We start from the raw sequence: 56,382 nt of genomic DNA on the forward strand, positions 1-56,382 counted from the left end.
CTTGGAAAACGCGAGACTCTCCCTTCGGCGTCGTTTGTGCAAGATGCCTGAGGGAGATCCCCTCCGCCACATCACGCAAGCCGCTCAAAACGCCCCGAATTCCCATCGACTTGCGTGCTCATGCTCAGCGGCGGCTTTTTCAAGATTCGGAGTCGTCTGATATGGGCGGCCGGAGCGAGTGGATATCGTTTGTCAGCACGGTTTCTGACAAAGGACTCTCCATGACTCCGCACCGCGATATCACCGACGAAGAATGGCAGCGCGTGATGCTGCTCCTGCCCGAACTGCGCCCCCGTTCCGAACTACGCGGCCGGCCGCTCACCAATACGCGGTCGGTGCTCAATGGCGTGCTGTGGGTCATGTATAGCGGCGCAAACTGGTCGGCCATGCCGCGCCGCTACCCCTCGTATCAAACCTGCCACCGGCGCTTCAAGACCTGGCACGACGAAGGCGTGCTCGAGCGCGTGATGGCCGAGCTGTTCGGCGAGAAAGGGGTGAGGTTGTGCGACACCATCGAAACGCGCATGCGCAGGCACGCGAGCCGCGCCGACAAGGCTGCGCGCAGGCAGGAAGCCACGCGCAACACGCCGCGCAATTCTCCGTTCGTACCGGCGGCACCTGCAGCACCTGCAGCCGCACCGTCGCACTCGTTCAACTATCGCTCTGCGTATCGCCACACGGCGTAACGCAAGTGGTGCACGGCGCAAACGCGCCCGGAGGGACGCGTGGTCTTCCCGCGTAGGCGTTCGCGTGCTTGTCTGCGTGGTCCTCTGCGTCCTTGTCCACTAGTTCATTCGCATACCTCCGAAGCCCCGGCCGAAGCGGCTCACATGCCCGCTCCGGCCGGTTCGTCTCCCTCGTGGCACAGCGCAGCCTGCGCACGGGGTGCGTAGGCTCTATCTCACTGCTGGCGTACCCAGGTTTGCGAACGGCCCAGTAGTGCAATGCCCAGATAGCCGCGCACGACGAGCTTCTGGCCGCCGTCTTCGGTGTGCATCTTGCAACGGTACACCTTGCCGTTTTCCGGATCGAGGATGTGGCCGCCATCCCAGCCGTCGTTGGTTTTCTTCATGCTGTCGATGATCGTCATGCCGAGGATCGGCTGATCCTTGCGCGAATCGGTGCAAGCCGTGCAGCGCCGGTCGGGTTGATCCTTGCCGCTGAGCCCCTTGATGACCTTGCCGCTCAGGTCACCGTTCGCGTCCGCGCTGATCTGCACGAGCGCCTTCGGCTGGCCAGTCTGGTCGTCGATGGTTTGCCATACGCCAACGGGCGTATCGGTCTGCGCATGCGCGGCGAGGGCCCCGCACAGCAGGACGCCCGCGAGCGCGACAGGGCGTGCGACGCGCCTCATGAATCGGTTCATGTCTTCCTCCACTGATGTTGTTTGTGACGCCGATGCTATCCGCGCGGCGCTGGGCCCCGCACGGTCAGGCGAGGATACTGGAAAGCCCCCTGCGCGTTTGAGAGAAGGCACTCTAGTTTCACCGCGCAGGGTGCGAACATCGACACCTGTACCGCGAATGCGGAATCCGGATGCAATAGGGAGCGAGACGGTTGAAAGTCAGCGTCCTGGCTCGCTTTGGCGGGTCGCACGCCCGCGCATGGGATCATGGCCGCCCACAAAGGCCATATCGCCGAGGGCGGCCGCACCCGTGCGCACTGGATCAAAACGGCTGGCGATGCAAGGGCACCGGGCAAATCCTGGGAATTTTTCACGACGTTTTGTGGGAAAACATACGTAATCGGCAAATTTTTTGTGAGTGGCCCGGAAAACGTGAAAGTGAGTAATAATTGTGCCGATTTGTAAAAATTAGAACTGTTCAGCAGGTACTACATGGACTACAAGTGGAGAGTTCGTCGCACCGCCCTGGCGGTGCTGGTTTTGATCGGGGGAATCGGTACGGGCTGCGCACAGACGCCGCCCGACAATTCGGCAGCAGCGGCGCCCGCGGCACAAACCACCGCCGTAACCGCTGTGCAGAACGACCAGGCGGTGACGCCCGCACAGGCGCTTGCGGCGAGCCAGTCGGCTGCGCTCACGCCTGAAGAGGCGACCCAGAACGCAGCGGGCAACGTGGCCGAGTTGCAGCAAATGCTGCGCGGCACCGAGCTCAGCGAACTGCGCACGACCTATAACGGGTCATACGGCGCGAGCCTGCTGTTCTACGGCAAGGAAATGACGTACTACGTCTCGCTGTTCCAGAACAAGACGTTCTGGCGCGTGATCAAGACGAGCGACGAGACGCGCGCCGAAGCGATTTATCGTGACTTCGCGCAAAAATCGGCGCAGCTCGCGGAAGTGGAAATCCGCCGTACGCGCCTCGAGGCCCAGAAAGCGTTCACGAACCGCATGATCGCGCTCACGCAAGAGCACGCAAACCGGCTACAGGCAGATCTGGCCATCGCACGCGAGCAGCAGGCGCTCGTCGCTGACCAGCAGAAGCAGGGCCGCGATCAGGCGAACGCGTTGCAGGCGCAGAAGACGGCGGCACAGGCGCAACTGCGCACGGTGCAGCGCCAGGTGCGCGAGCTGCAACAGCAGGTGGAAGGCGGCCTGCCGATCCGCTGATCGGACGTTGCCGGCGCGCGTGGCATGTCTGTGGCAAAAAAGGCGGAGCGTCCTGGACTCTCCGCTTTTTTCATGGCGTAAAGCTGCAAGGGCGGGAACGCGGACGGCGCGCGTTCAGTGCTTGACGGATCGATGTGCGCCCCGGTGCTTGTGGCTTTCGCCTGCGGGATGGGTCTTTCTGGATCGCGGGGCGGCAGGCGATGGATCGACGGCAATAGGATCGCTCGCCGGAAAAGTTTCCTTGAGCGCTTCGTCGAGTAGATCGTCCTGCGAGGATGGCGGCGTTTGCGGCCTGGATGCGCTCATGGGGGGCTCCTTGGCGATTGCGTCATTCAGCATAACGCAAACGGAAGACCACGCCCGCGACGCAGTCTTGGGCGCAGCGCAAGTCCCCTGTGCGCGTAAGAGAGCCTGCGGATCCGGCGCGCCTTGGCGCGCCCGGTCAGACTGGAGAGCAAGGAGGCCGGTTTGCCGCGTGGCCGGCAGGCAGCGCCCTGCGCGGCGGCTCAGTTGTTGCCGTTGCCTTCGCCGCTGTTGCCGCCGTTGCCGCCGTTGCCGCCGTTGTTCACGGCACCGTACAGACGGCGGCGGCGCGTGACGACTACCGGGCCGTCCTGCGACGGGCGCTCGGTGCCGGAAGGCGCGCCGGAGGAAGGCGCAGACCAGTTTTCGCGAGGCTCGCGGGACTCGCGCGGTTCTCTCGGCTCGCGCTGGCCATGACCGCCGTGGCTACCGTGCGGGCCGCGGCTCGTGTGTTCGCCATGCGAACTGCGGGCGCCGCCCGGGCGCGGTCCCGGGCGGGTGCCCGTGTCGAGCTGGATGGTCGAGATGGCACGCTTGTAGATGCCTTGCAAGCCAACGGGCGTGCGCAGCATCACCAGGTACTGATCGAACGACTCGATGCACCCGGTCAGGCGAATGCCGTTGACCAGGTAAATTTCGACGCGCTTTCTTTCCTTACGCGCGGCGTTCATGAAGTCGTTTTGCGGGTGCGATTCTGCGGAAGGCATGGACTAGGTTTGGCCAGGCGGCGCAATGCCGCAATCAGTTGGAACGTTTGCTCGCCGCGATTCTACCTTGTGTCGGCGAAGCGCGCGCGCGGGGAAGTAAGGTTACTGCAGAACTATACCGGCTCGCGGCCGCGGCCGCAGGTCGACGAAAATGCATCGCCGCGCCCCTCGTCGTCGGGCACCGAAAGCGGGCAGGTCCGGAAGACGGGTTTCGACGCGTGGCAACAGCGGCTTTCAGGGCGACGCGCGCGGGCAATCCATCCACTGACCCTCAAATGCGGCCTGGCGCCGCGCACCGCTCACCCAAACAGCGTAGACCATGACGGCGCGCCATGCTCGTCGGATTCGAGCCCGGCGGAAGCCAGGTCAAATGTCCTTGGGTCGCGATGGCGATGATCTCAGATGATTCTCGGGGCGCACGCGGGCTTCGTTCCGTGCGGCGGCGCACGCCGGCGCTCGGTATTGGCACCCTGTTCGGCACTTCCCCCGCGTCGGTTTTCTACCGCTCCCGCGCCGGGTCGTTGCCGCGATTCTCGCGAAACGAGCGAATTCGCCGCTCGGGCGGAATAAGCGCAACCGCCGTAACGTTTAATCCTGTATCGACAGTGCAGGGCGCGCTCATGCGGTGCGTGCAGCGTTTCGCAGGTTCTCGCTGGCGAAACCGTTCGAGCACCCAGGTGCGATCTCAGCGGAGGTGACCATGAAGCCGTTTCGCGTATTGCTTGCATATCTCGTCTGTGCGGCGTTGGCCGGTCTTGCGGGCGTCGCTCTTGGCGGGTGCAGCGACATGAATCAGGGCGGCGCGTCGTCGACCAGTTCGGGCGGCTCGTCGGGCGGCGGCGGCGGCTACTGAACGGCGTGCGGCGTGTTGCGCCATCCATCGTCGGAGTTCGAAGCGCAGGTCGTGGCGCAGCTCGGGCCCATGCGCCGCTATGCGCGTGCGCTGACGGGCGACGCTGCCTGGGCTGACGACCTCGTTCAGGACGCGGCCGAGCGCGCGCTCTCGCGCTGGACCTCGTTTCGTCCGCAAAGCAATCTGCGGGCGTGGCTCCTCACGATCCTGCGCCACCTTTACATCGATCAGCTACGCGGGCGGCGCGAGATCGCCGTCGACGACGAAGCCGCGCCATGGCGCACGCTCGAAGCGCCGCACGGCGAGGTGGACGGGCTCGTGCTGCGCGATCTTCAGCGCGCGCTGTATGCGTTGCCGGCGGCGCAGCGCGAGGTGCTGCTGCTCGTGTGCGTCGAGGAGCTGAGCTATAGCGAAGCGTCGGCGGTGCTCGGGGTGCCGTGCGGCACGGTGATGTCGCGCCTGTCGCGCGCGCGCGAGCACTTGCGCTCGCTGCTCGAAACGGGGCCGGCGCAGGACGGCGGAAGGCATACAGTGCCGCTCAGGGTGGTGGGGACGATGAGATGAAACACGACGATCTCGGCCAGGAACGGGAAGGCTCGCCGCCCGATGAGGATCTTTCGATGCTCGGCGCGTTCGTCGACGGCGAATTGCCGCCAGGCCGGCGCGACGCGCTGCAGGCGCGTCTCGCCGCCGACCCGCAGGCGGCGGCGCGCGTCGCGGCGTATCGTGCACAGAAGGCCGCGCTGCAGGCGTTGTGCGAAAGCGCGCAAGTGGCCGGCGAGCGTGCAGCGCCCGACAATGCCGCGGCGGCGCTCGACGCCGCACCCGCCGTGCTGGTCCTGCGTCCGCGTGAGCCGTGGTGGTGGCGCGCGGGCATGGCGGCGGCGTGGGTCGCCGTGGGTGCGGGGTTCGCCGTGGCGGTCTCGGCGCTCGTGCCGCGGCTTGCACCCGCCCATGCGCCGGAATTCGTCGCGGACGCCACGCCGCCGGCCACGCGCATCGAAACGCCGGAAGCGTTCGCGCGCCGCGCCGATGTCGCCTACGCGGTGTATTCGCCGGAGCAGCGACATCCCGTGGAAGTGGGCGCGGCCGACGAGGCACATCTCGTTGCGTGGCTCTCGAAGCGGCTTGGCAAGCCGCTCTCGGTGCCGTCGCTCGCCGAGTACGGCTATGCGCTGGTGGGCGGCCGCCTTCTGCCGGGCAACACAGGGCCGGCTGCGCAATTCATGTACGAGAACGACGCGGGCGAGCGGCTCACGCTCTACGTGGGTAGCTCGGGCGCGGACCGCGACGCAGTGCGCCTCTTGCGCGACGGCAACCGCCGCACGTTCTACTGGAGCAACGACCGGACGGGCTACGCGCTCTCGGGGCCTCAGACCGAGCCGAAGCTGCGTGAAATCGCCTTCGATGTGTGCGGCGCGCTGGGTGGCAAACCCGGGCAGTGGTGAGCGCGAAGCGCGGGCGGTCCGGAACCGGTCGTCGGGCGGGTAGCGGAGTGAATGGATGAGCGACGCAGTGCCTCCTGTCGTGCGCACCTTGCCGCCTGGCATCGATGAGGCGCGTTTTGCGCGTGCGCTCGCGGCATTCGAGGGCATCGTCGGCGCACCGAACGTGTGCCGTGGCGGCGCATCGCTCGAACCGTATTTCGATCCGTTCGTGCCGCTCGCCGATCCGCATGCCTTCGCACCTTCTGCGGCGATCCTCCCCGCCAACGTCGAAGAGATCCGCGCGATTCTGCGCGTCGCAAACGAGACGCGCGTGCCGATCTGGACCGTTTCCACGGGCCGCAACTTCGCCTACGGCGGTGCCGCGCCGCGTCTGGCGGGCTCGATCGTGCTCGATCTCCAGCGCATGAACCGTATCCTCGAAGTGGACGAGCGCCTCGCCTGGGCGCGCGTCGAGCCTGGCGTGAGCTACTTCGACCTGCACGCGCACCTGCGTGAGCAGCGTCTGCGCCTGTGGGTCGATCCGCCCGCGGCGGGCTGGGGCAGCATCGTCGGGAACACGCTGGAGCGCGGCTTCGGCACGACGGCGTACGGCGACCACGCGGCGGCGCAATGCGGCATGGAAGTCGTGCTCGCCAATGGCGACGTCGTGCGCACCGGCATGGGCGCGATCGAGAACGGCACGGCCTGGCAGCTCTACAAGCCCGGCTATGGTCCTTCGTTCGATGCGCTCTTCGCGCAATCGAACTACGGCATCGTGACGAAGATGGGGCTCTGGCTCATGCCGGCGCCGCAGGCGTTCGTGATCGGCGAGATTCACTTCGCGCGCGAGGACGATCTCGCCGTGATCGTCGATACGCTGCGCGCGCTGCAGCTCGACGGCACGATACGCCAGCACGCGGTGATCGAAGGCGCGATCCGGCGCGCCGCGAGTCTCGCGCCGCGCTCGCGCTGGTACGAAGGCGAGGGCGCGATGCCCGAGGCCGCCGTCGCCGCGATGCAGCGCGACCTCGGGGTGGGCCGTTGGAATCTGCACTACGCGCTCTATGGCGCGCCCGAGGTGATCGATGCGCAGCGGCGCATCGTCGAGCGGGCATTCGCCGGCGTGCCCGAGGCACGCTTCGCGGCCCGGCGTTACGCCGAAGGCGAAGAACCCCAGGGCGGCGCCGACCGCAATCTCGCGGGTATTCCCGCGATGACCGCGTTTCGCATGCTCGACTGGCGCGGCGGCAACGGCGCGCACGTGGACTTCTCGCCGCTTTGTCCCGCCGACGGCCGCGACGCGCTGCGCCAGTACGCACTCGTGAAGGCGCGGGCGGCCGAATACGGCTTCGACTACTACGGCGGGTTCACTGCGGCGGGGCGCCATCTGCATCACGTGTTCGCGGCGATCTTCGCGCGCGAGCGCCGCGCCGACGCCGAACGTGCGGGCGACCTCCTGCGAGCGCTGATGAGCGATGCGGGCGCGGCTGGCTATGGCGTGTACCGCTCGCATCTGATCTACATGGACTACGCCGCGGCGCAGTATGGCTACAACGACGGCGCGCTCCTGCGCCTCGCGCAGACAGTGAAGGATGCGCTCGATCCGCAAGGCGTGCTCGCGCCCGGCAAGCAGGGCATCTGGCCTTCGGCGTGGCGTGCCGAGCGCGGCTATACGTAGTGAAAGCGCGTAGTGAAAGCGCGCGCGGGCCGCATGACTTGTCGCATGGCGACAGGAGAGCACAAGGAGGACGCGATGGACCGGCGGACTTTTCTGCGCGATGCAGGTGCCGTTGCGCTCGGCTCGGCCTGTCAGGCGCAGTCGCTCGGGTTGGCGTTCGCCGGGCGTGTGCCTCATGCGAGCGCGCCATGGAGCGCGGTGACTGGCGCCGTGTTCGATCCGTCATTGGCGCACGGCCTCGAACTCGCCCGCGAGGCGGCGCGCGCAGGATGCGTTGTCTGGGCCACCGGCGATCTTGCAGCCGATCTGGCCATTGGCGACATCGGCGAGCTTTGGCACGCCCGGATGGTGCGACACATCGAGCGGGGCGCAACGCTGATCGGCGCGTTGCGACCTTCGGACCGCTTCGTGCTCGCGCGTCTCGCAATGACTCGCGGCGTGACGCTGCTCGACTTCGTCGCCTTGCCGTCCCGCGCCGGCTAAAAGCGATAGTCGGGATTGCGCGCGTCGAACGTCAAGGCGTCGAAGGTTTGGGGTTCGATGCGTTCGATCACGATGTCTTCGACGAGCCGCCCTTCGCCGTCGTACGACTGCACCGTGCGGAACCACGGGTGCCGCAAATCGAGGCCCAGCGTCTCGCGGCTTGCCGGCAAGCCTTGCGCGCCGGGCGGCGCCTGCCAGGTGAACGTGACGACGCGCACACCGTCGCGCGTCTCGACTGCAATGCGCGAAGGTCGTCCCGCGCCCGCAGCGGACAGCCGCGCATAATTGTCGAGGAAGTGCTGGGCGATGGGCTCGGTGCCGAGCTCGGTGAGCCGATGGTGCGACTGCGAGCGCGCGAATGCGCCGTCGAGCTGCGTCCACATCGACACGGCGCCGAGGAGGCCGCCCGCGTGGCCGTACATTTCGTCTGAGCGATGCGCGGCATCGTAAAGCACTTCCTGGCCCGCGTGCGCGCCGTCGGGCAGCCAGCGCGCGTAAAGCCGCAGCGGATCGTGCGCGACGCGCACGAGCAGATGATCGGCCGTCGCAGGCCAGCGACCGTCGATGCGCTCGCGATGGCGCATCACGAACTGGCACGATGCGTAGCCATTGGGCCCCGCCGCGATATAGCGCGCGAGCGTGCCCGGATTCAGGGCGGTGAAGAGTGCGACGAGCTGTGCATCGTCGAGCCGCGCCAGCGTGCCGTCACGGGCGGCGCGCTGGAGCCAGCGCACCTGCGCGTTGGGCGCGAGTGAGCCTGCGCGGGATGGCGGTGCCTCGACCCCTGCTTCGTTCGCGCCTGCTACGGTCAGGGTCAGGAGTCCGAACAGTGTGACGAGGCAGACGACCAGGCGCACAACGAAGCAGTCAACTGAGCGGTGGACACCGCGATCCACGATGCCCGCGCGCGTTTGCATACGCGGCGAGAAACGTAATCGAGTGAGAAAACGCATTAGGCAGAACGTCATCGACGGGCTCTCCACGATGCGCCGACATCGCATCAACGTTTTACGTCTGCGATTGCTTCCCGGCCTTGGCGATTTCTTCGTCGCGCAACTGGCGGCGCAGGATCTTGCCGATGGTCGATTGCGGCAGCGCCTCGCGAAACTCCACGACACGCGGCACCTTGTAGCCCGTGAGCTGCTGGCGGCAGAACTGGATCACCGCCGCTTCGGTGAGGCCGGGGTCGCGCTTCACGACGAACACTTTCACGCGCTCTCCCTGCACCGGATCGGGCACGCCGATCGCCGCGACCTCGCGCACGCCCGGGTGCATCGCCAAGACGTCTTCGATCTCGTTGGGATACACGTTGAATCCGGACACGAGGATCATGTCCTTCTTGCGATCGACGAGGCGGATATAGCCGCGTGCGTCCATCACGCCGATGTCGCCCGTCATGAGCCAGCCGTCTGCGAACACCTTTGCCGTTTCGTCCGGGCGATTCCAGTAGCCTTTCATCACCTGCGGCCCCTTCACGCAGAGTTCACCCGCTTCGCCGATATTGGCCCACGTGCCATCGTCCTTGCGAAAGCGCACCTGCGTGGACGGCGCGGGCAGCCCGATCGAGCCTTCGGGATGCGCCGCGCCTGCATCCCTGTGCTCGACGTCCACGGGATTCATCGAGACGATCGGCGAGCATTCCGTGAGTCCGTAGCCCTCCACGACCGGCTTGCCGGTCACTGCCCTGAAACGGTCGGCGACGGCTTTCTGCATGGCCATGCCGCCTGCCATTGCGAGCTTCAGTCCGGAGAAGTCGCGCTGGCGGAATTCCTCGTTGTCGAGCAGCGCGCTGTAGAGCGTGTTGACGGCGCTGATGCAGCTGAACGTCTCGTGACGAAGAATCGACATGACGCGCTTCATGTCGCGCGGATTGGCGATGAGGATGTTGCGCCCGCCGAGCGCCATGAAGATCAGTGCGTTGATGGTGAGCGAATAGATGTGATAGAGCGGCAGCGGCGTGAGCACGGTCTCGGCCTTCGCGTCGAGCTGATTGCCGATCCAGGCCTTGGCTTGCTGCACGTTCGCGAGCACGGTGCCGTGCGTGAGCATCGCGCCTTTCGCGACACCCGTGGTGCCGCCGGTGTACTGGAGAAACGCGAGATCATCGGCGCTGGTCGCGATGGGCGCGCGCGGCGCGCGTGCACCTTGCGCGAGCGCGTCGAGAAGACTCACCGCCTGAGGGAGGCGGTAAGGCGGCACCATCTTCTTCACGTGGCGCAACATGAAGTTGATGAAGCGGCCCTTGAGGTTGAGACCTTCGCCCAGCAGATCGCCGAGCGCCGTCACGACCACGCGTTGCACCTGCGTGCCGGGCAGTGCCGCCTCGAGCGTGGCCGCGAAATTCTCGAACACGACGATGGTTTGCGCGCCGCTGTCCTGCAACTGATGCGCGAGCTCGCGCACGGTATAGAGCGGATTGACGTTGACGACCACGGCACCGGCCTTGAGCGTGCCGAAGAGGGCGACCGGATACTGGAGGGTGTTCGGCAGCATGATCGCGACGCGCTCGCCCGGCCGCACGCCCGCGCCTTGCAGCCAGGACGCAAACGCCGTGGCCTTGCGCGAGAGCGCGGCGTAGGTCATGGGTGAGCCGGCGCTTACGTACGCGACGCGCTCGCCAAAGCGCGCCGTGCAGTCGTCGAAGAAGTGACTGAGCGAGGCGTACTGGCTCGCAGCGATCTCTTGCGGCACGCCGGGCGGGTACGAGGCGTACCAGATGCCATCGGTGTCGGGTGGCGACGCTAATGGGACGGTTGCTGCCGGCTGGGTTGCCTCGGGCGAGGCAACCCCATGGACGGCGGCGACTGCGGCGCTTGCCGGATCGTGCGGGGGCGTTTCGCTCATGCTGGATCTCCGGACGACGATGCGTGACCGCTTTCATGATGCAACGCGGGGCCCCGGGTGGCGAGGGGGTCTTACCCGGTGCGCGTACGCCTTGCCTGGCAAGAATAAACATAGCAAAAAGGCCGCGCGGGCGAACCCGGCACGGCCTTTCGTGGGTTGCTGCGGCGCGGCGCGGTGGCGTCGCCGCATGCCTCGCTCAGACGTTGGACACTTCTCTCGCGGTCTGCGTCATGTCGATGCCGCGCCGCTCGCGGCTGAACGGGATCAGCACCGCGATCACGACTGCCACCGTGCCGGCGACGATCGCCATGGCCATCGAGTAGTTCTGGTTGTGCGTCTCGGCGAGCGATGCCTGCAGCGTGGCGTTCACCGAAGCGAACAGGTTGCCGAGCTGGTAGACGAGGCCCGGGAAGGTGGCACGCACTGCGTCGGGCGAGATTTCGTTGAGATGCACGGGGATCACGCCCCATGCGCCTTGCACCGAAATCTGCATGAGGAAGGCACCGAGCGCGAGCAGCACCGGCCCTTGCGAAAATGCCCACAGCGGCAGCACGGGCAGCGCGATCAGCGCGGCAATGAAGATCGCCTTGCGGCGGCCGATCCTCTCCGAAAGCTGGCCGAAGGAGAGACCGCCCACGATCGCGCCGATATTGAGCACGATGGTGATGATCGAGACGGTGTGCGGATCGAAGTGATGCTGTTCGCGCAGGAAGGTCGGATAGAGATCCTGCGTGCCGTGAGAGAAGAAGTTGAACGCCGTCATCAGCACGATGGCGTACAGGGAAAGTTTCCAGTTGTGCTTGAGCGTGCTGAGCAGGCTCGGACGCGGGCGCTTTTCCATCTCCTTGAACGCGGGCGACTCGGGCACGTTTGCGCGCACGTAGAGCACGAGCAGCGCGGGCAGCACGCCGACGAAGAACATGCCGCGCCACCCGATGTACGGATACAGCACGCCGAACACGACCGAGGCGAGCAGGAAGCCGCTCGGGTAGCCCGCTTGCAGCAGGCCGGAAACGATACCGCGCGCCTTGGGCGGAATGGTTTCCATGGTGAGCGCGGAACCGACGCCCCATTCGCCGCCCATCGCGACGCCGAACAGCGCACGCAGGACGATGAAGGTCGTGAGGTTGGGCGAGAAGCCGGTGAGCAGCTCGAACAGCGAATAGCACGCGATGTTGATCATCAGCGTAGGGCGGCGGCCGTATTTGTCGGCCATCCGGCCGAAGATCAGCGCGCCGATCGGACGCATGGCCAGCGTGAGCGTGATGGCGAAAGCCACGGCCGGGATTTTTGTATTGAATTCGTTGGCGATGTCTTTCAGAACGAAAACCATCAGAAAGAAATCGAACGCATCGAGCGTCCATCCCAGGTACGCCGCGATCGTGACGTTCTTTTGTTCCCGCGTCCAGTTCATGTTGATTTTTCTCCTGTGAACCTGGGCAATGCCTGGTCTCCTGCGCCGCGTCCAGGCATCCTTTGTGTGCCTGAAATCGGCACTCCGCATTGGGTCGCTTTCCAGTGTACGCCCGGGATTAAACATTCGCATGCATCCGCACTGCAACCGGTAGTAATCCCTGGTGAACTCGCGATCGGCGAAAGCTTTTTGTTTTTATCGTAATTAAAATGTAAACAAATATCCGGTATTTAAAAGAAGGACTACCAGGTGATGAATAAAAACGACCGCGCCGTCAGATGGCTTCGCCGGTATCCGCGGCGCGCGGGGAGTCGGCGCCCCAACGAAAAACGGCGGCGCAGCGCTCGAGGCGCCGCGCCGCCGTCCAGCCGGTCGTCAGATCCGGCAATGCAACCCGCTATTAGAAGATGTTGCGCAGGCCGACAGCAACGCCGGTCTGGTTGTTGCGGCCCGGGAAGTCGGCCGTTGTCGAGCCGGTGCCGCGCATGAAGTCGACCGTGCCGTACACTTCGGTGCGCTTGGACAGCGAGTACTCGGCCAGCAGCACGGCCGAGTAGCGCACGCCGGTGCTGAGCGTGACGCCGTCTGCGTTCAGGCCGTTTTTGGCGTGGTCGTAATAGTACGCTGCCGTCAGTTGCAGCGGCGAAGTGACCTGCCACGTCGCGCCGGCATAGAGGCCGTTGTCGATGCGGTTGGTCTTCGTCACGGGCGTCACGAAATTGATCGCAGCGGGCGAGTTCGCGGCTGCCATGTACTGGTCCACCACGCCCGTGTTGTCCTGGCCCCACAGCCAGCCGCCGTACAGATGGACCGGACCGATAGCGTAGACCGCGCCGAGGTTGGCCACGCGGTACTTGTTGTTGTGCGCGTCGCTGTTCTGCTGGTAGCCGGCGAGCAGCGAGACCGGACCGGCCGCGTAGGTGGCCGTGAAGCCGTACATGTTGCTCGCGCCGAGGCTGCCCGGCACGCCGCCGAAGCTGTACATGCCTTCGATCTGGAGGCCCCCGAACTTGCCGTCGTACTTGACCGAGTTGTTCTGACGCAGACCATAGCCGAGTGCGCCCGGCAGCCAGCCGTCCTGGTCGAAGTTGCCGACGGTCAGCGGGTCGAACGTGTTACCCAGCTGGTCGAACAGCGGCGTGTTCTGACGGCCCATGGTGACCGTGCCGTACTTGTCGCTCGATACGCCGACGTACGCCATCCGATTGAACAGCGTGTTCGAGCTGGCCAGTTGGCCGTTCCAGAGATTGAACCCGTTCTCGAGACGGAACACGGCCTTCAGGCCGCCGCCCAGGTCCTCGCTGCCCTTCATGCCCCATCGGCTACCGGTGATCGGGCCGACGCCCATCTGGACCTGGCTATCGTTGTTGGCGTTGGCGTTCGTGAGGTAGCGGATGCTGGTATCGACGATGCCGTAGAGCGTGACCGAGCTTTGTGCGAAGCTGGACTGGCAAGCCAGTGCGAGCGCGATGCCGCCAACGGCCGTTGCGATCTGGGTATGTCTCACTTGTGTAATCCTTTTTGTAAGTTTGTCGGACCGCCGGGGTGCCGGGGCCGGTATTTTTCATCTGCCGCGCCAATGGGTGATGGCCGCGGGGGCCGATGATAGTCGCTCCCCGGATTGATGAAAACGCACGCTGTCGCGCGTTTGCAACGATTGAGCGCGCAGTGGACCGTGCGCGAGCGCGGCGCGCCGGGCGAGCCGCCCGCGCGATGAAGGTGCCAAACGCCCCAATGCTTTTTTGAACGATCGTGCTTTTCCCTGGTTGCACGACCCGTGAGTCTCGCTAACATCGTCCCAGGCTCATACGGTCGCGCAGCCCGGAACTGCGGCAGTTGTAGACATCAAGGAGACGAAGGCATGCGGGTCAGGGAAATGTTCGAACTGGGCGGGCAGGTGGCGCTCGTCACGGGCGGTTCGCGCGGGCTGGGTCTGCAGATGGCGCAGGCGCTCGGCGAGATGGGCTGTCACGTCGTCATCGCGGCGCGCAAGGCCGATGAGCTCGCGCAGGCGGCAAGCACGCTGGAGCAGTCTGGCATCAAGGCGACGACGCTCGTGAGCGACCTGCAGCGACCCGAGGCCGTGGCGCCGCTCGTGGACGAGGCGCTTGCGGCCTGCGGCCGGATCGACATCCTCGTCAACAACGCGGGCGCCACGTGGGGCGCGCCCGCAGAAGACTATCCCGACGAGGCGTGGCACAAGGTCATGAACCTCAATGTGAATGCCCCGTTCTTTCTCGCGCGTGAAGTGGGCAAGCGCAGCATGATCCCGCGCCAGCGCGGCAAGATCATCAACGTGGCGTCCATCGCCGGCCTGAAGGGCTCGCTCGGTGCCATGCAGGCGATCGCGTATAACACGTCGAAGGCCGCGGCCATCAATTTCACGCGCGCGCTGGCCGCCGAGTGGGGCAAGTACAACATCAATGTGAATGCGATCTGCCCTGGCTTCTTTCCCTCGAAGATGTCGGCCGGGCTGCTCGACAAGCTCGGGCAGAGCGTGATCGACCATACGCCGCTTCACCGGCTCGGCGACGAAGACGACCTCAAGGGTGCCGTCGTGTTTCTCGCGAGTCAGGCGGCGCGCCATGTGACGGGCCAGTATCTGGCTGTCGATGGCGGCTCGAGCATCGTCTGATTGCGTCGCCGCGGACGACTGTCCGCCCATGCGACAGGCGCGTAGCTCAGATCGCCCGCCTGAGCGCACGGTATACAAGCCAGCCAGCTGCAGCAACTGCAAAGGACTACAGACGGCTGGCTGCCGCGTTCAACATGAGAACCGCTCGACGGAGCTTGCCATGTCCACTTCTGCCCCGGCGCTTTGCGCAACTTCACCGGTCGCGTCATTGCCTTCACCGCATTGGCCTGCGCATCTTTCGCCGCATCTGAGCATTCCGCATACGAACCTCTTCTATAACGCGGAGGTTTCGGCGGCGCGCTATCCCGACAAGCCGTTCATCATCTTCTACGACACACCCGTCACGTTCGCGCAGTTCAAGGACGAGGCCGAGCGCGTGGCCGGCTATCTGCAGGAGGAATGCGGCGTGAAGGCCGGCGACCGAGTGCTGCTGTATATGCAGAACAGTCCGCAATGGATCATCGCCTATTACGGCATCCTTCGTGCCAATGCGGTGGTTGTTCCTGTCAATCCGATGAATCTCACCGAAGAGCTTGCGCACTACGTGGAAGACAGCGGCGCGACGACGGCTTTCGTCGCGCAGGATCTCTACCCGCGCATCGCGCCGCTCGTGCGGGAAGCCGGGAGCGAGGGCCTGAGGCACCTGCTCGTTGCAACATATAGCGACTATCTCGAGCGCGAGCCGTTTTCGCCGCCGCCCGAATTCGTGAGCGCGCCGCGTTGCGTGGTCGGCCCGGGCGTCGCTCATTGGGCCGACGTGCTCGAAGCGCGCCGTGTGCCCGGCGCGCTGAGCGCCGGTCCCGACGACCTCTGTGTGATGCCGTACACCTCGGGTACGACGGGCAAGCCGAAGGGCTGCATGCACACGCACCGCAGCGTGATGGCGACGGCCGTAGGCGGTTGCAACTGGTTCGCAAGTCATCAGGATGCCGTACAACTCTCGGTGCTGCCGCTCTTTCACGTGACCGGCATGCAGGGCGGCATGAACAGCCCGCTCTACAATGGCTCGACCGTGGTGTTGCTGCCGCGCTGGGACCGCGACGCAGCGGCCCGCGCGATCGAGCATTACCGCATCAATGGCTGGCAGGCCATCTCGACGATGGTCGTAGACTTCATCTCGAACCCGCGCATTCGCGAGTACGACCTGTCGAGCCTCGCCTGGATGCGTGGCGGCGGCGCGACGATGCCCGACGCCGTCGTGAAGAAACTCAAGGACCTGACCGGACTCGACTTCGCGGAAGGCTACGGCATGTCGGAAACCATGGCGGCCACCCATATCAATCCGCCGCAGCGCCCAAAGCCCCAGTGCCTCGGCATTCCGGTATTCGACGTCGATTCGCGCGTCGTGGATCCGATCACGCTGGAGGAGGTGGCGGCAGGGGAATCAGGTGAGTTGATCATGCATGCGCCGCAGGTCATGCAAGGCTACTGGAACCAGCCCGAGGCCACGAGCGAAGCGTTCATCGAGCGCGACGGCAAGCGCTTTTTGCGCACAGGCGACCTCGTGCGGCGCGACGAGGAAGGCTATTACTTCATGACCGACCGGCTCAAACGCATGATCAATGCGTCCGGCTACAAGGTTTGGCCCGCCGAGGTCGAGGCGCTGATGTACCGGCATCCGGCGATCAACGAAGTGTGCATCATCGGTGCACGGGATCCGCGGCGTGGCGAGACGGTGAAGGCCGTGGTCGTACTCGATCCGAAGCAGGCGGGCAGCGTGAGCGAAGAGGACATCATCGCCTGGGCGCACGAGAACATGGCCGCGTACAAGGCGCCGCGCATCGTGCAGTTCGTGGACGCGTTGCCGAAGTCGGGCAGCGGCAAGATTCTCTGGCGCAAACTGCAGGAAGAAGAGGCTGAGGCGCGCAGTAGCGCATGAGCGCATCGCGCTCCCCCCTATCGGGCCCGTCTGGATCGCACCCTGGCGGGTGACCTGGCCAGACGGGCCTTGTCTTTATGACGTTTTTCCGCGCTCGTGTACTTCAGGCACCCGCGAGCGCCGGCAACCCGCCTCCGTGCCAATCCTGCTCCATGGCGGCCGCCACGGCCGGCCATTCTTGCGCTTCGCGCGGCGCGGGTGTTGCCAGCGGCCATTCGCCCGGCGCCTGGGCGTTCTTGCGCGCGAGGATCGCCTCGCACAGGAACTCCATCGTGTAGGCCTTGAGCAAATGCGGATGGTGCGTTTCGATGTAGGCCGCGACACGTGCGGACTCTCCCGCGATCGTGGCGAGCGAGAAGAGGGTGCTCGCGTCCCAGCGAAACCGCAGGCCCAGTTCGGCAAAGGCTGTATTGAACGCGCACAGCTGCGCTTCGAGCTGACGATCGCGATGGCTGGTCGGGTGGTTCATGGCCGTCTCCTCATGTCGGGTTGCATGAACCAAGCGTAGAGGCCGCAATGAATAAGTGATAGTTAAAGTTTTTTTCGAAAACAATAATAAATGATGTATGCATCGCCGTGACCGCGCGAACGCCGGGAGGGTACGCGTAAACCCCCTTAGCCTCGCCCGAGTTGCTGATATATTGTATTGGAAATATGAAATTCCCTGCAGTGCCGGCTAAACAGAACGTTGGAGACAAACGACCGATGTCCGCCGAAAGAGAACACGACGCCGGGGCGTCCCCGGTCACCCTGACGCTGGAGCCGATCAACGCGACCGCTTCGCTGCGCGATCAGGCCTACGCGAAGCTCAAGCAGGCCATTGCCGAGACCGACATTTACCGGTCGCGAGACGAAATCCGGCTCGACGAGAAGGACTTGACCGAGAAGCTCGGCGTGAGCCGAACGCCCGTGCGTGAGGCTATGACGCTGCTGGAGCAGGAGGGCTTTCTGCGCACGGTGCCGCGGCGCGGCGTTTACATCCTGCGCAAGACGCGCAAGGAGATCGTTGAGATGATCTATATGTGGGCCGCGCTCGAAAGCATCGCCGCGCGCCTCGCCACGCAGCGCGCCTCGGACGACGACATTGCCGGATTAAGACGCATGTTTGCGACCTTCGGCGACTCGACACCCTCGGAACATATCGAGGAGTACTCCGAAGCGAACATCATGTTCCACCAGTCGCTGGTGGAACTGTCGAAATCGCCCCTCATCGTCGACACCATCAAGAACATCTTCATGCACGTGCGGGCGATCCGGCGCATGACGATCGCGCAGAGCGATCGCGCGTCGCGCTCGATCGTGGACCACATGCGCATCATCGAGGCGCTCGAGGCGCGCGACACCGAGCGCGTCGAGCAGCTCGTGCGGCAGCACTCGATAGAACTCGCGCTGTTCGTGGAAGCCAACTGCGACTTTCTCGACTGACGCGAAGGATGCGGCGTCGCGCTGCGGATTCATATCGCCCGGCGCATCAGCAAGCCGTATCGATGCCTTGTTGGCCTGAATGATCCGCGCGACGCTGAAATGAAAGTATGGAGTCCGTAACAATATTGTCGGGAAGTTTGGGCGAATCGCGAATCGAAAGCGCCCGCCCATGGAGCGCTGACAGAGCAACGGTGCACGACGCGATGCACTGCAGCATGCGAGCCACGGACAAAAAACGCTTGACTAATATTGTGTGTGGAATATTGTATATCACGTATCACACAACGCCCCGCCAAAGAGGAGACGTCATGGCAGAAGCAGGCATCAACGAGGCGCAGCAGATCCCTGTGCCCGAAGCGCAGCAAACGACCGATGGTTTTCACCTCGTCATCGACGCGCTGAAACTCAACGATATCGACACGATCTTCGGTCTCGTCGGTATTCCCATCACCGATCTCGCGCGCCTCGCCCAGGCCCAGGGCATGCGGTTCATCGGCTTCCGGCATGAGCAGAACGCAGGCAACGCCGCCGCCGTCGCGGGCTACATGACGAAGAAACCGGGCATTTGCCTGACCGTTTCGGCACCGGGCTTCCTGAACGGCCTCACGGCGCTGGCCAACGCGACCACGAACTGCTTCCCGATGATTCTCATCAGCGGTTCGAGCGAGCGCGAAATCGTCGACCTGCAGCAGGGCGACTATGAAGAAATGGACCAGCTCAACGCCGCGAAACCCTATGCGAAGGCGGCTTACCGCGTGCTGCACGCCGAGGACATCGGCATCGGCGTGGCGCGGGCGATTCGCGCGGCGGTCTCGGGCCGTCCCGGCGGCGTCTATCTCGACCTGCCGGCAAAACTGCTCGCGCAGACCATCGACGCGGTGAAGGGGCAGCAGTCGCTCGTCAAGGTAGTCGACGCGGCGCCGCGCCAGATTCCCGCACCGGAGGCGGTGCAACGCGCTCTCGATGTGATCAGGAATGCGAAGCGTCCGCTGATCCTGCTCGGCAAGGGTGCGGCTTACGCTCAAGCCGACGCGCAGATCCGCGAACTGATCGAGAAGAGCGGCATTCCGTATCTGCCGATGTCGATGGCCAAGGGTCTCTTGCCGGACACGCACGAACAGTCGGCGTCGGCTGCGCGCTCGTTCGTCCTGGCCGAGTCGGATGCCGTGATTCTGATCGGCGCGCGCCTGAACTGGCTGCTCTCGCATGGCAAGGGCAAGACGTGGGGCGCGGACGCCGGACCAAAGAAGTTCGTGCAGATCGACATTGCGCCGACGGAGATCGACAGCAACGTCGCCATCGAAGCGCCTGTGATCGGCGACATCGGCTCGTGCGTGGAAGCGCTCGTGGCGGGCCTCGGCAATGACTTCCCGAAGCCGCCGTCGGAATGGCTCGCCGCCGTGGCCGAACGCAAGAACAAGAACCTGGAAAAGATGGCCGCGACGCTCGCAAAGAACCCGTCGCCGATGAACTTCCATAGCGCGCTGCGCGCGATTCGCGATGTGCTGAAAACGCGTCCCGACATCAACGTGGTCAACGAAGGCGCGAACACGCTCGACTACGCGCGCAGCATCATCGACATGTATCAGCCGCGCAAGCGCTTCGACTCGGGCACCTGGGGAATCATGGGCATCGGCATGGGCTTCGCGATCGGTGCGGCCGTGACGAGTGGCACGCAGGTCGTGGCGATCGAGGGTGACAGCGCGTTCGGTTTCTCAGGCATGGAGCTGGAGACGATCTGCCGCTACGACCTGCCGGTCTGCACCATTGTCTTCAACAACAACGGCGTGTATCGCGGCACGGACGTCAACCCGAGCGGCGGCAGCGACGTCGCGCCCACCGTGTTCGTGAAGAACGCGCGCTACGACAAGATGATCGAGGCGTTCGGCGGCATCGGCCATCAGGCGACCACGCCCGAAGAACTGACGAGTGCGCTGCTCGAAGCGATCGCCTCGGGCAAGCCCACGTTGATCAACGCAGTCATCGACGAATCGGCCGGGACCGAAAGCGGCCGTCTCACGAATCTGAATCCGCAAAGCGCGGCCATGAAGAAATAAATCCAATCGATCAGGTAGATCAGGAGAAGCGAGAAATGAGCAAACCCCTCGAAGGTATCAAGATCATCGACTTCACGCACGTGCAGGCCGGGCCCGCCTGCACGCAGATGCTCGCGTGGTTCGGCGCGGACGTGATCAAGGTGGAGCGCCCAGGCGCCGGCGACGTGACGCGCTCGCAATTGCGCGACATCCCCGAAGCCGATGCGCTTTACTTCACCATGCTCAACAGCAACAAGCGCTCGCTCACGCTCGACACAAAAAAGCCCGAAGGCAAGGAAGTGCTGGAGAAGCTGATTCGCGAGTCGGACGTGATGGTGGAGAACTTCGGCCCGGGCGCGCTGGACCGCATGGGTTTCACGTGGGAGCGCATCAAGGAACTCAATCCGAAGATGATCGTCGCTTCGGTGAAGGGCTTCAGCGAAGGTCACCACTACGACGACCTGAAGGTCTATGAAAACGTCGCACAGTGCGCGGGCGGCGCGGCTTCGACCACGGGCTTCTGGGACGGTCCGCCCACGGTGAGCGCGGCGGCGCTCGGCGACAGCAATACGGGCATGCATCTCGCCATCGGCATTCTCACGGCGCTGATCGGACGCGAGAAAACGGGCAAGGGTCAGAAGGTCGCCGTGTCGATGCAGGACAGCGTGATCAACCTGTGTCGCGTGAAGCTGCGCGATCAGCAGCGTCTCGAGCGTGTGGGTTACCTCGAGGAATACCCGCAGTACCCGCACGGCACGTTCAGCGACGTCGTGCCGCGCGGTGGCAATGCCGGCGGCGGCGGCCAGCCGGGCTGGGTGCTCAAGTGCAAGGGCTGGGAGACGGATCCGAACGCGTACATCTACTTCACGGTTCAGGGGCACGCGTGGGAGCCGATCTGCCGCGCTCTGGGCAAACCCGAATGGATCGACGACCCGAACTACAACACGGCGCAAGCGCGTCAGCCGCACATCTTCGACATCTTCGCGACGATCGAGGCGTGGCTCGCCGATAAAACGAAGTTCGAAGCGGTCGATATCCTGCGCAAATTCGACATTCCGTGTGCGCCGGTGCTGAGCATGAAGGAAATCGCCAATGACCCGTCGCTGCGTGCGAGCGGTACTATCGTAGAGGTGCCGCACAAGGAGCGCGGCTCGTACCTCACGGTGGGCAGCCCGATCAAGTTCTCCGATCTGAAGCCCGAGATCACGGGTTCGCCGCTGCTCGGCGAGCACACCGACGAAGTGCTGGCGGACCTCGGCTACACGCCGCAGCAGATCGCGGCGCTGCACGAGGTGCGCGCGGTCTGAGGCCGTACGCCCAGGAAGCAGACGCAAAGCAGGCAGAGAGAGCGGGCGCGGCACATGCTGCGCCCGCCTGGCACCCGCAAAACTGCAAGACACGCAGGACGCCGCGCAACCCCGCGGCGACGATCAACGACTCACCCCATCCAATCATCGCCATGCAATCCGCCATCGATTTCGAGCAACTCGCAAATGCCATTGGGGACGCCATCGTCATCTCGGACGCAGCCGGCGACATTACATTCTGGAATCCCGCCGCCACGCGCATGTTCGGCTACACGCAGGAAGAAGCGCTCGGCAAGACACTCGACCTGATCATTCCCGAGCGGCTGCGCGGCCGCCACTGGGAGGGCTATCACAAGACGATGGCGACCGGTCAGACGCGCTATGGCAATGACGTTCTGCGCGTGCCTGCCGTGGACAAGGCGGGCAAGGCGCTTTCCATTGCCTTCACCGTGGCGCTGCTGCACTCGCCGCAAGGCGAACTCAACGGTATCGTCGCCGTGATCCGCGACGAAACGGCACGTTTCCAGGAAGAGCGCTCGCTCAAGAAGCGCATCACGGAACTCGAAGCACAAGCTCAGCAATCCTGAGCGTCGGGAGCACGTCGATGCACACGGAAAAACTTGGACGTTTCGAGGTCGAACTCTCGGCCCGTCAGCTGATCCACAACGGCGGCTGGGCCGCATTTGCCGCGATCCGCACGCTCGCGGCCGCCGCGGACGACCCAGCGGCGGTTCTTTCCCGTCAGCTGGTGGTCGACGAAACCGTATTCGCAAGCGAAGCCGCCGCCATTGCTGGCGCGCGGGAGGCCGCGCTCACGTTTCTCAGAAGCGGCAATTCGCCCAGCGTGGGCGCTTCATAGGGCAGAGCCCTTTTCGAGCCGCGGCACGCAAAGAATTCAAACATGGACCCGGAATGAGGCGCTCGATCGCCAACCCGGCCGACACAGGAGACGTTTCATGAAGTCGTGGCTACGCTTTGGGCGCGCCAGGTGTATTGGCGCGCCGCCGATTCCCTATGTTCCCGCCGTTTCGCCTCTTTCCATGAAGGACGGAGGCGGATCATGGCGCTGACCATTGCGGTTCCCCGCGAGGTGCACGAGGGCGAACGCCGCGTAGCTGCGACGCCGGAAAGCGTGGCACAACTGATCAAGCTCGGGTATGCGGTGCAGGTCGAGGCAGGGGCGGGCGCGAGCGCGAGCGCGTCCTACCCGGACGACGCTTATCGCACGGCAGGCGCGCGCATTGTCGACGACGCACGCGCGCTATGGAGCGGCGCGGACATCGTCATTAAGGTCCGGCCGCCGTTGAGCGAAGAGGTAGAGCGACTCAAGCGGGGCGCAACGCTGATCGGCTTCGTCTGGCCTGCGCAGAACGCGGCGTTGCTGGAGCAGCTCGCGGCGCGCGAGGCCACGGTGCTCGCGATGGACTGCGTGCCGCGCATCTCCCGCGCGCAGAAGCTCGACGCGTTGAGCTCGATGGCGAACATGGCCGGCTATCGTGCCGTCGTCGAGGCTGCCCAGCATTTCGGCCGCGTATTCACCGGGCAGATCACGGCGGCCGGCAAGATGCCGCCCGCCAAGGTGCTCGTGATCGGCGCCGGGGTCGCCGGGCTGGCTGCGATCGGCGCGGCTCGCGGGCTCGGCGCGATCGTCCGCGCGTTCGATACGCGGCCCGAGGTCGGCCAGCAGGTTCAGAGCATGGGCGCGGAGTTCCTGAGCGTCGACATCGAGGAGGAGGGCGGCGGCGCGGGCGGCTACGCGAGGCAAATGAGCGCGAAGTTCATCGAAGCGGAGATGGCGCTGTTCGAAGCCCAGGCACGCGAAGTCGACATCATCATCACCACGGCGCTCATTCCAGGCAAACCGGCACCGCGCCTCATCGACGCGAAGACGGTGGCGTGCATGCGCGCGGGCAGCGTGATCGTCGACATGGCGGCGGAGCAGGGCGGCAACTGCGAGGTGACGCGCCCGGGCGAGGTCGTGAACGTCGACGGCGTGACCGTGATCGGCTATACGGATCTTGCGAGCCGCATGGCCAACCAGTCGAGCCAGCTTTACGCGACCAACGTGCGTCATCTGCTGGCCGATCTCACGCCCGCGAAGGACGGCGAACTCGAGCTCGACATGGACGACGTCGTGCAGCGCGGCACCACGGTCATGCAGCGCGGCCAGGTGTGCTGGCCGCCGCCGCCGGTGCAGGTCTCGGCCGCGCCGCAAGCGGCTCTGCAGGCGAAGCCCGTGGCAGCGGAGCCGAACGCACACGCGAAAGTCGAAGGTGCACAGCCCGCGCGCCGTAACGGCGCCGCCTCGCTTGCCGCGCTCATCGTGGCGGCGTTGCTGCTGCTCGCGCTCGGTGCGGTTGCGCCGCCGGCGTTCGTCGCGCACTTCACCGTGTTCGTGCTGGCGGTGTTCGTCGGCTATCAGGTGGTCTGGAACGTCACACCCGCGCTGCACACGCCCCTCATGAGCGTGACGAATGCGATCAGCGGGATCATCGTGATCGGTGCGTTGCTGCATCCGGGCAACGCCAGCCCGATCGTGACCGTGCTGGCGGGCATTGCGCTCGTTGTCGCAACCGTCAACATCGCGGGTGGCTTTCTCGTCACCCAGCGCATGCTGAAGATGTTCCAACGGACCTGAGGAGACGTCATGCTCAACGGAATCGGCAACATGGCGTGGCTCGGCGCGGCGACGCTCTTCATCCTCAGCCTGCGAGGGCTGAGTCATCCCGCGAGTGCGCGGCGCGGCAATCTTTACGGCGTGACCGGCATGGTGATCGCGGTGCTCGCGACCTTGCTCGTCACCGGCGGCGCGGGTTTGCAGATCGCGTTGATCGCCGCGGTGGTGGGGGGTGGGCTCGGCGCGGTACTCGCGCGCCGCGTGGAGATGACGCAGATGCCGCAGCTCGTCGCGGTGCTGCACAGCTTCGTCGGTCTCGCGGCGACCTTGATCGCCTTCGCGAACTTTCTTTCGCCGGCGGCGGCGATGAGCGGCGTCGAGCGCGCGATCCACGACACCGAAATCTACGTCGGTGCCTTCATCGGCACGGTCACGTTCAGCGGCTCGATCGTCGCGTTCCTGAAGCTGCAGGGCACGGTGGGCGGCAAGCCGCTCGTACTGCCCGCGCGGCATTTGCTCAACGCGGTCGTGCTCGGCGCGTGCATCGTGCTCGGCTATCGCTTCGTCAGTGCGTCCGACGGCGGCGGCGCGCTCCATGCGCTCATCGTCATGTGCGTGCTGGCGGCGGCGCTCGGCGTGCATCTCGTCATGGCGATCGGCGGCGCGGACATGCCCGTGGTGGTCTCGATGCTCAACAGCTATTCCGGCTGGGCCGCCGCGGCAACGGGCTTCATGCTCGACAACGATCTGCTCGTCACCACGGGCGCGCTCGTCGGCTCGAGCGGTGCGATTCTCAGCTACATCATGTGCCGCGCGATGAATCGCAGCTTCGCCTCCGTGATCCTCGGCGGCTTCGGAACCGCGAGCGCCGCCGCAAGCGCGGCGCCGCAGGGCGACGTGGTGGCGACCACCGTCGACGAAGTCGGGTCGCTCCTGCGCGATGCGCAGGAAGTCGTGATCGTGCCGGGCTACGGCATGGCCGTCGCGCAGGCACAGGGCACCATCAGCGAGATCACGCGGCGGCTGCGCGCGCTCGGCATACGGGTGCGCTTCGGTATCCATCCTGTTGCGGGGCGCTTGCCCGGTCACATGAACGTGCTGCTCGCCGAAGCGAAGGTGCCGTACGACATCGTGCTCGAAATGGACGAGATCAACGAAGACTTCACCAGCACCGACGTCGTGCTCGTGATCGGCGCGAACGATATCGTCAATCCCGGCGCCCAGGAAGATGCGGGCAGTCCGATCGCCGGCATGCCCGTGCTCGAGGTGTGGAAGGCCCGCACCGTGGTCGTCTCCAAGCGCAGTATGGCGACGGGCTACGCTGGCGTGGACAACCCGCTCTTCTATAAGGACAACACACGAATGCTGTTCGGCGATGCCAAGGGCAGCGTGGATGCGTTGCTGCGGCAACTGGAAACGGCTTGACTTTTGAGGAAGGTGCGACGGGCGAAGGCCTGCCGCGCCGGCTGTGCCGCGTGGATGCGCTAGTCCCGCCAGGGATGCGATGCGCGGAAGATCCCGCGGGCTGCAATCACAACGGACGGAGAAAGACAACGTGGCACATACCAAACGTATCGAAGGCGGCTACACCGCCCGGTGGCACAACCGGTGGGTGCAACTCGCGGCGGGCATACTCTGCATGGGGCTCGTCGCCAACCTGCAATACGCATGGACGCTCTTCGTCGTGCCGATGGACTCGCGGCATCACTGGGGGCAGGCTGCGATCCAGCTCGCCTTTTCCATTTTTATCGTGACGGAAACCTGGCTCGTGCCCGTGGAGGGGTGGCTGGTCGACCGCTTTGGTCCGCGTCCCGTGGTGATGGGCGGCGCTTGCTGCGTGGCGCTGGGCTGGGTGCTCGACGCGTGGGCGCCCGCGCTGCCGGTGCTCTACGTCGCGGCTGTGATTTCGGGCATCGGCGCGGGCTGCGTGTACGGCACGTGCGTGGGCACGGCGCTCAAGTGGTTTCCCGACCGGCGCGGGCTCGCAGCGGGGATGACGGCAGCCGGCTTCGGCGCGGGTGCGGCGCTCACGGTCATCCCGATCTCGAACATGATCCAGCACGCCGGCTATGAGCGTGCGTTCGTATTCTTCGGACTCCTTCAAGGTGCCTGCATCATGGCGCTCGCGCTTCTCATGGTGCGACCGAAGCCTCCCGCGCATGCGGCCGGGACGAAGCGAATCGTGGCGACGAAGACGGACTACACGACGAAACAGATGGTCCGCGCGCCCGTCTTCTGGGTGATGTACGCGATGTTCGTATGCGTGGCGGCGGGCGGCATCATCGCGACGGCGCAAATCGGCCCGATCGCGAAGAGTTACGGTTTCGCCTCGATGCCGGTCACGCTCGCCGCGGCGACGTTGCCGCTGCTCACCATGACGCTCTCGATCAACAACCTCTGCAACGGCTTTACGCGGCCGCTGTGCGGGTTCATTTCGGACCGCATCGGCCGCGAGAACACGATGTTCATCACGTTCCTCGGCGAAGGGCTCGCGCTGCTGGGCCTGAGGGCGTTCGGCCACGACCCGTATCTCTTCATGCTGTTTTCCGGGCTCGTGTTCCTGTTTTACGGCGACATCTTCTCGAACTTTCCGGCGACCTGCGCCGATACGTTCGGGGCGAAATACGCAGCCGGCAATGCGGGCACGCTGTACACCGCAAAAGGAACGGCGGCGATGCTCGTGCCGGTCGCCACGCTGTTCGCGATCCACGGAGGCTGGAACATGGTGTTCGACCTGGTCGCCTGCGTGGCGATGTTGGCGGGCGTGAGCGCCAAAGTGCTCCTGCAGCCGATGCGCCGGCGCTGGATCTTTCAGTCGGGCGTGGAGGCGAGGATCGCCGACGCGGCGTTCGCGCCCTCGCCGCTGGGATCGCACGAATAGCAGATGCTTCGCAGGGGCGAAAAGAGGGGGATTACCCATCATAAGAGGGATTTATCGAACGTAAAATATTCTGTATTAGTCATTTATCGATCTCCTTACTAGTATTGTGCGCACCAGCCGGGCCGCATACGGGCAGCGCTGCGGGCGACGGCGTCAGGCGTCGCCCGAATACATGAAAAGCAGAACATGGAGACGGACATGACAGGTCAGAAAAACGGTCAGCCTTTGCGTGCCGCGATAGCCGCCTTTGTCGGCACGACGATCGAGTGGTATGACTTCTACATCTATGGCCTTGCTGCCGCGCTCGTGTTCGGCAAGGTGTTTTTTCCCAGCTCGCTCGACCCGGGTGTCGCCACGCTGCTGTCGTTCCTCACACTATGGGCCGGCTTCGTTGCGCGGCCGATTGGTGGCCTGATCTTCGGGCACCTGGGCGACCGTATCGGCCGCAAGACCACGCTTGTCATCACGCTCATGATGATGGGCGTGGCTACCACGGGTATCGGCCTGATGCCCGGCTACGCGCAGATCGGCGCGTGGGCGCCGGTCGGTCTCGTGATGCTGCGGGTGATCCAGGGCATCGCCGTGGGCGGGGAGTGGGGAGGCGCGGTGCTGATCGCGAGCGAAAGCGCACCGAAGCACAAGAGCATTCTCTATTCGGCGTTCGCGCAGCAGGGCTCGCCGACCGGCAACCTGCTCGCGACGCTGATCTTTTTTGCGCTGAGCGCATTGCCCACACCGGAATTCGTCGTGTGGGGTTGGCGCATTCCGTTCCTGCTCTCGGCCACGCTCGTGATCGTTGGCATGATGGTTCGGCTGAAGCTCGAAGAGCCGGAGGACATGAAGCGCGTTCTCAGGCAGAACAAGACGGTGAAACTGCCCGTCGCGGAAGTGCTGCGCAAGCACTGGGTAATCGTGATGCTGGCCGCAGGCGTGTTGCCTGTGATCCATGTCACCTACTTCAAGACCACCTTCGCGCTTTCCTGGGCCACCAGGGAGCTTGGCTATACTCAGGGGACGTTTCTCAGCATCATCGTGGTCGCACTGATCGTCCAGTTCCTCACCCAACCGCTCGGCGCGCTGCTCGTGCAGCGAATGGACATGCGCAAGGCTGTCTGCCTGATGGTGCTGCCGGAATTCGTCCTGATGCCGGCGATGTTCTTCGCGATCGAGACCAAGGCTTACTGGATCGCCATGATCGGCATGTGTCTCGCAACCGTTCCGCATTCGATGTTCTACGGCGCGGTGGGCGGCATCCTCGCACGGGTCTTTCCTGCCAGGGTGCGCTACACAGGGTTGTCGCTCTCGTATCAACTCTGTTCGCTCGTGGTGGGCGGGGGCACGCCGGTTCTGGCTCAATGGCTGCTCAATTCCACGAAAAGCATCACGGGCGTGGCCATCGCATCGGCGATATATGCGCTGGTCTCGCTTGTCTGCATGATCGGGCTCTTGAACCGCACGGGCTTTCTGGCCGGCGAACTGTCGACAGCCGAGCAGGAGGACGTCAACGATCTTGAGCGTGACACGCGCTTTTCGCCGCTGGACGAGCGCAAGACGGTGCCGGTTGCCTGAGTGAGGCCGACCCGGGATTCTGAGCCGGTCCGAAGTGGAAAAATTCCGCATGCTCCCTGATTTGACATCTCTCGCACTGTTCTGCCGCTCGATCGAAACACGCAGTTTGTCGAAGGCGGCAGAGCAGTCGCACATCGCGCTGGCGGCAGCGAGCCGTCGGATCGCGCTGCTGGAGCACCGCTATGGCGTGCAATTGCTGCATCGGTCGCCGCAGGGCGTCGAGCCGACGGCGGCAGGGAAGGCACTGGCGTTCCACGCGCGGCAACTGCTCGATCAGGCCGAGCGTCTGCAGGCCGACATGTCCGATTACGCCAAGGGGGCCAAGGGGCATATCCGCATCCAGGCCAATACCTCCGCCATGACCCAGTTTCTGGCGAAGGATCTCTCCGTCTTTGCTACCCGGTATCCCGAGGTCAAGCTCGACCTGAAGGAGCGGCGCAGCGGCGACATCGCGCAGGCGGTGCGGGAAGGCAAGACCGACATCGGCGTGGTGGTTGACGGGCCTTCGCGCGACGGACTGGTCTGCTACGAATACCAACGCGACCGGCTGATCGCCATCGTCCCGCGAGGCCATGCCTTGCGCGGGCGCCGGGTAGCGTTTTCCGCGCTGGCCGAATACGACTTCGTTGGCCTCGATAGTTCCACTGCCATGTGGCGGCTGGTAGCGGACGCTGCGGCCACGCAAGGGCTGTCTCTGCGCTTGCGCATGCAGGTCAACAGTTTCGAGGTCGTGTGCAAGCTCGTGCAGGCCGGCATGGGGGTGGCGGTGCTGCCGGAAATCGCCGCGTCCAACTTTGCCAGGGACATGGGGCTGCGTGTGATATCGCTAACGGATGCCTGGGCCGAGCGCCGCATGTTCGTTTGTGTGCGGGATGCTGCCGCGCTGTCGGCCATCGGGCGCCGGCTGGTCGAGCATCTGATCGGCCCACGCCCCCATGCTCAGGCGCCTCCCGTAACGCCAGGCGGGACGTGACCGCCGGCACGCGTCGACCCGGGTTGGTCCGGTCTTCGCATTTGGCGAAGGCAGCGTTGACCACTGCGCAATTCCCTCGGCTGTGCCGTCTCGCTACGCTGCGGTTCTGTGCCGGATGCGTTGTCCAGTGTCCGGCCGTCTCAACAGGACAGCGAGGCAGCGATGACCCCCGAAGCAAAGGCGCTAGAGGCGTGGATCGGCCGCACCGAGACCCGCAGCGACACGATCGTACCCGTGCCGGTCGCTGCCCTGTCAGCCACGCTGGACCGCAATGATCCCGACCCACGCGCCGGCGACGCACTCGCGCCGCTGTGGCACTGGCTGTACTTTTTGCCACTGCACAGGCAATCGGAAACCGGCCCCGATGGACACGCAAGCCGCGGAGGCTTTCTGCCGCCGGTCGCATTGCCGCGTCGCATGTGGGCGGGTGGACGCCTCCGCTTCCATCATCCCCTGCGTGTGGGCGAGGCGATCGAGCGCACCTCGCGTATCGTCGATATCAGCCACAAGAGCGGCGGCACCGGTACGCTCGTCTTCGTGCTGGTACGGCACCAGATCAGCAACGAGCACGGCGTGGCCGTGACCGAGGAACACGACATCGTCTATCGGGACTACCCCAAACCGGACGACCCTGTTTCAGCCCCCAGGGCGGCTGCGACCGATGCCGCGTGGGAGCGCGTCGTTCGTCCGGACGCTGTCCTGCTGTTCCGCTATTCGGCGCTCACCTTCAACGGCCATCGCATTCACTACGACCGCCGCTACGTCACCGAGGTCGAGGGCTATCCGGGCCTGGTCGTGCACGGACCGCTGATCGCCACCTTGCTGGTCGACCTGCTGCGGTCCCAGATGCCGAACGCGCAACTGACCCGCTTTGCGTTCCGCGCCGTTCGGCCGCTCTTCGATATCGCGCCGTTCACCGTATGCGGCAGGCCCGAGGCAGACGGCAAGACCGTCAAGCTGTGGGCCAGGGACGCCAGCGGCTGGCTCGCCATGGATGCGACCGCCACGCTGGCCTGACATCGCCCACCCGACTCGATTCTTCCAGATCAATCAAAGGACGCTCCCCGTGTTGATGGCAGCCGACAAATACCAGGACATCCGTGACGCCATACGTGACCTGTGTGCGCAATTTCCCAGTGAGTACTTTCGCCAGATCGACGAGGCACGGGGTTATCCCGAGGCGTTTGTCGATGCGCTCACGCAGGCGGGCTGGCTCGCGGCGCTGATCCCCCAGGAATACGGCGGCTCCGGCCTTGGTCTGACCGAGGCCTCGGTCATCATGGAAGAGATCAACCGGGCCGGCGGCAACTCGGGCGCCTGTCACGGCCAGATGTACAACATGGGCACGCTGTTGCGCCACGGCTCGGAGCAGCAGAAGCGCGCCTGGTTGCCGAAAATCGCCAGCGGCGAGCTGCGCCTGCAATCGATGGCGGTGACCGAACCGACCACGGGCACCGACACCACGCAGCTCAAGACCACCGCCGTGCGGCGCGCCGACCGTTATGTGGTCAACGGCCAGAAGGTGTGGATTTCACGTGTGCAGCATTCCGACCTGATGATCCTGCTGGCCCGAACGACGCCGCTGTCCGAAGTCACGAAGAAGTCCGAAGGCATGTCGATCTTCCTCGTCGATCTGCATCAGGCAATCGGCCAGGGGATGACGGTGAGGCCGATTGCGAACATGGTCAACCACGAGACCAACGAGCTCTTTTTCGACAACCTCGAGATTCCCGCCGAGAACCTGATCGGTGAAGAGGGTAAGGGCTTCCGGTATATCCTGGATGGTCTGAATGCCGAGCGAACCCTGATTGCCGCGGAATGCATCGGCGATGGCTATTGGTTCATCGACAAGGTCTCGAAGTACGTCAACGAACGCATGGTGTTCGGGCGACCGATCGGGCAGAACCAGGGCGTACAGTTCCCCATTACGCGCGCGTGGATCAATCTCTCAGCCGCCAACCTGATGCGCTTCGAGGCGTGCGAACTGTTCGATGCGAGCAAGCCGTGCGGTGCGCAGGCCAACATGGCCAAGTTGCTGGCGGCCGATGCCTCGTGGGAGGCGGCCAACGCGTGCCTGCAGTTCCACGGCGGTTTCGGCTTCGCCAACGAATACGACGTCGAGCGCAAGTTCCGGGAGACCCGCCTGTACCAGGTCGCCCCGATCTCGACCAACCTCATCCTGTCGTACGTGGCAGAGCACGTTCTCGGTCTGCCGCGTTCGTTTTGAAGTCCTGAAGGAGCAAGCGATGCGTCCTCTTGACGGCATCACGGTGGTCACGCTCGAGCATGCGATTGCCGCGCCGTTGTGCACACGCCATCTGGCCGATCTCGGCGCGCGCGTGATCAAGATCGAGCGGCCCGGCGTCGGCGATTTCGCGCGCGCCTATGACGAGCGCGTGCGCGGCCTCGCATCCCATTTCGTATGGACCAACCGTTCGAAGGAAAGCCTGACGCTCGACGTCAAGCACGCGCAAGCGCAGGGCGTGCTCATGCAGCTGCTTGCGCGGGCGGACGTGCTGGTGCAAAACCTTGCACCGGGGGCAGCCGACCGCCTTGGGTTGTCGTTCGATGCCTTGCGTGAACGATTTCCTCGCCTGATCGTCTGCGACATATCGGGCTACGGTGCGGACGGCCCCTATCGCGACAAGAAGGCCTACGACCTGCTGATCCAGGCCGAGTCCGGCTTCCTGTCCGTCACCGGCACGCAGCAGGAACCGGCCAAGGCGGGCTGCTCGATCGCCGACATCTCAGCCGGCATGTACGCGTACAGCAATATCCTGGCCGCGCTGATTGCGCGCGGAAGGACAGGCGTGGGCTGCCGCATTGATGTCTCGATGCTCGAGTGCATGGCCGAGTGGATGAGCTTTCCGCTGTATTACACGTTTGGCGGTGCTCAGCCGCCGCAGCGCGCCGGGGCGGCGCACGCCACGATTTACCCGTACGGCCCGTTCGCCGCGGGCGACGGCAAGACCGTCATCCTGGGGTTGCAGAACGAGCGCGAGTGGGAAGCGTTTTGCGCGAAGGTGCTGCTGCAGCCGGCGCTGGCGACGGACCCGCGCTTCGCGTCCAATTCCCGGCGGACGGCCGCGCGAGACGAACTGCGCGCGATCATCGATACCGTCTTTGCAGGACTCACCGCAGAGCAGGTCATCGAGCGGCTCGACCATGCACAGATCGCCAATGCGCAACTGAACACGATGCACGACGTCTGGCAGCACCCCCAACTCGAGGCGCGTCACCGCTGGGCCAATGTGAAGACTCCGGCTGGGGACATTCCCGTGTTGCGGCCGCCGGTTCCGGACGCGATCGCACCGCGCCTCGACCCGGTTCCTGCGCTTGGGGAGCACACCGAGGCCATCATGGCAGAGCTCGGGTACGGCCAGGAAGCGATCGACCGCCTGCGTGCGGAACGGGCCATCTGAATACGACGGGAAGCAAGGACAACCACCCCATGAGCGACCACCCGAGCCAGGTTCTCGCGACGTTTGCCGCGTCGCTGGCTTTCGATGACATCCCCGCGCCGGTCGTGGTGCGCGCCGAAGAACTGTTGCTGGACTGGCTGGGCTCCTGCCTCGCCGGTCACGGTGCACGGCCGGTCGAGACGCTGGAGCGCTTCGCTCGTGCGATGGGACCCGACGGCGGATCCTCGGAAGTGCTGATCTCTCGCCGGTTGACCTCGCCGTTCTTTGCCGCGCTCGTGAATGCCGCCGCTTCGCACTTTGCCGAGCAGGATGACGTTCACAACGGCTCCGTGTTCCATCCCGCGACGGTGGTGTTTCCTGCCGCGCTGGCCGTGGCGCAGGCGCTGGGGTCCTCCGGCCGTGATCTGCTGACGGCGGCCGTTGCCGGCTATGAGGTGGGCATCCGTGTCGGCGAGTTTCTTGGCCGCCCGCATTACAAGGTGTTTCATACGACGGGCACAGCAGGCACGCTCGCGGCCGCCGCGGCAGCCGGACGTCTGCTGGGGCTTTCGCCCGCGCAGATGCTCGATGCGTTTGGATCGGCCGGCACGCAGTCGGCGGGGTTGTGGGAATTCCTGCGTGATGCGGCTGATTCAAAACAATTGCACACGGCGCATGCTGCCGCGTGCGGCCTGTCGGCCGCCTGGCTGGCACGCGATGGCTTCACCGGTGCGCGACGCATTCTCGAAGGAGAGCAGGGGATGGCTGCCGGCATGTCTCGGAGCGCGAATCCGGCGCGGCTGACGGACCGTCTCGGCCAACGCTGGGCGCTTGCCGAAACCTCGTTCAAATACCACGCCTCGTGCCGCCACACGCATCCCGCCGCCGATGCGCTGCTGCAGGTGGTAAAGACGCATCGGCTAGCGCCCGCGCAGATTGCGCGCGTCACGGCGCATGTTCATCAAGGTGCAATCGACGTGCTGGGGCCGGTGGTGGACCCGCAGACCGTCCATCAGGCGAAGTTCTCGATGGGCACGGTGCTCGGGCTGATCGCGCGCTATGGTCGTGCCGGTGTCGAGGAGTTTGCGTCCAGCTTCGACGATGCAGAGGTCGCGGCGTTGCGCGACAAGGTCGCCATGGAGCTCGATGCCGAGGTCGATCAGGCTTACCCCGCGCGGTGGATCGGCAAGGTGACGGTGCTCACCACGGACGGACGCGAGTTGCACGGCCGCGTCGACGAGCCGAAGGGCGATCCCGGCAACACGTTGTCGCGCAGCGAACTGGAAGACAAGGCGCTGCGTCTCGCAGCGTTCAGCCGGGCCGCCGATGCGGCGCAAATGCAGACCGTGCTCGCATCGATCCGGAGTCTCGCCCGGGCCGAACGAATCGGTCGCCTGATGCCGTCCCATGCTTGAGCGCGCCGTGGCCCTGCAGACTGCGCGCTCCTACCTGTTCGTTCCCGGACATCGGCCCGATCGATTCGACAAGGCGGTTGGCGCCGGAGCGGACGCGGTCATCATCGATCTCGAAGACGCGGTGCCGCCCGAGGACAAGGCCGCCGCGCGCTACGCGCTCGCAGCCTGGCTGTCACCCGAGCGGCCGGTGCTGGTTCGCATCAACGGTGCCGGCAGCGAGGCGTTCGAAGAGGATCTGCGCCTGTGCAGCATGCCGGGCGTGGCCGGCATCGTGCTACCGAAAGCCGGGACGCAGGACGGACCCATCCTGAACCGATGCGTTTCTGCGGGCATGGCGATCTTCCCGCTCATCGAGACCGCGCAAGGCGTCTGGCATGCGCGCGCGCTGGCCGAGACACCCGGCGTGCAGCGGCTCATGTTCGGCTCGATTGACCTGCAGGTGGACCTCGACATGGATGCCGATGAAGACGATCTGCTGTATTTCCGTTCGCATCTCGTGCTGGTGTCCCGCCTGGCAGGGCTGCCGTCGCCCGTCGATGGCGTGAGCACTGTCATCGACGATGTCGAGCAACTGCGCGCCGATACGCTGCGGGCACGCCGCCTGGGTTTCGGGGCAAAGCTGTGCATCCATCCTCGGCAGGTCGGCTGCGTGCACGCGGCACTCAGCCCTTCCGGGCAGGACCTTGCCTGGGCCACGCGCATCGTTGCGGCGGCTGACGCCGCGCGCCAGGGGGCAGTGGCCGTGGACGGGAAGATGGTGGACCTGCCCGTGATACGCAAGGCGCAGCGGATTTTATCAAGCAGTCGGTCATAACGATTGCGCAACGTGGAGGAGACAATGAAGAAAACCGTGGCAACACTATTCGGCGCAATGGCGCTGCTGGTCAGCAGTGCGGTACCCGCCGGTGAGCCGATCGTCATCAAGTTCAGCCACGTGGTGGCGCATGACACGCCCAAGGGGCTGAGCGCCGAGTATTTCAGGAAGCTCGCGGAAGAACGCACCCAGGGCCGCGTCAAGGTCGAGGTCTATCCGAACAGCACCCTGTATAAGGACGGGGAGGAGATGCAGGCGCTGCAGCTCGGCTCCGTGCAGATGCTGGCACCGTCGCTGGCGAAGTTCGGCCCGCTTGGCGTGCGCGAATTCGAGGTGTTCGATCTGCCGTACCTGTTCTCCGATTACACCGGGCTGCACAAGGTGACGCAGGGCCCCGTGGGCAAACAACTGCTCGACAAGCTGCAAAGCAAGGGCATTACTGGGCTGGCCTACTGGGACAACGGCTTCAAGGTCGTGACTGCGAACAAGCCGATGCATGTGCCAGCCGACTTCAAGGGCCTGAAGTTCCGCATCCAGTCGTCGAAGGTGCTGGACGCGCAGTTCCGGGCGCTGGGCGCGATTCCGCAGGTGATGGCGTTCTCCGAGGTCTATCAGGGCCTGCAGACCGGTGTGGTCGACGGCACCGAGAACACCACGTCTAACGTGCTCACGCAGCGCATGAACGAGGTGCAGAAGTACCTGACGGTGTCCAACCACGGTTATATCGGCTACGCCGTGATCGTCAACAAGAAGTTCTGGGATGGCTTGCCGCCCGATATCCGCACCACGCTCGAAGGGGCGATGCGCGATGCCACCACCTATGCGGATGACATCGCCAGAAAGGAAAACGACGACGCGCTGGAAAAAATCAAATCTACGGGCAAGACGCAGATCATCGCGCTAACGCCGGCTGAGCGCGTCCAATGGAAGCAGGCGCTCATCAAGGTGCATCGCCAGCAGGAGAGCCGCGTCGGCAAAGACACCATCGAGGCCATCTACAAGGCCACGGGCTTCGATCCTGCCAGGCTGTAACCAGTCGGTAGCCGCGGCAGCCATGCCATGGCGGCCGCCTTACGGGAACGCGCCTGCGATGCGCAGCGGCGCGTTGTGACTGCGCATCCACCTAGATCTGGCAGGTCCCATGATTCTCAAATTCTTTGACCGCCTCGAGGAATGGCTGATCGTCTTCCTCATGGGAGCGGCAACGCTGCTGATTTTCGCTGCCGTGGCACACCGCTATGCCTCCGGCGTTCCGCTGCTGCAGGAATACCTGCTCCAGCTCGACATGAGCTGGGCTCAGGAGCTCTGCATCTACATGTTCGTCTGGATGGCGAAGTTTGGCGCCGCCTATGGCGTGCGCACGGGCATCCATGTGGGCGTCGACGTGCTGATCAACCGGTTTGACGATCGCCTGCGCGGTGGCTTCGTCGTGTTCGGGCTGCTGGCTGGCGCGCTGTTCACCGGCATCGTCGGCACCATGGGCGCGCGCTTCGTCTGGCAGATCGCGCATACCGACCAGGTGTCACCGGACCTCGAAGCGCCGATGTGGCTCGTCTATCTGGCCATTCCGTGCGGCTCGTACCTCATGTGCTTCCGCTTTCTGCAGGTGGCGTGGAATTTCATGCGTACCGGCAAGCTGCCGCATCACGACATCGCGCATGTCGATGGCGTGGACGAAGGTGCCGCGCATGACCTTCATCCCCTGAGTCACGAGGCACGGCAATGAACGCTTACATCATCTTTGGGCTGCTAATCCTGCTGATGATCACGGGCATGCCGATCTCGATCTCCCTCGGTCTCACGGTGCTGACGTATCTGTTCACCATGACCCACGTGCCGATCGAATCGGTGGCGCTCAAGCTGTTCACCGGGATCGAGAAGTTCGAGATCATGGCAATCCCGTTCTTCATCCTTGCGGGCAATTTTCTGACACACGGCGGGGTGGCGCGGCGCATGATTGCCTTTGCCACCTCCTTGATCGGTCACTGGCATGGCGGCCTCGGGCTCGCGGGCGTGGTCGCCTGCGCGCTGTTTGCCGCCATCTGCGGCTCGAGCCCGGCGACGGTTGTGGCCATCGGCTCGGTCGTGCTGCCGGCAATGGAGCAGCAGGGCTTTCCCCGCAAGTTCGGCGCCGGCGTGATCGCGACATCGGGGGCGCTCGGTATCCTGATGTTGCCCTCGATCGTCAAGGTTATCTATGCGGTTTCTACCAACACATCGATCGGAGCGTTATTCGTTGCGGGCGTGATACCGGGCCTGATCCTGACGGCCATGCTGGCCGTGACCACGTCGCACATTGCCAGGAAGAACGACTATCCGCGCATGCCCAGGGCAAACTGGGGCCAGCGCTTCGGGGCGTTCCGCGAGAGCATCTGGGGTTTGTTCCTCGTGGTCGTCGTGATCGGCGGCATCTATTCGGGCATCTTCACGGCGACCGAGGCGGCTGCCATGAGTGCGGTATATGCCTTCTTCGTCGCGGTGTTCGTCTACAAGGACATGAAACTCAAGGAGGTGCCGAAGGTTCTGCTCGCATCTGCGAACCTGAGTGCGATGATCCTGTACATCATCACCAACGCGGTATTGTTCTCGTTTTTGATGACCTCGGAGAACATTCCGCAGCAGATGGCGGAATGGCTCCTGCATATGGGGCTGGGACCGATCACCTTCCTGCTGATGGTCAACGTGCTGCTGCTGATTGCCGGCAACGTGATGGAACCGTCCTCGATCGTGCTGATCATGGCGCCGATCCTGTTTCCGGTGGCGATGCAGCTCGGCATCGACCCGATCCACTTTGGCATCGTGATCATCATCAATATGGAAGTGGGCCTGTGCCATCCGCCGGTGGGGCTCAATCTCTATGTCACTAGCGGCATCACGCGCATGGGAATTACCGAGCTGACGGTGGCCGTCTGGCCGTGGCTGCTGACGATGATCGCGTTCCTCGTGATGGCTACGTATATGCCGATCCTTTCGCTCTGGTTGCCCAGGGCGCTCGGCATGATGTGAGGATGGCCATGAAACTCCACGACCCTGGTTGCGACACCGTTCGCGAGGAACTGGATGTGCTGCGCGAGGTTCTGCAGCCCCCGGGCATGAAGATTCCGCTGCGAGACATCCTTGAACTCGGCTGCGGCACGGGCGACTTGACGTGCAAAATTGCAGATGCATGGCCGGGAGCACGGATTCGCGCTCTGGAGGTCGATCGTATCCAGCTTGGGCTTAACCAGACCCGCAACCGTCACGCCAATATACGCTACGAATTCGGGCCGGCGCAGGCCATTCCGTGTGAGCCGGAATCGTGCGACGTCGTGCTCATGTTCAAGTCGCTGCACCATGTTCCCCTCGATCTGCTCGACACGGCCCTCGACGAGATTCACCGGGTACTGCGCCCAGGCGGTGTCGCCTGGTTCGCGGAGCCTGTGTTCGCGGGCGATCTGAATGAGATCAGCAGGCTATTCCACGATGAGCAGGTGGTGCGACAAGCGGCATTCGATGCGCTCGTGCGCGCCGGCAACAGCGGTCAGTGGAAACAGACACGCGAGATCCACTATCTCGTGCCGGTGCGTTTCAGCGACTTTGCCGATTTCGAGCGCAAGGTGATGCGGGTCACACACAGCGATTTCGGATTGACCGATGCGGTGGTCGGTCGCGTACGGGAGGCATTCGAGCGCCATATGCGGGCGGACGGCGCGCATTTCGTGCGGCCGATGCGGGCTAATGTTTTCAGCAAGAGGGTGGACGGCGACCGATAGACTGCTGCTTCAGTCATGCTGAACCGGTATAGGTGGCATGGAGGATGCAGGGCACAGTGGATGGATGGCGGGTGAGCGCATGGGCAGGGCCGCGAACCGTGCATGCCCAGGCATGCATGGGGATGGCCATGCGAGGCCCCGGAAGCCGCTGACGTTGGGTCCGGTGAAGGGGCAGAGGTAGAAACGCGGGCTACGTTGCGTCGCTCAGTTGTTCGATCACCAGTGTCCTGATCCAGCGGTTCGCGTCATGCATGTCAAAATTCGCGTGCCAATGCACGGTGACGGTCACGCCGGGAATATCGACCGGCAGATCGTAGACCGCGAGTTTGCCGCCTGGGTTGAGCAACGGGACGGTGCTCCGCGGCAACGTCACGATCAGGTCCGTATGCGCGAGGATGTGGGGCACCACGGTGAAGTGCGGTACCTGAAGCGCAATCTGCCTGTGAATGTTTCGTTTCCGGAAACTGCCCTCGATCTGATGATGTCCGCTTTCGAGCGAGCCCACGAGCACGTGCGGTAACGTCAGGTATTGCTCGAGCGTGAGCGCACGCCGTGGCAGACCCCGACGGCGGCGCGTCATGCACACGTAGTCTTCGTGGAAAAGCGGCTGATGACGAGTCCGGCCAACCAGCGCCGGCAGATTGCCGAGCGCGAGATCGAGGCGTCCGACGCGCAACACGTCCTCAATCTGATCGAGCGGGATCGACTGAACATCTAGTCGCACATGAGGCGCGCATTCCGCCAGCGCCGCGTAGAGCGGCGGCAGGAACGCAAGCTCGCCGATATCCGACATGGCAATCCGGAACGCACGCGTGCTGGTCTTCGGGTTGAACGGGACCATCAATTGCAGCGCATGTTCGGCCGCGGTTACAGCGGCGCGCAGCGGCTCGCGCATTTCCAGCGCGGCCGAAGTGGGCTGCATCTCGTTGCCGTTACGCACGAACAGCGGGTCTTCGAGGATCGCGCGCAATCGGCCGAGCGCGTAGCTCACCGCGGGCTGGGACACCCCCAGCCGGATCGCCGCCAGCGTCAGGCTATGTTCTTCCAGAATGGCGTGAAAGACACGCAGCAGGTTCAAATCGATGCGGGTGGTGTCCACGCGTGAGTGCTCGTTAGCCGCCGATGCCAGCAGCCATCGTTCGGGGGCGATGGCTCCGGGCGCGCAGCGTGCGGGTCAATAAATAAACTTATTCAGCCACCGGATATTGATCGATTCGGCGAAATCGTACTTTATTCCTATACTCGCCTGACCTCAAACGATCACGCACGTGATGGTCGGGCGATCATTCGATCCCTTGACCGGCTGGCTGCAGTGCAGCGATGCCATGCATCGCGCGAAGTACCGGTTTGAATCGGACCCGCTGAATAAAGCTGAGGAGTCTTGCGCCATGTCCGCCGTTCCAGATCAATGCGTCTCGTTGCGCCTGCCGTCGCGTGTCACCGCTCGCGTGCTGCTCGTGTGCTGGCTCGCGATTCTGTTCGAGGGTTACGACGTTGGCGTGATGGGCGCGGTGCTGCCGGCGCTCGCCGAGTACAAAGCCTGGCATCTGAGCCCGGTCCAGTTGGGCGCGTTGGGCAGCTACGCATTGCTTGGGATGTTCTTCGGCGCTTTTCTGATCGGCACGCTGAGCGATCTGCTCGGCCGGCGTCGCATGCTGCTCATGTGCGCGACACTGTTCTCGCTGACGATGCTGGGCGCAGCCTGGGCACCGACGCCGGGCTGGTTCGGGGTGTTCCGCTTCATCGGTGGGCTCGGGCTCGGCGGTGTGATTCCGGTGGCTGCCGCGTTGACGATCGAATACTCGGCGCCGCATCGCCGCAACTTCAACTATGGGCTGATGTATTCGGGCTATTCGCTCGGTATTCTGTGCGCGGCCGCGGCGGCGATCCAGTTGCTGCCCGGGTTCGGCTGGCGCGGTGTGGTCGCGTGTGGGGCCGTGCCGCTCGTGCTGCTGTGGCCGATGGCGCGCGCGCTGCCTGAATCGCTCGAGTATCTGGTAAGCCAGGGGCGTCACGGGCAGGCGGCCGAACTAGCGGCACGCCTGGGCGTCGACGTGCCGGTCTTGCCGGCGCGTACGACCGGCGCGGACCACGGCAACTGGCGCGGAGTACTGGGCGAAGTGTTCGCGCGACGCCATCTGCGTGCGACGCTGTGCTTCTGGACTGCGTTGTTCTGCGGCCTTTTGCTGATCTACGGGCTCAATACGTGGCTGCCGACCATCATGCGCCGGAGCGGCTATGACCTTGGCTCAAGCCTGACGTTTCTGATCGTGTTCAGCTTCGCGTCGGCGCTCGGAGGGCTCCTGCTCGGCAAGGTCGCCGACCGCGCCGGTGTGCGCGCGACCGTTGGCGTGTTCTATCTGCTCGGCGCGCTCGCGGTGCTCGCGCTGATGTTCAGTCACGGTGTCGCGCTGAACTATCTGTTCGTCGCGCTGGCCGGAGTCGGCAGCATTTCGGCGTCGCTGATCCTGACGGGTCATCTGGCCGACTACTATCCTGGATCGGTGCGCGCCGCGGCCACCGGCTGGGCGCTGAGCTTTTCCCGGATCGGCGCGATGAGTGGACCGCTGCTCGGCGGCTACGTGGCGGCGAGCGGGCTCGGTGTCGGCTTCAATTTCGTCGTTTTTGCGCTGATCGGCCTGCTTGCAGCGGGCGCGGTCCTTCTTCTGCCAACGGCAAACGCGGAATAAGCAGGTATTTCGGCATCCATATCATCACGAGCGGCATCACGCGCATGGGCATTACCGACCTGACGGTGGCCGTCTGGCCGTGGCTGCTGACGATGATCGCGCTCCTTGTGATGGCTACGTATATGCCGATCCTTTCGCTCTGGTTGCCCAAGGCGCTCGGCATGATGTGAGGATGGTGAAACTCCACGACCCCGGTTGCGACACCGTTCGCGAGGAACTGGATGTGCTGCGCGAGGTTCCGTTTGTTTTCCGCAAGAGGGCGGACGGCGACCGATAGACTGCTTCTTGAGATTGGCGGTTCGCCAGATAACTAGTATTCCGAATCAAATTCTCATCTTTAAAATTCTATCGGAATATTTTTAGAGTGCTCTATTTGTCTCGAAATAAACGTATGGAAGGTTTCGGGATGGATCGGTTTCATGACGTCGACGAAATCTTGCGTACTGGCCCCACTCCGTTTTTTTGAGATGAAGGAGGGGCGATTGCCTGTAACATCGGATCCGGTTCAGCGTGGCCGAATGGTTCAGGAACTTCATCTGGTAGTGCGCGCTATCTCAAGGCGAGCCTCTTTCAAAACCTTGTCGACTCGATCATCGAACACGATCGAACGGCGACCCTTCGCAGGAGACACCAGTTGATACGACAACACTGTAGCGTTGTGGCTTTTGAAGATGTACTCGCTCATCTGTGCAACTCATGACCGCGCAGCTGCTGGCAGGATACGCGCCGTTCATCGCTGCGATCGGCGTGATGATCGCGATAGGTTTGCTGGAAGTCTTGACGTTATTGCTCGGCTTTAGCGCAAGTGAGCACGCAGGCAACATGCTGGTTCATCACTTCGATATCGATCATGGCGGTTGCGTGCAAACGGGCATTGCCGGACAGTTTCTCGGCTGGCTTCACGTGGGCCGCGTGCCATTTCTGGTTTTGATGGTGTTGCTGCTCACGGGCTTCTCGATTTCCGGCTTGATGCTGCAATCGGTCCTGCACTTGCTCTTTCATTTCATGCTGCCGCCATTCGTTGCGGCTATTTTCGCCTTTTCAATCGCGCTGTGTTTCGTCCGCAAAGTCGGCAAGCCGCTCGGCCGGTTAATGCCTCGGGAAGAAACAAGCGCGTTATCGGAAATCGATTTCATCGGCAGGCCGGTGCGTATCGTGACCGGCGAGGCTACGCAAGGCAATCCGGCCGAAGCGCGTTTCGTCGATGAATTCGGCCAGGCGCACTACCTGCGAGTCGAGCCGGACGATGGTAGTCATGTTTTTGTACGTGGCCAAACGGTGTTGATCGTTGCGCGCGTTTCCGCGTCGCTGTATCGCGCGATCAAAAGTCCGCGTCATGAGTGACGTGGACTGCGCTGCGGCAAGCGTCATGACGTTGTACGTCTGCCATCGCAGGTTCTTTACTTTGGGAGTTTAAAAAGGCAATGAATACGATTATGTTATGGGGAGCCGTCGGTTTTGCGATGGTGCTGGCGCTGTGTCTGATCGGTCTGATTTTTTCGCGGCTCTATGTGCGCGCATCGGCCGAGCGGGGGTTCGTGCGAACTGGCCTCGGCGGTCAGCGTGTCATCATGAGCGGCGGCGCGATAGTGTTACCGGTATTCCATGAAGTCATTCCCATCAACATGAACACGCTGAAGCTCGAAGTGAGCCGCGCGTCGCGTGACAGCCTGATCACCAAAGACCGCATGCGTGTGGACGTCGTGGTGGCGTTCTTTGTGCGCGTCAAGCCCACGTCGGAAGGCGTTTCGACGGCCGCGCAAACGCTCGGCCAGCGCACGCTCGCGCCGGAGAATCTGCGTGCGCTGGTGGACGACAAGTTCGTCGATGCCCTGCGCTCGACGGCCGCGCAAATGACGATGCAGGATCTCCAGGATGCGCGAGAAAAGTTCGTGCAAGGTGTGCAGAACACCGTGGCGGAAGACTTGACGAAGAATGGCCTGGAACTCGAAAGCGTGTCCCTCACTAACTTCAACCAGACATTGAAGGAGTTTTTCGATCCGAACAACGCATTCGATGCCGAAGGTCTCACGAAGCTCACGCAGGAAACGGAGCGTCGCCGCAAGGAGCGCAACGAAGTCGAGCAGGATACGGAAGTATCGGTGCGCGAGAAGAATCGTGACGCACTGGCGAAGCGGCTCGAAATCGAACAGCAGGAAGCCTTCATGAAGCTCGAGCAGGAGCAGCAGGTGAAGACGCGCACGGCGGAGCAAACCGCGCGCATCACCGCATTCGAGGCGCAACGTCATCAGGAGGCGGAGCAAAGCCGCATCGTCGCCGAGCGCCAGGTGCAGGAGTCGGAAATTGAGCGCGAGCAGGCGGTGCGATCGCGCAAGGTCGAAGCCGAGCGCGAAGTACGCGTGAAGGAGATCGATCAGTCGCGCGTGACGCAGATCGCAGAGCAGGAAAAGGCGATCATTATCGCGCAGAAATCGGAGGCGCAATCGCAGGCGCAGGCGCGTGCTAACGAGTCGCTGGCCGAGGCCGTGAAGGCCGAGCAGCTCGTCGAAACGACTCGCCGCACCGCCGAGGCCGATCGGGCCAAGCAGGTCGCGCTGATCGAAGCCGCGCAGGAAGCGGAAACCAACGCGGTACACATCACAACGAAGGCGCGCGCCGAACGAGAGGCCGCGCAGATGCAGGCCACTGCGATCGTCGAACTCGCGGAAGCGGAGCGCAAGAAGGGATTGGCGAACGCCGAGGCACAGCGCGCGCTGAACGACGCGATCAACACGCTGTCTTCGGATCAGACGAGCCTCAAGTTCAAGCTGGCCTTGCTCCAGGCACTGCCGGCGGTGATCCAGCAGACGGTCGAGCCAATGAAGGCGATTGAAGGCATCAAGATCATCCAGGTCGACGGCCTGAATCGTGGTGCCGTATCGATCGACGGTGTGTCAGGCACGGCAGGCAACAGCAATCTCGCCGAACAGGCCATGTCGGCGGCGCTCGCTTATCGCGCACATGCACCGCTCGTCGATTCGCTGCTCAAGGAAATCGGTTTGAACGGCACGTCGTTGCAGTCGATGGTGGCGGGTGTCGTGCCGGCCGAGATGGCACAGGTTGTTCCAGCCGCGCATGAACCGCTTCCCGCGGGCGACGGCGTGGCACGTTGAACCGCGCTTGCGCCAGATGCGCCGCATCATGCTGTAGCGCATCGGCGCAAGCGTGGCGAATCCGTGAGCGTCGAGGGACCTGTCCTGGAACGCGGCCATCTGATTGCACGGTCATTCCGTAACATAAACGTACGGACCAGGCGCCTTCGGCATAACGGTGAGCGCCTGCGGAACCTGATAGGCACCGTCGCGATAGCTGATTGAGACATCGCTTACCTCCCTCACGGTTTTCGTCTGCGGTCTGGATGTTTGTCCGCGCCAACAGCTATCGGCGGCCTTACCGTAATCCACGTGCACTGACTTCCCGGTGAGCTTTAGCGTCGCAAATCCCGCGGGAGCAATAGAGCCAACCGCGATGGTGCGTTTCATCTCATACTGCTGGCCTGCCGTACATTCTCCGTCGATCGGCGCCCGATCCCAATTCGCTTCGGATACATCTGTCACGAGGTGCTCAAGAACCGGACGCACGCGCTGCCCCTCCACCAGATAGATCGTGTGTACGAATGGCCGTTTCGATATTTTGCTGAAACATGGCAAGTAGTCCCTCTTCGAGACCGAGCGTATGGACTGTGTTGCCCCCATAGACCAGGCCCGCTTGCACGCCCTCGGCCACCGCGAAATCCTCCTCATCAAACACGGTGTCGTTGGTGTACCGGAAGCGTTTCTCCAAGGCCTTCTGTCCCGCCCCGCCCTCGAACCGTTCAGGCCGGTAGAGCATCTCGTGGGTCCAGAGCGTTCGATCCGGGGCCTCGGGATAGAAGAGGTTGATCGACACGTAGTCCGGGTGCATGATGAAGAAGGCGTGGGGAAAGAACGCGTAGTAGACCGAATCGACATCCAGGATGTCCCGCTTGGCACGCTCGCGCTTCATCCGCTCGGAAAACTGGGTGCGTGCCGCCACCAGACGAATATGGGGTCCCACTTCATCATGGACGATAACGCCTTGCCGGAATGCCTGGGAGAGGGTGTCGCGATGGAGGTAGGGGACGTGATACCCCTCCAGATAGGTCTTGATGAGCAGCTTCCAGTTGGCCTGCTTGATGACACGGGTTTTGCGGTACCGGGCGAGATCGTCGAGTTTAAAATAATCCAGATCGTCGCCCAGGGAACCCAGATAGCGATCCAGATCGATGTCCGCACCCGGCGTGGGGTGAATCCAGACGAGACCGGCACGTTCCACGACCGGGAGTTCGATCAGGGAGAACGCTCCCCGATCGAGGTCCGGGAAGTTGTAGGGCTTCGTGATCCCTTTGAGCCGTCCATCCAGCCCGTAGGACCAGCCATGAAACGGGCAGATGAAGGCCTTGAGGCAGGGTTCTCGACCGGAGACAAGGCGGGCGCCGCGATGACGGCATAGGTTGAGGAAGGCACGCAATGGCCCCTCATGGTCCCGGACGATCACATAGGGAAACTTTGCCCAATCGCTCAGCAGGTAGCTTCCTGGCTCCTGGAGGCGCGATGCATGGCCCACCAGCATCGGGTAACACCGGAATACGCTGGTCATTTCCTGTCGCAGCACGTCCGGGTGGGTGTGGAGGTTGACGGGTATGTGCTCAATCCGATCGAGCATGACCTGATCGCGTCCCTGCCGATGCTGGGCAAGCAGGGCATCGAGTGTCTGCCGCTGAATGTGGTGACGCATCGTCGTTCCCCTTCGGCCGAAACCCCTTAAGCTCGTTGCATGTCCTGGGCGGCCGGAACGACCGTTCCCTGGGCCAGGGCGCAGAGCTTTCGGGCTTGACCATCGATGGCATAAATGTCGCACTGGCAGACCACCATCCGTTTTCCGGTGCTACGTGCTTGCGCTATCGCGACGAGGCGAGCACCTATCGCCGGTCGCATGTAGTTGATTTTGAATTCCGCCGTCAGAGCGTTTCCGCCCATAGCCAGACCTCCGGCAAAGGTGATGGCGTTGTCGGCGAGATAACTGATCACGCCGCCGTGGACAAAACCATGCTGCTGTTTGTGGTGATCCCGTACCGTCAGCGCCAGTTCAGCGCTATCGCTGGAGGACGCCACCAATTCAGCACCGAGGAAGTGGCTGAAGGGCTGGGATTCGAAAATCCGGCGGGCAAATGCCTGCATATCGTCCATTGGCGATCTCCTCATCATCGGCGCCCTGTCACCCGCACGGCGTAGCAGGTTAGGTATGCAAAATGTCACATGCTATGGTAGTAGCTCCTGCTCGCTTTCATGTTCGGATTATTTGGCGAATGAAGACCGGTCCCGCGATTCGCCCCAGCATGCGGAGGCGAAAGCCGCGACAGTCGCGTGCACATCAGACCTCCTGGGCGCTTCAGGAGGCGTTTGTTCGGCTTTTGATGGAAAACGACTATGAAGCCATCACCATTCATAACATTGTCGATCTGGCGGGCACCGGTCTGGGTAGCTTTTACGACTATTTTGCCAACAAGGACGATCTGGCGAGAGTCTGCGTCCATCTACGTACCGAGGTGCTTTTGAAGACGCTGAAAGACGCGCCGGCCCTGGTGATCGACGCCGACGTGTCGCTCGAACGTGCCATCCAGGCGACGATCGATCGTCTGCTGACGGCGCACGCCGATCATCCAGCGCATTGGGGAGTGCATTATCTTTTGGAACGCCGATTCTCTGGCCTGTCGGCCTATGCACCGATGTACGAGCGCTTCGTGCTGGCATGGGAACGGATCCTTCAAGAGGCTCGGGCTGATCTGGCGGTGACGTCCAATGACGTCGCACGGACCTGTCAGACCATCGCCTATGGCCTGATCGCGCATGCTCATATCCGTCATCTTTCCGACACTCGTCATCCTTTGGATCAAGAGAGCCTGCGTCGCTCATTGAATTTGGCGCTCCTTGGCTATCTGAACAGCGTGAGCTGCGGGGCGAATAATTCCCATCGAAGGTGAGCGCGCGCACACCTGGGGTCACTGAGGTGACCACGTCGACGCTATATCCAGGGGGATAGGGCGTTTGACAAGGCGGGCGATGACGCGAGCCGGACGGCGCGCGGTGTCGGTTCGTCTCTTTCCTCGGGCCGGAGCACGGATGTTAGTGACCCAACGGTGGCATCGGCTTGACCCGAGGGCGAGCCATCAAGTGGGCAGCGCTTCGCTGCAAGGTTGACACCGTTGGTCTCGCTTGCCGTGGGCCACATTATTTAAATAGGATTGCGAATATTCAGATATGACAGATTATTCTGTCAGAATCTGCTGAAAGTGTTGCTTCCTCATCGCTCCGTACGACGACGCACAAAAGTTGATTGACGTCAGTCAATATTTTCGATGACATGCCGTCAATAAGAGTACCGCAGTCAAGCGGTCCCGGGAACTTATCGATCGGAGGGTTCGATGAAAACAAGGCATGGAAAGCAGGCATCGATGCGATACGCGCTGATGGGCGTTGCCGCGACGGCGACGTTGTGCATCAATGTAGCGGCATGGGCATGGTCCGATGGCGGGACGATTCGCTTTGTCGGCGCGGTCCTCGCGCCGACATTCGACATCGCGATGGGCAAGCGTCCTTCCGCTGCGCTGGCGACGATGGAGGGGCGTCAAGGCTACGACGCCGCCAATGGTGTCACCACGGTCGCCTATAGCAGTGCCCCGAACGCCGCGCCGCGTGCGGAAGTATCGGTTGTGGCTTCGAATGGTCCGGTTTCGGAGGCGGGCTCGGCCACGCGTCGCCGCATTCGGGTTGGCTTCACTGACGGATCCGGACGACGGGTTTCGCCAGATGCGGCGGGACGTTACCTCATTGGCGCCTCAGGCGGTGTACTCACGCTCGCGCAGAAGCTGTCGAAGGCCGAGCGCAACTCGTACGCCACCTTGGTAATGGACTATCGCTAAGCCAAACCGCGACTCGTTGTCCGGCGCCGATTCGGGGGGGCACGGCGAAGACAAGCGGTGCGGAAAATCCGTTCGGGGTACGAATGAAGTTGCGACCCGATCGTCCGTGCCGCTTGTACGCGCATCAGCGCAAGACCCGTCGGCGCCAGCACGTTCCGGCACAGGCGGTGCTATCCTTCGCACCGCCGCGGCTCGCGCTGCCGGCAAGGCTGGCGCGCGGTGCACCGATACGGCCTGCCCCGCCCGCCGCGAGCGTTCGTATCCATGTAACGAGACGTAACCGCACAGAAGCCGGGGCATTCTTGTGCATCAGTTCTTACAACTTTGAAATACGAAGCCTGCGAGCGCTGCGTTATATTGGCTTCAACAAAACATCAAACCCGAAAGGTGAGTCAATGAAGTTCCCACGTGTTGTTGCGATGCTGCTCGGGGGCATGGCTGTCGGCGCATCAAGTGCTGCCATGGCGGGCGTGAGCGTTGGAGTCAACATCGGTATTCCGGCCCCCGTTTATGTCGCGCCGCAACCGGTTTATGTGCCGCCGCCTCCGCCGCCCGTCGTCTATCAGCCCGCGCCGGTGTATGCCGCCCCGCCGGCGATCGTGATGGGCTGGCATGGGGACCGTTACTGGGACGGCCGCCGCTACTGGGACCGCGACGACTGGTATCGCCACCACGGCGGGTACGGCCGCGGTTATTACGATCATGGCCGTGGCCACTACGATCGCGACCACGGTGGCCCTCCGGGGCATTGGCACTGAGTTGCCAGTCGCGACGCACATCGCGGCACCGCCTCAAAAACAAAGCCGCCCAATCGGGCGGCTTTCGTTTGCCGATCGTTGCTCGGGCAACGAGGCGCGAGCAAGTGGCTGGCTTAGTCGAGGCCGGCCATGCCACCGACCACGGCGTTAAAGCCCGAGTCGACATGAACGATCTCCGCGGTCACGCCGCCGGCGAGGTCGGAGAGCAGGAACGCGGCGGTGTTGCCGACCTGCTCGATGGTCACGTTACGGTGCAGCGGGGCGTTCTGCTCGACGAAGTCGAGAATTTTGCCGAAGCTCTTGATGCCGCTTGCCGCAAGCGTCTTGATCGGGCCGGCCGAGATGCCGTTGACGCGCACACCCTTGCCGCCGAGAGAAACCGCGAGGTAACGCACGCTGGCCTCCAGCGAGGCCTTCGCGAGACCCATCGTGTTGTAGTTCGGGATGGCGCGTTCCGCACCGAGATAGGTGAGGGTGAGCAGCGACGCGTTGTCGGCGAGCATCGACTGCGCGGCCTTGGCGAGCGCCGGGAAACTGTATGCCGAAATGTCGTGCGCGATGCGGAAGTTCTCGCGCGTCATACCGTCGAGGAAGTCGCCGGCGATCGCCTCGCGGGGTGCGAAGCCGATCGAGTGGACGAGGCCGTCGAGCGTGCCCCAGTGCTGCTTGAGGTCGGCGAACAGCGCTTCGATCTGGGCGTCGTCGGCTACATCGCAGGGGAACACGAGGTCGCTGCCGAACTCCTGCGCGAACTCGGTGATGCGGTCCTTGAAGCGGTCGCCGACGTACGTGAATGCCAGTTCCGCGCCTTCGCGCTTGCACGCTTGTGCGATTCCGTATGCGATCGAACGGTTCGAAAGCAGGCCGGTCAACAGGATGCGTTTGCCAGCGAGGAAGCCCATGAATTCTCCTAAATCAGATCATTGCCCAGGCGCCTCCTGGAGTGGCGCCGCGTGGTTTGGGTAGAATTCTCTCACAACTGACAAGGCACCCCGGACAAATACCGATCTATGAGGACAGGAACGCGAGGCAGGGCGGCGCTCGACGCGCTTGGGGCAACGGTTCCTGCGGGGCGGCTCGCGCCTGGCAAGAGGCTGGCGGCGGCGTGCGTGGCGCTCGTGTTCGGGCTGTCGGCGATGCCGTCCGCGCACGCGGTCCACGCCATAGCGCAGTATGGCGAGCCCAAGTATGCGCAAGGATTCGCGCATTTCGACTACGTCAATCCGGATGCGCCCAAGGGCGGCACGCTCGTGCTCGCCAATCCCGATCGCCTCACGAGCTTCGACAAGTTCAACCCGTTCACGCTGCGCGGCAATGCGGCGCCGGGGCTCGGCATGCTGTTCGAAAGCCTCACGACGGGCAGCCTCGACGAAGTGGCGTCCGCCTACGGCCTGCTCGCCGACGATATCCGGATCGCGCCCGACGCGCTTTCGGTGACGTTCCACATCAATCCGAAGGCGCGCTTCTCGAACGGCGACCCCGTGACGGCCGAAGACGTGAAGTTTTCGCTGGAGACGCTCAAGAGCCGTCAGGCCGCGCCCTCCATGCAGGCGTATTTCAGCGAGATCACGCGTGCGGTGGTCGTCGATCCCTCGACCATCCGCTTCGAGTTCCGTACCAACAACCGCGAGCTGCCGCTCATCGCGGGCGGCATGCCGGTGTTCTCGCACAAGTGGGGCCTGCGCCCGGACGGCAGCCGCATTGCCTTCGATCAGCTCGCGTTCGAGCAGCCGATCGGCAGCGGCCCGTATGTGATCGACCACTATTCGAACGGGCGCACGATCACCTACAAGCTGGATCCTAACTACTGGGGCAAGGATTTGCCCGTGCGCGTGGGCACCCACAACTTCGAGCGCGTGACGTTCAAGCTCTATTCGGACGACGTGGCGCGCCTCGAGGCCTTCAAGGCGGGCGAGTACGATGCGCTCGTCGAATATGTCGCGCGTAACTGGGTGCGGCGCGATGTCGGCAAGCGTTTCGACAGCGGCGAGCTCATCAAGCGCGAGTTCCCGCACCACAACGGCACCGGCATGCAGGGCTTCGTCCTGAACCTGCGCAAGCCCGCGTTTCAGGACGTGCGCGTGCGCCGCGCGCTCGATCTCGCGCTCGATTTCCAGTGGCTCAACCGGATGCTGTTTTATAGCCAGTACCGTCGCATCGACAGCTGGTTCGCGAACACGCAGTTGCAGGCGAAGGGCCTGCCGTCGCCGGGCGAGCTCGCGTTGCTCGAGCCGTGGCGCCATGTGCTCGATCCCGCCGTGTTCGGGCCGCCGCCCGTCCAGCCCGACACGAGCCCGCCCGGTTCGCTGCGCGCGAACCTGCTCAAGGCGCGCGCGCTGCTTGCCGAGGCCGGCTGGACCTATCGCGACGGGGCGCTGCGCAACGAGAAGGGCGAGCCGTTCACGTTCGAAGTGCTCGACGACACGAGCGCGTCGGCCCAGTGGGCGCCGATCATGGCGCAGTACACCCAGGCCCTCGCGCGCCTCGGCATTCGCGTGAACTATCGCTCGGTCGATTTCGCGCTCTACCAGAAGCGGCTCGATGCCTTCGAGTTCGACATGACGACCATCAAGTTCCCCGACGTGCAGGTGCCCGGCGCGGAGCAGGTCGACCGTTTCGGCAGCAAGGCCGCCGACGAGCCGGGCTCGGGCAATCTGCTCGGCCTGAAGTCGCCGGCAGTCGATGCGATCCTCAAGGCGCTCACGCAGGCGCAGACGCTCCGGCAGCTGCTCGACGCCACCCATGCCCTCGACCGGGTGCTGATGCACGGCTACTATGTGGTGCCGCAGTGGTACAGCGCGACGCACCGCGTGGCCTACAAGAACACGCTGGCGTATCCGGCGAAGCTGCCGCTGTACTATGGCGCGAACGACTGGATCATCTCGACGTGGTGGTTCAAGCCGCAGCCCGGGCCGCAAGCGGCCCGTCATTGACAACGGACACGACGGAAGCAACGAATATGTGGAGCTACATCGTCAAACGCCTGCTGCTGATGATCCCGACGCTGCTCGGCGTGCTCACGCTGACCTTCGGCGTGATCCAGTTCGTGCCGGGCGGCCCCGTCGAGCAGGCGGTGCGCGAGTTGCGGCGGGGCGCGGAGCAGGGCATGCCGTTCGGCATGCGCGCGCATTCCGGTGTCGACGCGCAGCAGGTCGCACAACTCAAGCAGCTCTATGGTTTCGACAAGCCGCCGCTCGAACGCTACTTCCTGATGCTCGGGCGCTTCGCGCGCCTCGACCTCGGGCAGAGCTATTTCCACCACCAGAGCGTGTGGTCGCTCATCATCTCGAAGCTGCCGGTGTCGATCAGCATCGGCTTGTGGACCTTCTTTCTCACCTACCTGATATCGGTGCCGTTGGGCATCGCCAAGGCGGTGCGCAACGGCTCGCGCTTCGATCTCGTGACGAGCCTCGTCGTGCTCGTCGGTTATGCGATTCCAGGCTTCGTGCTGGGCGTTCTGCTGCTCGTGCTGTTCGGCGGCGGCTCGTTCCTGCAGCTCTTCCCGCTGCGCAATCTCACGTCCGACAACTGGGACACGCTTTCGCTCGGCGGCAAGATCCTCGACTATCTCTGGCACATCACGTTGCCGGTGACCGCCTCGGTGGTGGGGAGTTTCGCCGTCACGACCATGCTGACCAAGAATGCCTTTCTCGAAGAGATCCGCCGCCAGTACGTGCTGACCGCGCGCGCGAAGGGTCTCTCGGAGCGCACCGTGCTCTGGAAGCACGTGTTTCGCAACGCCTTGCTGCCGCTCGTGGTCGGCTTTCCGTCGGCGTTCATCGGCGCATTTTTCACAGGTAGCCTGCTGATCGAGACGCTCTTTTCGCTGGACGGCCTCGGGCTGCTCTCGTACGAATCCGTCGTACGGCGCGACTATCCGGTCGTGCTCGGCACGCTGTATCTCTTCACGTTGATCGGACTCCTGACCAATCTGATCTCCGATCTCTGTTACGTGTGGGTCGATCCCCGCATCCAATTCGAACACCTGGAGCGCTGAGTTGAACCGAGTCCGTGCCGGCGCAGAGCCCGAGTTGCGCACCGAGTCTGTGCGCGCCTTCAAATCGCCCACGCCCGCACGGCGGGTGTGGCTGCGCTTCAGGCAGCAGCGGCTCGGCTACTGGAGCCTCATCGTCTTCGTCGTGGCGTTCGCGGCCAGCCTCGCGGCGCCGCTCTGGAGCAACGACAAGCCGCTCGTCGTGCGCTACGACGGTCATCTGTACTTCCCCCTCTTCAAGGAGTATCCGGAGACGACGTTCGGCGGCGACTTTCCTGCGCCTGCCGACTATCTCGATCCCTACATCCGCCACCGTTTCGACGCACCCGGCAACTTCGCGATCTATCCGCCCAATCCGTACTACTACGACACGCTCAATTACTTTTCGAAGGTGCCGAATCCCGCGCCACCGTCGCGGCAGAACTGGCTCGGCACCGACGCGAGCGGACGCGACCTGTTCGCGCGGCTGTTGTACGGCTTTCGCGTATCCGTGGAATTCGGGCTGGTGCTGACGGCGATCGGCACGATCATCGGCATTCTGGCGGGGGCGGTGCAGGGTTACTTCGGCGGCAAGGTCGATATTCTCGGGCAGCGCCTGATCGAGATCTGGAGCTCGATGCCGGAGCTTTATCTGCTCATCATCTTCGCCGCGATATTCGAGCCGGGCTTCATCCTGCTCATCGTCCTGTTGTCGCTCTTTGGCTGGATCGGGCTCGCGAGCTACGTGCGCGCCGAATTCCTGCGCAACCGCAACCAGGACTACGTGCTCGCCGCGCGCGCGATGGGGCTTTCGAACTGGCAGATCATCTGGCGTCACGTGCTGCCCAACAGTCTCACGCCGGTCATCACGTTCCTGCCGTTTCGCATGAGCGGCGCGATTCTCGCGCTCACGAGCCTCGATTTCCTCGGTCTTGGCGTGCCTCCGCCCACGCCGAGCCTCGGCGAGTTGCTCGCGCAGGGCAAGGGCAATCTCGACGCATGGTGGATCTCGATGTCGACGTTTGGCGTGCTCGTCGTCACGTTGCTGTTGCTCACGTTCATGGGCGACGCGCTGCGCAACGCCCTCGACACGCGCATCTCCGACGCCATGAAAGCCGGAGGCAATCAGTGAGCGCCCAGCCGGAAAACATTGCCGCGCCGCTCTTGTCGATCGACCATCTGAGCGTGCGCTTTGGCGAGACCCTCGCCGTCGACGACGTCACGCTCGCGATCGGGCGAGGCGAGCGCGTGGCGCTCGTCGGCGAATCGGGTTCGGGCAAGACCGTGACCGCGCTCGCCGTTCTGCGCCTGTTGCAGGATGCGCAGGTCAGCGGAACGATCCGTCTCGACGGTAACGATCTGCTCGCGAAGAGCGAGCGCGCGATGCGCGGCCTGCGCGGCAGCGATATTGCGATGATCTTCCAGGAGCCGATGACGGCGCTCAATCCGCTCTATACGATTGGCGAGCAGATCGCGGAAACCATCATGCTGCACGATGGCGTCCCGAAAAAGGAGGCCTACGAGCAGGCGGTGGGGCTGCTCGAGCGTACCGGCATTGCCGAAGCGCGGCGGCGCGTCTCGAACTATCCGCACCAGCTTTCGGGTGGCCAGCGCCAGCGCGTGATGATCGCGATGGCGCTCGCGTGCCGCCCGCGCCTGTTGCTCGCCGACGAGCCGACCACGGCGCTCGACGTGACGATCCGCGGCCAGATCGTCGATCTCCTGCTCGAACTGCAACGCGAGGAGGCACAGCGGCGCGGCATGTCGGTGCTGCTCATCACCCACGACCTCAATCTCGTGCGCCGCTTCGCGCAGCGCGTGGCCGTGATGGAGAAGGGCAGGCTCGTCGAGTCGGGCAGCGTCGAGCAGATTTTCGAGGCGCCGCAGCACTCGTACACGCAGCGGCTCATCGCGAGCCGGCCAGAGCGCAACGTGCTGCCCGTGCTGCCGATCGCGCCGGTACTGCTGCAGGCGAAGGACGTGATCGTCGACTTTTCAACCAGACTGCCCGGTTTTCGCGGATGGTGGCGCAAGGGGCGCTATCGCGCGGTGAACGACGCGAGCATCTCGGTGCGCCAGGGCGAGACGCTCGGGATCGTCGGAGAATCGGGCTCGGGCAAAACGACGCTCGCCATGGCCCTCTTGGGGTTGCAGCGCACGGCGGGCGGTGTGGTCGAGTTCCAGGGACGCCCGATCGCGAGTTATCAGGGGCGCGACAAGCTGTCGTTGCGCTCGCATCTGCAGGTTGTCTTTCAGGATCCGTTCAGTTCGCTTTCGCCGCGACAGACCATCGAGCGCATCGTGGGAGAAGGGCTCGCGCTGCATCGGCCCGATCTTTCCGGCGACGAGCGGCGCAAGCGCATCGTGGGCGTACTGCGTGAAGTCGGCCTCGATCGCACGGCTTTGCAACGCTACCCGCATGAGTTCTCGGGCGGCCAGCGCCAGCGCATTGCCATCGCGCGCACGCTGGTGCTCGAGCCGCGCGTGATCGTACTGGACGAGCCGACCAGCGCCCTCGACGTCTCGATCCAGCAGCAGGTACTGCGATTGCTCACAGATCTGCAGCGCAAGTACAACCTCGGCTACGTCTTCATCAGCCACGACCTGGCGGTGATCGGCGCGATGGCGCACCGGGTCGTGGTGATGCAGAGCGGGGCCATTGTCGAGGCGGGTGAGATCTCGAGCATCTTTGACAAGCCGTCCCATCCTTACACGCAAAAGTTGTTGAAAGCCGCCTTCATGCGGTGACCTTCGACGAAACTTTAGGGTTCCACGTTGTGAAATTCGTCAATGAAGTGAATATCGCGATTGAATTTTTCTATTTGTTTTGACACACAAATACTTACTGGCTAGTATCGTCCAAACTTTTCCACTAACTCCCTGATTTACGGGCAATTTCTACCGACCAATGCAGCACCGATACCTGACCCAGGCTTGCACGCGCGCCGTCGCCGGGATGTTCATCGGCGTACTGATGGCCGCAGCTACCGGCGCGTTCGCCGACGAAGTAAGCAGCTTCAACCAGAATGCCTCCTT

At 63.8% G+C, this 56,382-nt stretch carries 54 protein-coding genes and 2 pseudogenes (1 of these 56 only partly in view); 42 read left to right on the forward strand and 14 right to left on the reverse strand.

The window, feature by feature from the left end:
* Positions 1-221: 221 nt before the first annotated feature.
* Positions 222-686: a transposase gene (locus VSR34_RS31195; protein ID WP_028230745.1), complete on the forward strand. Its 465-nt coding sequence runs from the start codon at positions 222-224 to the stop codon at positions 684-686.
* A gap of 215 nt (positions 687-901) precedes the next feature.
* Here VSR34_RS31195 and VSR34_RS31200 read toward each other — a convergent pair whose 3' ends face one another.
* The gene (locus tag VSR34_RS31200; RefSeq protein WP_028212176.1) at positions 902-1,366 is read right to left on the reverse strand and encodes a DUF2147 domain-containing protein; all 465 of its coding nucleotides are present in this window, start codon (positions 1,364-1,366) and stop codon (positions 902-904) included.
* A gap of 246 nt (positions 1,367-1,612) precedes the next feature.
* Here VSR34_RS31200 and VSR34_RS31205 point away from each other — a divergent pair, with 246 nt between their 5' ends.
* Positions 1,613-1,810 carry a hypothetical protein gene (locus VSR34_RS31205; RefSeq protein WP_155836860.1) on the forward strand — a complete coding sequence of 66 codons (198 nt, stop codon included), beginning with the start codon at positions 1,613-1,615 and terminating at the stop codon, positions 1,808-1,810.
* 27 nt (positions 1,811-1,837) lie between these two features.
* Positions 1,838-2,572, forward strand: a complete 735-nt coding sequence (locus VSR34_RS31210; RefSeq protein ID WP_342964430.1) for a DUF2968 domain-containing protein — start codon at positions 1,838-1,840, stop codon at positions 2,570-2,572.
* 114 nt (positions 2,573-2,686) lie between these two features.
* On the opposite strand, the gene VSR34_RS31215 is transcribed toward VSR34_RS31210, so the two are convergent.
* Together VSR34_RS31215 and hfq are read right to left on the reverse strand one after the other, a co-directional pair.
* On the reverse strand, positions 2,687-2,878 hold the full coding sequence (locus VSR34_RS31215) for a hypothetical protein (RefSeq protein WP_081716014.1): 192 nt from the start codon (positions 2,876-2,878) through the stop codon (positions 2,687-2,689).
* A gap of 200 nt (positions 2,879-3,078) precedes the next feature.
* Entirely contained in the window at positions 3,079-3,582 is a 504-nt protein-coding gene (hfq, locus tag VSR34_RS31220) for an RNA chaperone Hfq (RefSeq protein ID WP_342964431.1), read from the reverse strand.
* A 700-nt stretch (positions 3,583-4,282) separates the two neighbouring features.
* Here hfq and VSR34_RS31225 point away from each other — a divergent pair.
* From VSR34_RS31225 to VSR34_RS31245, 5 genes are all read left to right on the forward strand, one after another.
* Complete coding sequence (locus VSR34_RS31225; protein ID WP_154671218.1) at positions 4,283-4,435, forward strand: hypothetical protein; 153 nt, start codon at positions 4,283-4,285, stop codon at positions 4,433-4,435.
* A 12-nt stretch (positions 4,436-4,447) separates the two neighbouring features.
* Positions 4,448-4,999 carry a sigma-70 family RNA polymerase sigma factor gene (locus VSR34_RS31230; protein ID WP_028212179.1) on the forward strand — a complete coding sequence of 184 codons (552 nt, stop codon included), beginning with the start codon at positions 4,448-4,450 and terminating at the stop codon, positions 4,997-4,999.
* Positions 4,996-5,883, forward strand: coding sequence for an anti-sigma factor (locus VSR34_RS31235; RefSeq protein WP_342964432.1), 888 nt, complete (start codon positions 4,996-4,998; stop codon positions 5,881-5,883). Before VSR34_RS31230 ends, VSR34_RS31235 begins: the two co-directional genes overlap by 4 nt.
* Positions 5,884-5,938: 55 nt before the next feature.
* The gene (locus tag VSR34_RS31240) at positions 5,939-7,540 is read left to right on the forward strand and encodes an FAD-binding oxidoreductase (RefSeq protein WP_028212181.1); all 1,602 of its coding nucleotides are present in this window, start codon (positions 5,939-5,941) and stop codon (positions 7,538-7,540) included.
* Between the two features lie 75 nt (positions 7,541-7,615).
* Positions 7,616-8,023 carry a hypothetical protein gene (locus VSR34_RS31245; RefSeq protein WP_342964433.1) on the forward strand — a complete coding sequence of 136 codons (408 nt, stop codon included), beginning with the start codon at positions 7,616-7,618 and terminating at the stop codon, positions 8,021-8,023.
* Here the strand turns inward: VSR34_RS31245 and VSR34_RS31250 are convergent.
* From VSR34_RS31250 to VSR34_RS31265, 4 genes are all read right to left on the reverse strand, one after another.
* Complete coding sequence (locus tag VSR34_RS31250) at positions 8,020-8,991, reverse strand: DUF1571 domain-containing protein (protein ID WP_342964434.1); 972 nt, start codon at positions 8,989-8,991, stop codon at positions 8,020-8,022. The two genes, VSR34_RS31245 and VSR34_RS31250, sit on opposite strands and share 4 nt — an antisense overlap.
* 40 nt (positions 8,992-9,031) lie before the next feature.
* Positions 9,032-10,867 (reverse strand): AMP-binding protein, encoded by a 1,836-nt coding sequence (locus tag VSR34_RS31255; protein WP_342964435.1) that lies wholly within the window; start codon positions 10,865-10,867, stop codon positions 9,032-9,034.
* Positions 10,868-11,063: 196 nt separating this feature from the next.
* Entirely contained in the window at positions 11,064-12,287 is a 1,224-nt protein-coding gene (locus VSR34_RS31260) for an MFS transporter (RefSeq protein WP_028212184.1), read from the reverse strand.
* A gap of 394 nt (positions 12,288-12,681) precedes the next feature.
* Positions 12,682-13,788, reverse strand: a complete 1,107-nt coding sequence (locus VSR34_RS31265; protein WP_028230736.1) for a porin — start codon at positions 13,786-13,788, stop codon at positions 12,682-12,684.
* A 354-nt stretch (positions 13,789-14,142) separates the two neighbouring features.
* Here VSR34_RS31265 and VSR34_RS31270 point away from each other — a divergent pair, with 354 nt between their 5' ends.
* Both VSR34_RS31270 and VSR34_RS31275 read left to right on the forward strand, forming a co-directional pair.
* On the forward strand, positions 14,143-14,916 hold the full coding sequence (locus tag VSR34_RS31270) for an SDR family oxidoreductase (RefSeq protein WP_342964436.1): 774 nt from the start codon (positions 14,143-14,145) through the stop codon (positions 14,914-14,916).
* A gap of 160 nt (positions 14,917-15,076) precedes the next feature.
* Positions 15,077-16,795: a long-chain fatty acid--CoA ligase gene (locus VSR34_RS31275; RefSeq protein WP_342964437.1), complete on the forward strand. Its 1,719-nt coding sequence runs from the start codon at positions 15,077-15,079 to the stop codon at positions 16,793-16,795.
* 103 nt (positions 16,796-16,898) lie between these two features.
* On the opposite strand, the gene VSR34_RS31280 is transcribed toward VSR34_RS31275, so the two are convergent.
* Positions 16,899-17,264, reverse strand: a complete 366-nt coding sequence (locus VSR34_RS31280) for a hypothetical protein (protein WP_036019088.1) — start codon at positions 17,262-17,264, stop codon at positions 16,899-16,901.
* Between the two features lie 236 nt (positions 17,265-17,500).
* Here VSR34_RS31280 and VSR34_RS31285 point away from each other — a divergent pair, with 236 nt between their 5' ends.
* The 19 genes from VSR34_RS31285 (at position 17,501) to VSR34_RS31375 (ending at position 38,985) form a co-directional block, all read left to right on the forward strand.
* Positions 17,501-18,220 (forward strand): GntR family transcriptional regulator, encoded by a 720-nt coding sequence (locus VSR34_RS31285; RefSeq protein ID WP_028212188.1) that lies wholly within the window; start codon positions 17,501-17,503, stop codon positions 18,218-18,220.
* Positions 18,221-18,528: 308 nt separating this feature from the next.
* The gene (oxc, locus tag VSR34_RS31290; RefSeq protein WP_028230733.1) at positions 18,529-20,277 is read left to right on the forward strand and encodes an oxalyl-CoA decarboxylase; all 1,749 of its coding nucleotides are present in this window, start codon (positions 18,529-18,531) and stop codon (positions 20,275-20,277) included.
* Between the two features lie 35 nt (positions 20,278-20,312).
* The gene (frc, locus tag VSR34_RS31295) at positions 20,313-21,563 is read left to right on the forward strand and encodes a formyl-CoA transferase (RefSeq protein WP_028212190.1); all 1,251 of its coding nucleotides are present in this window, start codon (positions 20,313-20,315) and stop codon (positions 21,561-21,563) included.
* Positions 21,564-21,715: 152 nt separating this feature from the next.
* Entirely contained in the window at positions 21,716-22,150 is a 435-nt protein-coding gene (locus VSR34_RS31300) for a PAS sensor domain-containing protein (protein ID WP_028212191.1), read from the forward strand.
* Positions 22,151-22,167: 17 nt separating this feature from the next.
* Entirely contained in the window at positions 22,168-22,422 is a 255-nt protein-coding gene (locus VSR34_RS31305; RefSeq protein ID WP_342964438.1) for a hypothetical protein, read from the forward strand.
* A gap of 201 nt (positions 22,423-22,623) precedes the next feature.
* The gene (locus VSR34_RS31310; protein WP_342964439.1) at positions 22,624-24,201 is read left to right on the forward strand and encodes a Re/Si-specific NAD(P)(+) transhydrogenase subunit alpha; all 1,578 of its coding nucleotides are present in this window, start codon (positions 22,624-22,626) and stop codon (positions 24,199-24,201) included.
* Positions 24,202-24,210: 9 nt separating this feature from the next.
* Complete coding sequence (locus VSR34_RS31315; RefSeq protein WP_342964440.1) at positions 24,211-25,605, forward strand: NAD(P)(+) transhydrogenase (Re/Si-specific) subunit beta; 1,395 nt, start codon at positions 24,211-24,213, stop codon at positions 25,603-25,605.
* 130 nt (positions 25,606-25,735) lie between these two features.
* The gene (gene oxlT, locus VSR34_RS31320; RefSeq protein ID WP_036019092.1) at positions 25,736-27,061 is read left to right on the forward strand and encodes an oxalate/formate MFS antiporter; all 1,326 of its coding nucleotides are present in this window, start codon (positions 25,736-25,738) and stop codon (positions 27,059-27,061) included.
* Between the two features lie 198 nt (positions 27,062-27,259).
* On the forward strand, positions 27,260-28,630 hold the full coding sequence (locus VSR34_RS31325; RefSeq protein WP_028212196.1) for an MFS transporter: 1,371 nt from the start codon (positions 27,260-27,262) through the stop codon (positions 28,628-28,630).
* Positions 28,631-28,664: 34 nt separating this feature from the next.
* Positions 28,665-29,603, forward strand: coding sequence for a LysR family transcriptional regulator (locus VSR34_RS31330; RefSeq protein ID WP_342964441.1), 939 nt, complete (start codon positions 28,665-28,667; stop codon positions 29,601-29,603).
* A gap of 162 nt (positions 29,604-29,765) precedes the next feature.
* The gene (locus VSR34_RS31335) at positions 29,766-30,620 is read left to right on the forward strand and encodes a MaoC family dehydratase N-terminal domain-containing protein (RefSeq protein ID WP_028212197.1); all 855 of its coding nucleotides are present in this window, start codon (positions 29,766-29,768) and stop codon (positions 30,618-30,620) included.
* Between the two features lie 55 nt (positions 30,621-30,675).
* A complete protein-coding gene (locus VSR34_RS31340; RefSeq protein WP_036019096.1) occupies positions 30,676-31,830 on the forward strand; it encodes an acyl-CoA dehydrogenase family protein in 1,155 nt (384 codons plus the stop codon).
* Between the two features lie 19 nt (positions 31,831-31,849).
* Complete coding sequence (locus VSR34_RS31345) at positions 31,850-33,025, forward strand: CaiB/BaiF CoA-transferase family protein (protein ID WP_342964442.1); 1,176 nt, start codon at positions 31,850-31,852, stop codon at positions 33,023-33,025.
* Positions 33,026-33,054: 29 nt separating this feature from the next.
* Positions 33,055-34,419 carry an MmgE/PrpD family protein gene (locus VSR34_RS31350; protein ID WP_028230726.1) on the forward strand — a complete coding sequence of 455 codons (1,365 nt, stop codon included), beginning with the start codon at positions 33,055-33,057 and terminating at the stop codon, positions 34,417-34,419.
* Complete coding sequence (locus VSR34_RS31355; RefSeq protein WP_342964443.1) at positions 34,412-35,233, forward strand: CoA ester lyase; 822 nt, start codon at positions 34,412-34,414, stop codon at positions 35,231-35,233. The genes VSR34_RS31350 and VSR34_RS31355 overlap by 8 nt, the downstream gene beginning before the upstream one ends.
* A gap of 57 nt (positions 35,234-35,290) precedes the next feature.
* Positions 35,291-36,265 carry a TRAP transporter substrate-binding protein gene (locus VSR34_RS31360; protein ID WP_342964456.1) on the forward strand — a complete coding sequence of 325 codons (975 nt, stop codon included), beginning with the start codon at positions 35,291-35,293 and terminating at the stop codon, positions 36,263-36,265.
* Positions 36,266-36,374: 109 nt separating this feature from the next.
* On the forward strand, positions 36,375-36,959 hold the full coding sequence (locus VSR34_RS31365; protein WP_342964444.1) for a TRAP transporter small permease: 585 nt from the start codon (positions 36,375-36,377) through the stop codon (positions 36,957-36,959).
* A complete protein-coding gene (locus VSR34_RS31370) occupies positions 36,956-38,239 on the forward strand; it encodes a TRAP transporter large permease subunit (protein ID WP_342964445.1) in 1,284 nt (427 codons plus the stop codon). Before VSR34_RS31365 ends, VSR34_RS31370 begins: the two co-directional genes overlap by 4 nt.
* A gap of 8 nt (positions 38,240-38,247) precedes the next feature.
* Complete coding sequence (locus tag VSR34_RS31375) at positions 38,248-38,985, forward strand: class I SAM-dependent methyltransferase (protein ID WP_342964446.1); 738 nt, start codon at positions 38,248-38,250, stop codon at positions 38,983-38,985.
* 190 nt (positions 38,986-39,175) lie between these two features.
* Here VSR34_RS31375 and VSR34_RS31380 read toward each other — a convergent pair whose 3' ends face one another.
* Positions 39,176-40,084: a LysR family transcriptional regulator gene (locus VSR34_RS31380; RefSeq protein WP_028212206.1), complete on the reverse strand. Its 909-nt coding sequence runs from the start codon at positions 40,082-40,084 to the stop codon at positions 39,176-39,178.
* A 289-nt stretch (positions 40,085-40,373) separates the two neighbouring features.
* Here VSR34_RS31380 and VSR34_RS31385 point away from each other — a divergent pair, with 289 nt between their 5' ends.
* The gene (locus VSR34_RS31385) at positions 40,374-41,675 is read left to right on the forward strand and encodes an MFS transporter (RefSeq protein WP_342964447.1); all 1,302 of its coding nucleotides are present in this window, start codon (positions 40,374-40,376) and stop codon (positions 41,673-41,675) included.
* A 23-nt stretch (positions 41,676-41,698) separates the two neighbouring features.
* Positions 41,699-41,845: pseudogene (locus VSR34_RS31390) on the forward strand (C4-dicarboxylate ABC transporter permease); the annotation flags it as partial.
* A gap of 354 nt (positions 41,846-42,199) precedes the next feature.
* On the opposite strand, the pseudogene VSR34_RS31395 reads toward VSR34_RS31390, so the two are convergent.
* Positions 42,200-42,360 (reverse strand): annotated as a pseudogene (locus VSR34_RS31395) (IS200/IS605 family transposase); the annotation flags it as partial.
* Between the two features lie 11 nt (positions 42,361-42,371).
* Here VSR34_RS31395 and VSR34_RS31400 point away from each other — a divergent pair.
* Entirely contained in the window at positions 42,372-43,019 is a 648-nt protein-coding gene (locus VSR34_RS31400) for a YqiJ family protein (protein WP_342964448.1), read from the forward strand.
* 80 nt (positions 43,020-43,099) lie between these two features.
* On the forward strand, positions 43,100-44,788 hold the full coding sequence (locus tag VSR34_RS31405) for a flotillin family protein (protein WP_342964449.1): 1,689 nt from the start codon (positions 43,100-43,102) through the stop codon (positions 44,786-44,788).
* Between the two features lie 111 nt (positions 44,789-44,899).
* Here VSR34_RS31405 and VSR34_RS31410 read toward each other — a convergent pair whose 3' ends face one another.
* Positions 44,900-45,157 carry a hypothetical protein gene (locus VSR34_RS31410; protein ID WP_155836830.1) on the reverse strand — a complete coding sequence of 86 codons (258 nt, stop codon included), beginning with the start codon at positions 45,155-45,157 and terminating at the stop codon, positions 44,900-44,902.
* Positions 45,158-45,239: 82 nt separating this feature from the next.
* Positions 45,240-46,265, reverse strand: a complete 1,026-nt coding sequence (locus VSR34_RS31415; protein WP_342964450.1) for an aromatic ring-hydroxylating dioxygenase subunit alpha — start codon at positions 46,263-46,265, stop codon at positions 45,240-45,242.
* Between VSR34_RS31415 and VSR34_RS31420 the strand changes: the two genes are divergently transcribed.
* On the forward strand, positions 46,251-46,460 hold the full coding sequence (locus VSR34_RS31420) for a hypothetical protein (protein WP_342964451.1): 210 nt from the start codon (positions 46,251-46,253) through the stop codon (positions 46,458-46,460). The two genes, VSR34_RS31415 and VSR34_RS31420, sit on opposite strands and share 15 nt — an antisense overlap.
* On the opposite strand, the gene VSR34_RS31425 is transcribed toward VSR34_RS31420, so the two are convergent.
* Entirely contained in the window at positions 46,457-46,882 is a 426-nt protein-coding gene (locus tag VSR34_RS31425) for a PaaI family thioesterase (protein ID WP_154671215.1), read from the reverse strand. The two genes, VSR34_RS31420 and VSR34_RS31425, sit on opposite strands and share 4 nt — an antisense overlap.
* A 119-nt stretch (positions 46,883-47,001) precedes the next feature.
* Between VSR34_RS31425 and VSR34_RS31430 the strand changes: the two genes are divergently transcribed.
* The 3 genes from VSR34_RS31430 to VSR34_RS31440 all read left to right on the forward strand — a co-directional run bounded on the left by VSR34_RS31430 (position 47,002) and on the right by VSR34_RS31440 (position 49,373).
* Positions 47,002-47,676, forward strand: a complete 675-nt coding sequence (locus VSR34_RS31430) for a TetR/AcrR family transcriptional regulator (RefSeq protein WP_342964452.1) — start codon at positions 47,002-47,004, stop codon at positions 47,674-47,676.
* Between the two features lie 441 nt (positions 47,677-48,117).
* Entirely contained in the window at positions 48,118-48,615 is a 498-nt protein-coding gene (locus VSR34_RS31435) for a hypothetical protein (protein WP_154671214.1), read from the forward strand.
* A gap of 395 nt (positions 48,616-49,010) precedes the next feature.
* A complete protein-coding gene (locus tag VSR34_RS31440; RefSeq protein WP_342964453.1) occupies positions 49,011-49,373 on the forward strand; it encodes a hypothetical protein in 363 nt (120 codons plus the stop codon).
* 113 nt (positions 49,374-49,486) lie between these two features.
* Here VSR34_RS31440 and fabI read toward each other — a convergent pair whose 3' ends face one another.
* Positions 49,487-50,275: an enoyl-ACP reductase FabI gene (gene fabI, locus VSR34_RS31445; protein WP_028211371.1), complete on the reverse strand. Its 789-nt coding sequence runs from the start codon at positions 50,273-50,275 to the stop codon at positions 49,487-49,489.
* A gap of 234 nt (positions 50,276-50,509) precedes the next feature.
* Here fabI and VSR34_RS31450 point away from each other — a divergent pair, with 234 nt between their 5' ends.
* The 5 genes from VSR34_RS31450 to VSR34_RS31470 all read left to right on the forward strand — a co-directional run.
* A complete protein-coding gene (locus VSR34_RS31450) occupies positions 50,510-52,306 on the forward strand; it encodes an extracellular solute-binding protein (RefSeq protein ID WP_342964457.1) in 1,797 nt (598 codons plus the stop codon).
* Between the two features lie 26 nt (positions 52,307-52,332).
* Complete coding sequence (locus tag VSR34_RS31455; protein ID WP_028211373.1) at positions 52,333-53,370, forward strand: ABC transporter permease subunit; 1,038 nt, start codon at positions 52,333-52,335, stop codon at positions 53,368-53,370.
* Between the two features lie 34 nt (positions 53,371-53,404).
* On the forward strand, positions 53,405-54,478 hold the full coding sequence (locus VSR34_RS31460; RefSeq protein WP_238327763.1) for an ABC transporter permease: 1,074 nt from the start codon (positions 53,405-53,407) through the stop codon (positions 54,476-54,478).
* Positions 54,475-56,094: a dipeptide ABC transporter ATP-binding protein gene (locus VSR34_RS31465; protein WP_028211375.1), complete on the forward strand. Its 1,620-nt coding sequence runs from the start codon at positions 54,475-54,477 to the stop codon at positions 56,092-56,094. Before VSR34_RS31460 ends, VSR34_RS31465 begins: the two co-directional genes overlap by 4 nt.
* Positions 56,095-56,254: 160 nt before the next feature.
* Positions 56,255-56,382: the 5' portion of a C40 family peptidase gene (locus VSR34_RS31470; protein WP_028211376.1), read on the forward strand. The gene runs 583 nt beyond the window's last position; the window shows 128 of its 711 coding nt (coding positions 1-128); the start codon lies at positions 56,255-56,257; its stop codon lies off the right edge, out of view.

Origin of the sequence: Paraburkholderia sp. JHI2823, from assembly GCF_038900695.1 — a bacterium.
Classification (GTDB): domain Bacteria; phylum Pseudomonadota; class Gammaproteobacteria; order Burkholderiales; family Burkholderiaceae; genus Paraburkholderia; species Paraburkholderia mimosarum.

Coding starts and splice junctions, on each gene's coding strand:
- VSR34_RS31420 (WP_342964451.1), top strand. CDS start 46,251: ATGGCCCACCAGCATCGGGTAACACCGGAATACGCTGGTCATTTCCTG.
- VSR34_RS31315 (WP_342964440.1), top strand. CDS start 24,211: ATGCTCAACGGAATCGGCAACATGGCGTGGCTCGGCGCGGCGACGCTC.
- VSR34_RS31410 (WP_155836830.1), bottom strand. CDS start 45,157: ATGAAACGCACCATCGCGGTTGGCTCTATTGCTCCCGCGGGATTTGCG.
- VSR34_RS31355 (WP_342964443.1), top strand. CDS start 34,412: ATGCTTGAGCGCGCCGTGGCCCTGCAGACTGCGCGCTCCTACCTGTTC.
- VSR34_RS31335 (WP_028212197.1), top strand. CDS start 29,766: ATGACCCCCGAAGCAAAGGCGCTAGAGGCGTGGATCGGCCGCACCGAG.
- VSR34_RS31430 (WP_342964452.1), top strand. CDS start 47,002: ATGAAGACCGGTCCCGCGATTCGCCCCAGCATGCGGAGGCGAAAGCCG.
- VSR34_RS31275 (WP_342964437.1), top strand. CDS start 15,077: ATGTCCACTTCTGCCCCGGCGCTTTGCGCAACTTCACCGGTCGCGTCA.
- VSR34_RS31365 (WP_342964444.1), top strand. CDS start 36,375: ATGATTCTCAAATTCTTTGACCGCCTCGAGGAATGGCTGATCGTCTTC.
- fabI (WP_028211371.1), bottom strand. CDS start 50,275: ATGGGCTTCCTCGCTGGCAAACGCATCCTGTTGACCGGCCTGCTTTCG.
- VSR34_RS31455 (WP_028211373.1), top strand. CDS start 52,333: ATGTGGAGCTACATCGTCAAACGCCTGCTGCTGATGATCCCGACGCTG.
- VSR34_RS31415 (WP_342964450.1), bottom strand. CDS start 46,265: ATGCTGGTGGGCCATGCATCGCGCCTCCAGGAGCCAGGAAGCTACCTG.
- VSR34_RS31245 (WP_342964433.1), top strand. CDS start 7,616: ATGGACCGGCGGACTTTTCTGCGCGATGCAGGTGCCGTTGCGCTCGGC.
- VSR34_RS31255 (WP_342964435.1), bottom strand. CDS start 10,867: ATGAGCGAAACGCCCCCGCACGATCCGGCAAGCGCCGCAGTCGCCGCC.
- oxc (WP_028230733.1), top strand. CDS start 18,529: ATGGCAGAAGCAGGCATCAACGAGGCGCAGCAGATCCCTGTGCCCGAA.
- VSR34_RS31400 (WP_342964448.1), top strand. CDS start 42,372: ATGACCGCGCAGCTGCTGGCAGGATACGCGCCGTTCATCGCTGCGATC.
- frc (WP_028212190.1), top strand. CDS start 20,313: ATGAGCAAACCCCTCGAAGGTATCAAGATCATCGACTTCACGCACGTG.
- VSR34_RS31350 (WP_028230726.1), top strand. CDS start 33,055: ATGAGCGACCACCCGAGCCAGGTTCTCGCGACGTTTGCCGCGTCGCTG.
- VSR34_RS31250 (WP_342964434.1), bottom strand. CDS start 8,991: ATGACGTTCTGCCTAATGCGTTTTCTCACTCGATTACGTTTCTCGCCG.
- VSR34_RS31240 (WP_028212181.1), top strand. CDS start 5,939: ATGAGCGACGCAGTGCCTCCTGTCGTGCGCACCTTGCCGCCTGGCATC.
- VSR34_RS31325 (WP_028212196.1), top strand. CDS start 27,260: ATGACAGGTCAGAAAAACGGTCAGCCTTTGCGTGCCGCGATAGCCGCC.
- VSR34_RS31280 (WP_036019088.1), bottom strand. CDS start 17,264: ATGAACCACCCGACCAGCCATCGCGATCGTCAGCTCGAAGCGCAGCTG.
- VSR34_RS31450 (WP_342964457.1), top strand. CDS start 50,510: ATGCCGTCCGCGCACGCGGTCCACGCCATAGCGCAGTATGGCGAGCCC.
- VSR34_RS31375 (WP_342964446.1), top strand. CDS start 38,248: ATGAAACTCCACGACCCTGGTTGCGACACCGTTCGCGAGGAACTGGAT.
- VSR34_RS31235 (WP_342964432.1), top strand. CDS start 4,996: ATGAAACACGACGATCTCGGCCAGGAACGGGAAGGCTCGCCGCCCGAT.
- VSR34_RS31205 (WP_155836860.1), top strand. CDS start 1,613: ATGGCCGCCCACAAAGGCCATATCGCCGAGGGCGGCCGCACCCGTGCG.
- VSR34_RS31385 (WP_342964447.1), top strand. CDS start 40,374: ATGTCCGCCGTTCCAGATCAATGCGTCTCGTTGCGCCTGCCGTCGCGT.
- VSR34_RS31215 (WP_081716014.1), bottom strand. CDS start 2,878: ATGAGCGCATCCAGGCCGCAAACGCCGCCATCCTCGCAGGACGATCTA.
- hfq (WP_342964431.1), bottom strand. CDS start 3,582: ATGCCTTCCGCAGAATCGCACCCGCAAAACGACTTCATGAACGCCGCG.
- VSR34_RS31225 (WP_154671218.1), top strand. CDS start 4,283: ATGAAGCCGTTTCGCGTATTGCTTGCATATCTCGTCTGTGCGGCGTTG.
- VSR34_RS31440 (WP_342964453.1), top strand. CDS start 49,011: ATGAAGTTCCCACGTGTTGTTGCGATGCTGCTCGGGGGCATGGCTGTC.
- VSR34_RS31345 (WP_342964442.1), top strand. CDS start 31,850: ATGCGTCCTCTTGACGGCATCACGGTGGTCACGCTCGAGCATGCGATT.
- VSR34_RS31200 (WP_028212176.1), bottom strand. CDS start 1,366: ATGAACCGATTCATGAGGCGCGTCGCACGCCCTGTCGCGCTCGCGGGC.
- VSR34_RS31360 (WP_342964456.1), top strand. CDS start 35,291: ATGGCGCTGCTGGTCAGCAGTGCGGTACCCGCCGGTGAGCCGATCGTC.
- VSR34_RS31195 (WP_028230745.1), top strand. CDS start 222: ATGACTCCGCACCGCGATATCACCGACGAAGAATGGCAGCGCGTGATG.
- VSR34_RS31370 (WP_342964445.1), top strand. CDS start 36,956: ATGAACGCTTACATCATCTTTGGGCTGCTAATCCTGCTGATGATCACG.
- VSR34_RS31210 (WP_342964430.1), top strand. CDS start 1,838: ATGGACTACAAGTGGAGAGTTCGTCGCACCGCCCTGGCGGTGCTGGTT.
- VSR34_RS31305 (WP_342964438.1), top strand. CDS start 22,168: ATGCACACGGAAAAACTTGGACGTTTCGAGGTCGAACTCTCGGCCCGT.
- VSR34_RS31270 (WP_342964436.1), top strand. CDS start 14,143: ATGCGGGTCAGGGAAATGTTCGAACTGGGCGGGCAGGTGGCGCTCGTC.
- VSR34_RS31300 (WP_028212191.1), top strand. CDS start 21,716: ATGCAATCCGCCATCGATTTCGAGCAACTCGCAAATGCCATTGGGGAC.
- VSR34_RS31405 (WP_342964449.1), top strand. CDS start 43,100: ATGAATACGATTATGTTATGGGGAGCCGTCGGTTTTGCGATGGTGCTG.
- VSR34_RS31285 (WP_028212188.1), top strand. CDS start 17,501: ATGTCCGCCGAAAGAGAACACGACGCCGGGGCGTCCCCGGTCACCCTG.
- VSR34_RS31340 (WP_036019096.1), top strand. CDS start 30,676: ATGGCAGCCGACAAATACCAGGACATCCGTGACGCCATACGTGACCTG.
- VSR34_RS31435 (WP_154671214.1), top strand. CDS start 48,118: ATGAAAACAAGGCATGGAAAGCAGGCATCGATGCGATACGCGCTGATG.
- VSR34_RS31425 (WP_154671215.1), bottom strand. CDS start 46,882: ATGGACGATATGCAGGCATTTGCCCGCCGGATTTTCGAATCCCAGCCC.
- VSR34_RS31310 (WP_342964439.1), top strand. CDS start 22,624: ATGGCGCTGACCATTGCGGTTCCCCGCGAGGTGCACGAGGGCGAACGC.